Source organism: Nocardia sp. NPDC058518 (assembly GCF_042719655.1).
In the GTDB taxonomy this organism is placed as follows: Bacteria; Actinomycetota; Actinomycetes; order Mycobacteriales; family Mycobacteriaceae; genus Nocardia.
In genome coordinates, this window is the sequence record NZ_JBHXNJ010000012.1 from 115,344 (window position 1) to 173,014 (window position 57,671).

A 57,671-nucleotide genomic window follows, 5' to 3' on the forward strand; every position below is an offset into this window, starting at 1 on the left:
TGATCGACGACGGCGCAGGCCCGGAATCGCTGGTCGCGGTGATCCTGCCGCGCTCGCTCGATCTCGTCGTCGCGCTGCTCGCCGTGGTCAAGACCGGTGCCGGTTACGTGCCGGTCGACCCGACGTACCCGGCCGAGCGCATCGCCTACGTGCTCGAGGATTCGCGCCCCACCAGCGTCGTCCTCGATTCCACCGTCCAGGTGAGCGTGCCCGAGCACCTGCCCTCGGTGGTGCTCGACGGATTCGCCGTGGAAACCGGCAATATCGAAGACGCCGACGACGCGCCGATCACCGACGCCGACCGGATCGCCCCGCTCTCGCCGGACAATGTCGCCTACGTCATCTACACCTCCGGCTCGACCGGCCGCCCCAAGGGTGTCGCCGTCGCGCACCGCAATGTGGTGCGGCTGTTCGCCAACACCGACCGCGACTTCGGCTTCGGCCCGCGCGATGTGTGGACGCTGTTCCACTCCTACGCCTTCGACTTCTCGGTGTGGGAGCTGTGGGGCCCGCTGCTGTTCGGTGGCTCGCTGATCGTCGTCGACTACTACACCTCCCGTTCGCCCGAGCAGTTCCTGGAACTGCTGCGCGTCGAACAGGTGACGGTGCTCAACCAGACGCCGTCGGCCTTCTACCAACTGGCCGAGGCCGACCGCAACGCCGGACCCGGTCTGGAGCCTCTTGCGCTGCGCTACGTCGTGTTCGGTGGCGAGGCACTCGAGCTGCGCCGTCTGTCGGATTGGGTCGCGCGCCACGGTGACAGCTCGCCGACGCTGGTCAACATGTACGGCATCACCGAGACTACGGTGCACGTTTCGTTCCGTGCGCTGGACGCGAAAACCATTGCCGCCGCTGCCGGTTCGGTCGTCGGCCGGGCCATCGCGGGTCTGGGCGTGTACGTCCTCGACAACCGGTTGCGTCCGGTGCCGGTGGGTGTCGCGGGCGAAATGTATGTCGCCGGACCGCAGTTGGCGCGCGGCTACCTCGGCCGCCCCGACCTGACCGCCACCCGTTTCGTCGCCAACCCCCTTGCCGGCCCGAACCAGGGCGGCTCGCGCCTGTACCGCTCCGGCGACCTCGCGCGCTGGAACCGCTTCGGTGAGCTCGAATACCTGGGCCGTGCCGATGATCAGGTGAAGGTTCGCGGCTTCCGTATCGAGCTCGGTGAGATCGAAGCCGCCGTGCTCGCGCAGCCGGGTATCGCCCAGGCCGCGGTCATCGTGCGTGAGGATCAGCCGGGCGACCAGCGGATCGTCGCCTACGTGGTCGCCGAGGGCGACCTCGAACCCGACCTCGAGACCATCCGCAGCGGCGCGGCCGAACAGCTGCCCGCCTACATGGTTCCCGCGGCGCTCGTGCGCCTCGAGTGGATCCCACTGACCGTCAACGGCAAGCTGGACCGCCGTGCGCTGCCCGCCCCCGCGGTGCAGGCGCGGGCCTTCCGCGCACCGGTGACCCCGGTGCAGGAAACCGTGGCCGGGGTCTTCGCCGATGTGCTCGGCCTCGACCGGGTCGGTGTCGACGACGACTTCTTCGACCTCGGCGGCAACTCGCTCATCGCCACCCGCGTCGTGGCCCGCATCGGTGCGGCGCTCGGCGCCACGGTGCCGGTGCGCGCGCTCTTCGAAGCCTCCACCGTGGAAGCCCTCGCGGCACGGGTGGAATCGCACACCGGCGGCACCGCCCGTGCGGCACTGGTCGCCCGTGAGCGCGCCGAAGGTGAACTGGTTCCGCTGTCGTTCGCGCAGCAGCGCATGTGGTTCCTCAACAAGTACGACACCACCTCGGCCGCCTACAACCTGCCCGTCGCGATCCGCCTCACCGGCGAACTCGACACCGAGGCGCTGGCGCTCGCGCTCGCCGATCTGGTCCGCAGGCACGAGTCGCTGCGCACCCGCTACCCCGAGCACGGCGGCACACCGGTGCAGCAGATCGTTGCGGCGGAACGTATTTCACTGGACTTGCGCCCGGTCGCCATCGATCGGGACGAGCTGTTCGAGACCGTCACCGAGTTCGTCTCCACCGGTTTCGATGTGGCCGAACAGGTTCCGATGCGCGCACGTCTGTTCCGGGTGGCCGGATCCGACGGCACCGCATCCGTCGAGCACGTGTTGGTCGTGGTCGTGCACCACATCGCCGCCGACGGTTTCTCCATCGCACCGCTGACCCGCGATGTGATGCGCGCCTACACCGCCCGCGCCCAGGGCACCGCCCCCGGCTGGGCACCGCTGCCGGTGCAGTACGCCGACTTCGCGATCTGGCAGCGCGCCGTGCTCGGCACCGAGGACGACACCGAATCGCTGATGTCGCGCCAGGTCGGTTACTGGCAGTCCCAGCTCGCGGGTGTCCCGGACGAGCTGACCCTGCCGTTCGACCGCGCCCGCCCGGCCATCGCGTCGCACCACGGCGCCACCGTGCACCGCGAGCTCTCGCCCGAGCTGATCGCCAAGCTCGACGAGGTCGCCCGCCGTCAGGGCGCCTCGCTGTTCATGGTCATGCACACCGCCCTCGCGGTGCTGCTGGCCCGGCTGTCCGGCTCCGACGACATCGCCATCGGCACACCCATCGCGGGCCGTGGTGAGCAGGCGCTCGACGACCTGGTCGGCATGTTCGTCAACACCCTGGTCCTGCGCACCGGCGTGCGCCCGGCCGAGTCCTTCACCGACCTGCTGGAACAAGCGCGCACGACCGACCTCGATGCCTTCGGCAACGCCGATGTCCCGTTCGAGCGCCTGGTGGAACTCCTGGCTCCCGAGCGGTCGCAGTCGCGCAACCCGCTGTTCCAGGTGATGCTGGCCTTCCAGAACCTGGACCGCACCACCCTCGAACTGCCAGGCCTGGCAGTGTCGGCGCTCGACCTCGACGAGAGCGTTGCCCGATTCGACCTGCAGTTCACCCTCTCCGAGCTGGGTGAACCCGGCCACGGCGGCATGGCGCTGGCACTGAACTACGCCACCGAACTGTTCGATGAGGACACCGTCGCCGGCATCGCCGTGCGCTGGCAGCGAGTGCTCGAAGCGATCGCCGCCGATGCCTCGATCACGGTCGGCGCGATCGACGTCCTCGATGCGGCCGAGCGGGCTGACCTGGTGTTCCGGGTCGGCGAACCGCCGGTACCCGCCCGCACCCTGCGCGCCCTGCTGTCCGAGGCCGTCGCGCAGAACCCGACCGGCCCCGCCGTGGTGTTCCAGGGGGCGAGTGTCTCCTACGCCGAACTCGACGAACGCTCGAACCGCCTGGCGCGCTTGCTGATCGCCGAGGGGATCGGCGCCGAGGATCTCGTCGCGATCGGCGTCCCCCGCTCGGCCGACTCGGTGCTGGCAGCGTGGGCGGTCGCCAAGACCGGCGCGGCCTTCGTCCCGGTCGACCCGACCTACCCCGCCGACCGCATCGCCCACATGGTCACCGACTCCGGTTCGCCGCTGGGCATCACCGTCGCGTCGGTGCTGGGTGGACTGCCCGACATCGCATCCACGTCGGCCGGGCCGCAGGAGTCCGAGGCGACGTTCGACGGGTCGGCCACGGACACACCCGCGGCCGGTTGGCTCGTGCTCGATGAGCTCGACCTCGCGCGCTTCGACGGCGGCCCGATCACCGACGACGAGCTCGTGCGGGTGACCACGCCCGAGCAGCCCGCCTACGTCATCTACACCTCCGGCTCCACCGGCGTGCCCAAGGGCGTCGTCGTCACCCACGCCGGTCTCGCGAACTTCGGCGAGGAGCAGGCCGAGCGCTACGCCCTCGACACCGAAACGCGCGCACTGCATTTCGCCTCGCCCTCGTTCGACGCCTCGATCCTCGAACTGCTGCTGGCCCTGGCCCGTGGCGGCGCGCTGGTCGTGGTCCCGCCGGGGGTCTACGGCGGCGACGAGCTGTCCGAGCTGATCCGCACCGAGCGGGTCACCCACGCCTTCATCACTCCTGCCGCCCTGGCGACCTTCGATCCCAGCGGCCTCGACTCGCTGCGCGTGCTGGTCGCCGGTGGCGAAGCGGTGCCCGCCGATCTGGTGTCGAAGTGGGCAGTTCCTCTGGCGGACGGCACGACTCGCGCCTTCCACAACGGTTACGGTCCCACCGAGACCACGATCATGACCAACATCAGCGCCGCGCTCGTGCCGGGCGAGCTGGTCACCATCGGTGGTCCCACTCGCGGTATGCGTTCGCTGATCCTGGACGCCCAGCTCCAGCCCGTTCCGGTGGGTGTCGCGGGTGAGCTCTACCTGTCGGGCATCCAGCTGGCCCGCGGCTACCACGCCCGCGCCGGGCTCACCGCCGACCGGTTCGTCGCCGACCCGTTCGTCCCGGGCGAGCGGCTGTACCGCACCGGCGACGTCGTGCGCTGGACCGCCGATCGCACGGTCGAGTACGTCGGCCGCTCCGACTTCCAGGTCAAGATCCGCGGCTTCCGTATCGAACTGGGCGAGATCGACTCCGCCCTCGCCTCGCACGAGACCGTCGACTTCGCGACCACCGTCGGCCACAAGAGCACCGCGGGCGCTGTCTCGCTGGTCGCGTATGTGGTTGCCGTACCGGGCCATCCGATCGATGTCGCCGCGCTGACCGCGCACGTCGAGGAACGTCTGCCCGCGTACATGGTGCCCTCGTCGATCATGGTCATCGACCATGTGCCGCTGACCCCCGTCGGCAAGCTCGACCGAAAAGCGTTGCCGGAGCCGGTCTTCGCCACCGAGGTCACCTTCCGTGCCGCGCGCAATCCGATCGAGCAGACCATCGCCGAGGTCTTCGCCGAGGTCCTCGGGGTGGAGCGCGTGGGCGTGGACGATTCGTTCTTCGCCCTGGGCGGTGACTCGATCGTCTCCATCCAGCTCGTCTCCCGCGCCAAGGCTCGCGGCGTGCTGTTCTCCCCGCGCAACGTCTTCGAACAGCGCACCGTCGCCGGGCTGGCCTCGGTCGCCGAAACCGCCGATGTGGCAGCGGCTTCCGCGATCACCCTGGCCGAGCTGCCCGGCGGTGGCGTCGGCGAGATGCCGCTGACCCCGGTCGTGCGGTTCATGGCCGAGCGGGCCGGGTCGTTCAACCGGTTCAACCAGACCATGGCACTGGAACTGCCGGTCGGCATCGACCGCGCGGGCATCGCCGCCACCGTCGGCGCGGTCATCGACCGCCACGACATGCTGCGCTCGCGCCTGCACCAGGTCGACGGCCGCTGGGTCGTCGACACCGCCCCCACCGGCACGGTCGACGCCGCCGCTCTAATCGACCACACCACCTTCGACCCCGCCGTCACCGACGCCGAGCTGGTCGAAATCGCCACCGCCGCACTCGATGCCGGCCTGGATCGCCTCGACCCGGCCAACGGCGTCGTCGTGCGCTTCGTGTGGCTGGAGCCCGTCGCGGATTCCGACTCGGCCACGGCCACTCGGTCCGCGGCACGTGCGGGTCGATTGATCGTCGTCGCGCACCACCTCGTGGTCGACGGTGTGTCCTGGCGCATCCTCGTACCCGACTTCGTCGCCGCGTGGGGTCAGCTCTCCGCCGGTCAGCAGCCGGAACTGGTCGCCCCCGCGACCTCCATGCGGGCCTGGGCGCACGCGCTGGCCGACGAGGCGCGCACCACCGAACGCGCCGCCGAGCTCGACTTCTGGCGTGAGGTCGTCGCCACCCCCGACCCGCTGCTCACCGCGCGGGCGATGGACCCGGCGGTCGACGTCTCCGGCGTGATCGAGAAGCTGCCGGTCGAGGTGTCCGCCGAGGTCACCAAGGCCCTGCTCACCACGGTCCCCGCCCTGTTCCACGGCGGCGTCAACGACGGCTTGCTCACCGCGCTGGCGCTGGCCGCCGCCAAGTGGCGCTCCACCCGCACCGGACCCGGCGCACTCGGCAACGGCCGCCGCGCCGACTCGGACAACGACGCACTGCTCGTGCGCCTCGAAGGCCACGGCCGCGAGGAAGAGGTCGCGCCCGGCGCCGACCTGTCCCGCACCGTCGGCTGGTTCACCGCCATCTTCCCGGTCCGCCTCGACCTCGCGGGCATCGACATCGACGCCGCGCTCGCCGGTGGCCCGGCGCTGGGACAGGCCGTCAAGGCGGTCAAGGAACAGCTGCTCTCGGTGCCCGACAAGGGCATCGGTTACGGCCTGTTGCGGTACATGAACGCCGAGACCGCCGTCGAACTGCCCACGCAGCTCCCCGGCCAGATCAGCTTCAACTACCTCGGCCGCGTCGCCGACAGCGATGTCCCCGACGCCCTGCGTGGCTTCGGCTGGATCCCCGCACCCGAACTGGCCGCCCTCGGCGGCGCCTACGACGCCGACATGCCCGCGATGGCGCCGCTCGACGTCAACGCGATCGTCGTCGGCGACAAGCTCAGCGCCAATATCGGCTACCCGAGCACCCTGCTCGCCGAGGCCGAGGTCCGCGAATTCGCGGACCTGTGGATCACCGCGCTGGAAGCCGTTGCCCGGCACGCCAATTCGGCCGACGCGGGCGGCCACACGCCGTCCGACTTCGCCCTCGTGCGCTCCACCCAGCGCGATATCGACACCTGGGAGAAGCGCTACCCCGAGCTGACCCAGGTGTGGCCCCTCGCAGCGCTGCAGGCAGGCCTGTTCTTCCACGCCCGCCTCGCCGCCACCTCGGTCGACGTCTACACCGCCCAAGCCGTCCTCACCCTCACCGGCCGCGTCGACGCCACCCGTCTGCGCGCCGCCGCCCAGGCGTTGCTCGACCGCCACGAAACCCTGCGCACCGCGTTCGTCACCGACCACGACGGCAATGCCGTGCAGGTCGTCCTCGACACCACTCGCGTGGCCTGGACCGAACACGACCGCATCGAGACCGGCGAGTACGCCGACCTCGTCGAGGCCGACCGCACCGCCCGCTTCGACCTGGCCGACCCGCCGCTGATCCGCTTCACGCTGATCCGGATCGCCGAACACGAGTGGCGCTTCGTGGTGTCCAACCACCACATTCTGCTCGACGGCTGGTCGACGCCACTGGTCATGCGTGACCTGCTGGCCCTCTACGCCCTGCACGGCGACGCGAGCGCGCTGCCCGCCGTCCGCTCGTACCGCCACTTCCTGGAATGGGTTGCCCGCCAGGATCACTCGGTCTCGGTCGAAGCCTGGTCCCACGCGCTGCGCGGCGTCACCGAGCCGACCATGCTGGCCCGTCCCGACGCGAGCCGCGAGATCGCCGCGTTGTCCGACGAGTACCTGTTCGACCTCGACGAGCCGGCCACGGCGCGACTCGTGGCGCTGGCCGCCGACCTCGGCGTCACCCCGAACACCGTCTTGCAGGTGGCCTGGTCGATCGTGCTCGGCCGGATGACCGGCCGCGACGACGTGCTCTTCGGCACCACCGTCTCCGGCCGTCCCGCGCAGCTGTCCGGCGTGGAATCCATGGTCGGCCTGTTCATCAACACCGTCCCGGTGCGCGTGCGGTTCGGCGCCGCCGAATCGGTGCGCGACGTGCTCACCCGCACCCAGGGCGAGCAGGCCGACCTGCTCGACCACCACTACATCGGCCTCGCCGAGATCCAGTCCGCGGCCGGCATCGGTGGCCTGTTCGACTCCCTGGTGGTCTTCGAGTCCTACCCGGTCGACGCCGAGGGCATCAAGGCCCAGGCCGCCGATATCGACGGCATGGCTGTCACCGGCCTCGACGCCGCCGATGCCACGCACTACCCGCTGTCGCTGATCGCCCAGCTCGACACCCAGCTGCGCATCCGCGCCGGCTACCTGAGCGCCCTGTTCGACGCGGCCACCGTGCACCGCATCGCCGAACGCCTGATCCGGGTGCTCACCGCGATCACCACGGAACCGGCTGTCGCAGTGGGCGATATCGAGCTGCTCGATGCCGCCGAACGCGAACTAGTCGTCCGCGAGTGGAACGCCACCGCGCACGAGGTCGACCAGCGGGCCACCCTCGTCTCGATGTTCGAGGCCCAGCTGGCGCGGACCCCGCAGGCCACGGCGCTGTCCTTCGAGGGCACGAGTCTGGCCCACCCGTCGCCCGACCACCGCCCCTCACGGAGTCTCTCCGAGACGCTGACCTATTCCGAGTTCGCCCAGCGGGTCTACCGCCTGTCGCGCTGGCTGATCGACCGTGGCGTCGGCCCGGAAACCTATGTGGCACTCGGCATGCGCCGCTCGATCGACCTGGTCGTCGGCATGTACGCGGTGAGCGTGGCCGGTGGCGCCTACGTGCCGCTCGACCCCGATCATCCGGCCGAGCGCACGGAATACATTCTGGCGACAGCGGATCCGGTCTGTGTGCTCACCTCGGGCACCGATCTGGAGCTCGACACCGCACAGGTCCGCATCGACCTGCTCGACTTGGACGGCTACGCCGACACCCGCGTCACCGATGCCCAGCGGATCGTCGGGTTGCGTCCGGAGAACACGGCGTATGTGATCTTCACGTCGGGTTCGACGGGTCGCCCGAAGGGTGTGGCGGTCAGCCACGGTGCGATCGTCAACCGTCTCGTGTGGATGCAGGCCGCGTACGGTCTGACCGAGGCCGATGTGGTCTTGCAGAAGACGCCTGCCACGTTCGACGTGTCGGTGTGGGAGTTCTTCTGGCCCTTGCAGATCGGCGCGAAGCTGGTTGTCGCCAAGCCCGATGGTCATCGCGATCCGGCCTACCTCGCGGAGATCATTCGCGTCGAGGGTGTCACCGTCACGCACTTCGTGCCGTCGATGCTCGCGGTGTTCGTCGCCGATGCCGATGCCGCGCGTTGCGAGTCGCTGCGGATGGTGTTCGCCTCCGGTGAAGCGCTGCCGCCCAAGCCCGCTCACCGTTTGCGTGAGCTGACCGGTGCCGCGCTGCACAACCTGTACGGCCCCACCGAGGCCGCGGTCGACGTCACCTTCCACGAGGTCGTCGACACCGATGTGGACACGGTCCCGATCGGCGCCCCGGTCTTCAACACCCAGGTCTACGTCCTCGACGCGCGCCTGCGCCCCGTCCCGGTCGGCGTCGCGGGTGAGCTCTACCTCGCGGGTACCCAGCTGGCGCGCGGCTACGTCGCCCGCCCCGACCTGACCGCCGACCGTTTCGTCGCCGACCCGTTCGGTGACGACGGCGAGCGCATGTACCGCACCGGTGACCTCGTCGCCTGGACCGAACAGGGCGAGCTGGAATACCTGGGCCGCACCGACTTCCAGGTGAAGCTGCGTGGTCTGCGCATCGAGCTCGGCGAGATCGAGTCCGCGCTGACCGGGCTCGACGAGGTGGCCCAGTCCGTGGTCGTCGTTCGTGGCGATCAGCACACCGGCGATCAGCTGGTTGCCTACGTCATCCCGGCGACCGGCCGCACCGTCGACATCGAGGACACCCGCGAGGAACTGGGCAGCAACCTGCCCGCCTACATGGTGCCCGCGGTGATCATCGTCCTCGACGAGTTCCCGCTCAACGCCTCCGGCAAGCTCGACCGCAAGGCGCTGCCCGCACCGGTGTTCGAGGCCGCGGTGTTCCGCGCCCCGACCACGCCGGTCGAGGAGATCATCGCCGCGACCTTCGCCGGTGTGCTCGGCCTCGACCGGGTCGGCCTCGACGACGACTTCTTCGCCCTCGGCGGCAACTCGCTGACCGCGACCCAGGTCGCCGCCCGCCTGTCGGCCGCGCTTGACACCGATATCGGTGTGCGCGAGCTGTTCGAGGCTTCCACCGTCGCCGGGCTGGCCGCCCGCGCCGAGACGCACTCCGGTGCCGAACGCCGCGCGCCGCTGGTGCCGCAGCAGCGCCCCGAGCGGGTGCCGCTGTCGCTGGCCCAGCAGCGCATGTGGTTCCTCAACCGCTTCGACCCCGAGTCCGCGGTGGACAACATCCCCGCCGCCGTCCGGTTGTCGGGTCTGCTCGACCGCCAGGCGTTGCAGGTGGCCGTGGCCGACGTGCTCGCCCGCCACGAGTCGCTGCGCAGTTACTACCCGGAGGTGGCAGGCGCCGGCTACCAGGTGATCGTCCCGACCGGCAAGGTCATCCCCGACCTGGCGCCGATCGAGACCACCGCCACCGACCTGCCGCAACGGCTTTCGGAGCTGGTGCGCACCGCGTTCGACGTCACCGCCGAGGTGCCGTTCCGTGCCGCGCTGTTCGAGGTGAGCCCCACCGAACACGTGCTCGCCCTTGTCGTGCACCACATCTCGGCCGACGGCTTCTCCATGGGCCCGCTCACCCGCGACGTGATGACCGCCTACAGCGCCCGCGTGGAAGGCGCCGAACCGGCCTGGCGTCCGCTGGAAGTCCAGTACGCCGACTTCGCGCTGTGGCAGCGCGCCGTGCTCGGTGACGAGGACGACGCGAAATCGGTGATCGCCCAGCAGATCTCGTTCTGGGGTGCGAACCTGCGCGGCCTGCCCGAGCAGCTCGACCTGCCCGCCGACCGGCCGCGCCCCGCGGTCGCCAGCGGACGCGGCGCCACCCACACCTTCGAGATCGACGCGAAAACCCATGCGGCACTGGCCGATCTGGCCCGCACCCGTGGCGCGACGCTGTTCATGGTCGCCCACGCCTCGCTCGCGCTGCTGCTCTCGCGCCTGTCCGGCGAACACGACATCGCCATCGGCACCCCCATCGCGGGCCGTGGTGAGCGCGCCCTCGACGACTTGATCGGCATGTTCGTCAACACCCTGGTGCTACGCACCGAGGTCGACAGCGACGCGAGCTTCACCGACCTGCTCGGCAAGGTCCGCGCGAGCGACATCGCCGCCTTCGGCCACGCCGACCTGCCGTTCGAGCGACTCGTCGAGATCATCAACCCGGCCCGCTCGCAGGCGCGTCACCCGCTGTTCCAGGTCATGCTGGCCTTCCAGAACACCGGTCAGACCAGCCTGGAACTTCCGGGCCTCACTGTCAGCGGCGTCGACCTGCCGATCGATGTGGCCAAGTTCGACCTGCAGGTCGTGCTCACCGAGAAGCCGGGCGACGCATCGGGGATCGTCGCCGAGCTGATCTACGCCACCGATCTGTTCGACGCGGCCACCATGGACCGCTTCGGCGCCCGCTTCGCCCGCCTGCTCGCCGAGATCGCGGCGGCCCCGAACCGCGCTGTCGGCGACATCGCCCTGCTCGATTCCGCCGAAACCGCACTGGCCGTGCGTGGCTGGAACGACACCGCCCATGAGCTGCCCGGCGCGGGCACCCTGGTGGACGAGTTCGCCCGCCAGGCGCTGGCCACCCCGGATGCGGTCGCGATCGTCGACCCCGCCAGCGGCGAGACCCTGACCTACGCCGAATTCGCCGCTCGCGTGCACCGTTTGGCGCATCACCTGATCGAAGTCGGCGTCCGCCCGGAATCCCTTGTCGCGCTCGGGCTTCGCCGCAGCATCGACCTGGTCGTCGCCGCCTACGCGGTGCAGGAAGCAGGCGGTGGCTACGTGCCGCTCGACCTGGACCAGCCCGCCGACCGCATCGCGTACGTACTGGAGACGGCCGCCCCGGTCGCCGTCCTCACCACTACTCGCGACGGGTTCGGACTCGATGACAGCGCGACCGGTGACCTGATTACGCTGGTCATCGACGCGATCGACCTCTCGGCGTACCCGGAGACTCCGGTCAGCGATGCCGAGCGGATCGTGCCGTTGCTCCCGCAGCACCCGGCGTACGTCATCTTCACCTCCGGCTCGACCGGGCGCCCGAAGGGTGTGGCCGTGCCGCACTCGGCCGTGGTGAACCAGATCCGCTGGATCACCGGCGAATACGGTATCGACGCCGACGACGTGGTGCTGTTCAAGACACCCGCCACCTTCGACGTGTCGGTCTGGGAACTGTTCGGCCCGCTGAGCACCGGCGGCCGGATCGTCGTGGCGAGCCCCGACGGTCATCGGGATCCGCAGTACCTCGCGGATGTCATTGCCGCGCAACGGGTCACGATGACCTCGTTCGTGCCCTCGATGCTCACCGTTTTCGCGGGCAGCATCGATGCCGCCGCCATCGAGGGCGGAGCTCTGTCCTCACTGCGCGCCCTGCTGATCGCCGGTGAGGCGTTCACCGCCGATGCGGTGGTCGCCCTGCGCAAGGTGAGCGACGCGGCCCTGTTCAACCTGTACGGCCCCACCGAGTTCACCGTCCACGCGACGCACGGACCGGTCGCCGAGCAGGTTGACGGTGCCGTCCCGATCGGTTCGCCGGTCTGGAACTCGCAGGCCTACGTGCTGGATTCGCGACTGCACCCGGTCGCCGCCGGTGTCGCCGGTGAGCTGTACCTGGCCGGTGCCCAGCTGGCCCGCGGCTACTTCGCCCGCCCCGACCTCACCGCCGACCGCTTCGTCGCCGACCCGTTCGGGACCGGCGGCGAGCGCATGTACCGCACCGGTGACCTCGTCCGCCGCGACGAGAACGGTGTGATCACCTACCTCGGCCGCACCGACTTCCAGGTCAAGCTGCGTGGTCTGCGCATCGAGCTCGGCGAGATCGAGGCCGCGCTCACCGCGCACAACACCGTCACACAGGCCGTTGTGGTCGTGCGTTCGGATGCGCGCACCGGCGACCAGCTCGTCGGCTATGTCGTCCCCGCCGCGGGCGCGACCGTCGAAATCGACGCGCTGCGTGCGCGGCTGGCCGCCCAGTTGCCGTCCTACATGGTCCCGGCCGCGTTCGTCGTGATCGACGAGATGCCGCTGAGCGCCAACGGCAAGCTCGACCGCAGGGCCCTGCCCGAGCCGGTGTTCGAGGCGCGCGAGTTCCGCGCGCCTCGCACGCCGATCGAGGAGATCGTCGCCGCTACCTTCGCCGAGGTGCTCGGTCTGTCCGGCGACCGCGCGGTCGGCCTCGACGACGACTTCTTCGACCTGGGCGGCAACTCGCTCATCGCCACCCAGGTGGTCGCCCGCCTCGGTGCCGCCCTCGACACCCGCGTCCCCGTGCGCGCGCTGTTCGAGGCGCCGTCGGTGGCCGCGCTGGCCGCCAAGGTCGAGGTCCACGCGGGTAGCGGCAGCCGTCGCGAGCTCGTGGCCGGTGCGCGCCCGGAGCAGATCCCGCTCTCGCTCGCCCAGCAGCGCATGTGGTTCCTCAACCGCTTCGACAGCGCGACCGGCGTCAACAACATCCCACTGGCCGTCCGCCTGACCGGTGACCTCGACATCGACGCACTGCGTCAGGCCGTCGCCGACGTGGTCGACCGGCACGAGGTGCTGCGCACCGTCTACCCCGAGACCGCCGAGGGCCAGGGCGTGCAGGTCGTGCTGCCCGCGGGCCAGACGCCGATCTCGCTGAACCCGATCACCGTCGACTCCGACGAGATCCGCGATCGCATCAGCGAACTCGTGCTCGCCGGGTTCGACGTCACCGCCGAGGTCCCGGTGCGCGCCGAACTGTTGCGCATCGCGGGCTCCATGGACGGCTCGCACCCCGACACCCACGTGCTGGTCTTCGTCGTGCACCACATCTCCGGTGACGGCTGGTCGGTGCGCCCGCTGGCCCGCGACGTGATGATCGCCTACGCCGCTCGCTCGCGCGGCGAAGCACCCGGCTGGGCGCCGCTGCCCGTGCAGTACGCCGACTTCGCCCTGTGGCAGCGCGAAACGCTCGGTGCCGAAGCTGATTCGGCGTCGATGATCGCCCAGCAGGTGGCCTACTGGTCGCAGCACCTGGCCGGGCTGCCCGACCAGCTCGATCTGCCCGCCGACCGGGCCCGTCCCGCCGTGGCGTCCAATCGCGGTGGCGTGCACGAGTTCTCGATCGACCCCGCCCTGTCGGCCGGACTCAACGCGCTGGCCCGCGAACACGGCGCCAGCCTGTTCATGGTCGTGCACGCCGCGTTCGCCGCGCTGCTGGCCCGCCTGTCGGGCAGCGACGACATCGCCATCGGTACCGCCGTCGCCGGTCGTGGTGAAGCGGTGCTCGACGACGCCATCGGCATGTTCGTCAACACCCTGGTCCTGCGCAGCGCCGTCGACCCGGCCCAGCCGTTCACCGAGCTGCTCGACCGGACCAGGGAGAACGACCTCGCCGCCTTCGGTCACGCCGACCTCCCGTTCGAACGCCTCGTCGAGATCCTCAACCCGGCCCGTTCGCAGGCCCGCCACCCGCTGTTCCAGGTGATGCTGTCCTTCCAGAACACCGGTGAGGCCGCCTTCGAACTGCCCGGCCTCGAGGTCGCGGGCGTGCCGCTCGACGTGGTCACCGCCAAGTTCGATCTGCACCTGAACCTGGCCGACCGCCACCGTGCCGACGGTTCCGCCGACGGCATGACGGCCGAATTCGCCTACGCCACCGACATGTTCGACGCAGGCACCGTCGCCGCCCTCGCGCAGCGCCTGGTGCGGATGCTGACCGCGGTCGTGGCCAAGCCCGCCCGCGCGATCGGCGAGGTCGACCTGCTGGCCCCGGCCGAACACCGCCGGGTGGTCACCGACTGGAACGCCACCGAGCACCAGGTCGACCAGGCCGCCACGCTGGTGTCGATGTTCTCCGAACAGGCCGTGACCAGCCCGAACGCGACCGCCGTCACTTTCGAGGGGACGAGTCTGTCCTACCGCGAGTTCACCGCACAGGTGAACCGCCTCGCCCGCCACCTCATCGCCGAGGGCGTCGGCCCGGACACCATGGTCGCGCTCGGCATGCGCCGCTCGCTCGACCTGGTGATCGGCATGTACGCGGTGAGCGTGGCCGGTGGCGCGTACGTGCCGCTCGACCCCGACCACCCGGCCGAGCGCACGCACTATGTGCTCGAGACCGCGGCGCCGGTGTGCGTATTGACCACTGCCCGTGACGACTTCGACGCGGGCTCGACCACCGCGCTGAACATCGAACGCCTGGATCTTTCGGATTACTCGGACGCGCCGGTCACCGATGCCGAGCGGATCGCTCCGTTGCGTCCGGAGAACACGGCGTATGTGATCTTCACGTCGGGTTCGACGGGTCGTCCGAAGGGTGTGGCGGTCAGCCATGGCGCGATCGTCAACCGTTTGGTCTGGATGCAGGAGGCCTACGGTCTGACCGAGGCCGATGTGGTCTTGCAGAAGACGCCCGCCACGTTCGACGTGTCGGTGTGGGAGTTCTTCTGGCCCTTGCAGATCGGCGCGCGGCTGGTCGTCGCCAAGCCCGACGGTCACCGCGATCCGGCCTACCTCGCCGAGATCATCGCCACCGAGGGCGTCACCACCGCGCACTTCGTGCCGTCGATGATGTCGGTGTTCGTCGCCGAACTGGCCGAATCCGCGGCCGTGGCCCTCGCCGACGGCCAGCCGGTGTCGAACAGCCTGCGTCTGGTGTTCGCCTCGGGTGAGGCTCTGCCCGCGCCGACCGCCCAGCGGATGCGCGCCCTCACCGGCGCGGCCCTGCACAACCTGTACGGCCCCACCGAAGCCGCGGTCGACGTCACCTTCCACGAGGTCACCGATGCCGACATCAGCTCGGTGCCGATCGGTGCACCGGTGTTCAACACCCAGGTGTACGTGCTGGATTCGCGTCTGCACCCGGTGCCCGTCGGTGTTCCCGGCGAGCTGTACCTGGCCGGTGTCCAGCTGGCGCGCGGCTATGTCAACCGTGCGGACCTCACCGCTGACCGTTTCGTCGCCGACCCGTTCGGTGACGACGGCGAGCGTATGTACCGCACCGGTGACCTCGTCGCCTGGACCGAACAGGGCGAGCTGGAGTACCTGGGCCGCACCGACTTCCAGGTGAAGCTGCGTGGTCTGCGCATCGAGCTCGGCGAGATCGAATCCGCGCTCACCGCGCTGCCCTCGATCGCCCAGTCCGTGGTCGTGGTCCGCTCCGACGAGCGCCTCGGCGACCAGCTCGTCGGCTATCTGATCCCGGCGGCCCGGGTGCGACCGGCGGGCCCGGAGGCGGTAGCGGAGCGTGACCACGCAGGGCCCTCGGGAGCACCCGCATCAGGCACAGCCGCGAGCATCGACCTCGATGGCGTGCGCACCGAACTCGGTGGTGCGCTGCCGACCTACATGGTGCCCACCGCGTTCGTGATCCTGGATGCCTTCCCGCTCAACGCTTCCGGCAAGCTCGATCGCAAGGCCCTGCCCGCGCCGGTGTTCGAGGCCAAGGTGTTCCGCGCGGCGTCCACCCCGATCGAAGAGATCGTGGCGGGCACCTTCGGCGACGTCCTCGGCGTGACCCGGGTCGGCGCCGACGACGACTTCTTCGAACTCGGCGGCAACTCGCTGCTGGCCACCCAGGTCACCGCCCGCATCGGCGCTGCCCTCGATATCCAGCTCTCGGTCCGCGACCTGTTCGAAGCCTCGACCGTGTCCGCGCTCGCCACCCGCGCCGAGCACAACGCCGGTTCCGGCCGGACCCGTCCGCGCCTGACCGCGGGGGAGCGGCCCGCCGTCATCCCGCTCTCGCCCGCCCAGCAGCGGTACTGGTTCCTCAACCAGTTCGACACGTCCACCTCCGCGGTCGACAACATCCCCCTCGCGGTGCGCCTCACCGGCGAACTCGAGGTGGCCGCGCTCGAACAGGCCATCGGCGATGTGTTCGCCCGCCACGAGATGCTGCGCACCACCTACCCGCGCTCGGCCGACGGCCCGCACCAGGTGATCCTGCCCGTCTCGCAGAGCCGCGCCGTGGTGCACCACATCGAGGTCACCGAGGCCGACCTGCTCGGCACCGTCATCGAATTCGCGATGACCACCTTCGACGTCACCGAAGAGGTGCCGCTCAAGGTCGCGCTGTTCGAGCTGAGCCACACCGACCACGTGCTCGCGTTCACGGTGCACCACGTCTCCGCCGACGGTTCCTCGATGGGCCCGCTGGCCCGCGACATCATGGCCGCCTACGTGGCCCGCGTGCAGGGTGAGGCGCCGCAGTGGGCGCCGCTGCCCGTGCAGTACGCCGACTACGCGCTCTGGCAGCGCGAGGTCCTCGGCGACGAGACCGATCCCGAATCGCTGGCCGCCAAGCAGGTCGCGTACTGGTCCGAAGCGCTGGCCGGGCTGCCCGACCAGCTCGAACTGCCCGCCGATCGGCCGCGCCCGCCCGCGCAGTCGTTCCAGGGTCAGGCCATCCGCTTCGAGATCGACCCGACCCGCCACGCCGCCCTGCACGAGCTGGCCAGGGCGAACAACGCCTCGTTGTTCATGGTCGTGCACGCCGCGCTCGCGGTGCTGCTCGCCCGCCTGTCCGGCACCGACGACATCGCCGTCGGCACCCCGATCGCGGGCCGTGGTGAGCGTGAGCTCGACGACCTGATCGGCATGTTCGTCAACACCCTGGTGTTCCGCACCGCCGTCGATCCAAGCGTCTCCTTCGCCGAACTGCTCGCCGACGTGCGCAACCGCGACCTGGAAGCCTTCGCCAACGCCGACGTACCGTTCGAGCGTCTCGTCGAGGTGCTCAACCCGGTCCGCTCCACCGCGCGCAACCCGCTGTTCCAGGTGGGCCTGTCGTTCCAGAACCTGGCCGACACCACCTTCGAACTGCCCGGCCTGACCGTCAGCGCCGTCGACTACGACTCCCAGCTGGCCAAGACCGACCTGCACGTCACCCTCTACGACCGCTACACCGACGACGGCGCACCGGCCCAGCTGGTCACCGAATTCGGTTACGCCATCGACCTGTTCGACGAGTCGACGGTCCAGAGCTTCGCCGACCGCTTCCTGCTGGTGCTCGACGCGGTCGCCGCCGACGCCACCATCGCGGTCGGCGATATCGACCTGCTCACCACGCCGGAATCCGCGCGGATCGTCACGGCGTGGAACGACACCGCGCACGCTGTCGACACCGACGCCACCCTGGTATCGCTGCTCGACGCCACCGTGGCCGCCACTCCTGCGGCTGTCGCACTGGTTGTCGATGAAGCCGACGGCCGTCGTGAACTCACCTACGCCGAGCTCGATGCCGAGGTCAACCGCCTCGCACGGCACCTGATCTCGCTCGGAATCGGTACCGAGGACAGGGTCGCGCTGGCCATCCGTCGCTCCGCCGAGCTGATCATCGCGATGTACGCGGTGGCTCGCACCGGTGCGGCGTACGTGCCGATCGACCCGGATCAGCCTGCCGAGCGCACCGACTACATCCTGGAAACGGCCGCGCCCGCTGTCGTGCTCACCACGGCGAATGCCGAATTCAGCACGGCGGCAGCCGAAGTGGTCGTCCTCGACCAGCTCGACCTGACCGATGTGAGCGATGCCGCGATCACCGGGCGCACCCTGCTGCCCGCGAACACCGCGTACGTGATCTTCACGTCCGGCTCGACCGGCAAGCCGAAGGGTGTCGCGGTCTCGCACGGCGCGATCGTCAACCAGTTGCTTTGGGAGACGGCCGAATTCGGTATCGGTGCCGACGACGCGGTCTTGCTCAAGACCGCCGCCACCTTCGACCTCTCGGTCTGGGAGTTCTGGACCGCCGCCGTGGCGGGTGCCCGCCTGGTGGTCGCCACCGCCGACGGCCACCGTGACCCGGCCTACCTCAACGACCTGATGCGGGCCACCGCCGTCACCACGCTGCATGTGGTGCCGTCGATGCTCGACGGGCTGCTGACCGAATCCGGTGCGGCACTGCCGCGTACGTTGCGCCGCGTCCTCGCCATCGGTGAGGCGTTGCCCGCCGCGACCGCGCAGCGCTTCCGCACGGCCAACACCGCCGCGCTGTTCAACCTGTACGGCCCGACCGAGGCCGCGGTCTCGATCACCAGCCACGCGGTCACCGACGCCGACAAGGTGTCGGTCTCGATCGGCGCGCCGGAGTGGAACAGCCGTGTCTACGTGCTGGATTCGCGTCTGCGCCCGGTTCCGGTCGGTGTGTCCGGTGAGCTGTATCTGGCCGGCGCCCAGCTGGCCCGCGGCTACTTCGGTCGCGCCGATCTCACCGCCGACCGTTTCGTCGCCGACCCGTTCTCGGCGACCGGCGAGCGCATGTACCGCACCGGTGACCTCGTCGCCTGGAACGCCGACGGCGAACTGGACTACCGGGGCCGCACCGACTTCCAGGTGAAGATCCGCGGCTTCCGGATCGAGCTCGGCGAGATCGAGGCCGCGCTGCTGCGTCAGCCGGACATCACCTCCGCCGCTGTCCTTGCCCACACCGACCCCGTCGTCGGCGACCGCCTGGTCGCCTATGTCGTGGCCGACACGGTGGTGGACAAGCTGGCTCTGCGTGCCGCACTGGCCGCCGAGCTGCCGTCCTACATGGTTCCGACCGTGTTCCTGCAGCTCGACGCGCTGCCGCTCAACGCCAACGGCAAGCTCGACCGCAAGGCTCTCCCGGAGCCCGAGGTCGAGAAGGCCGTGTTCCGCGCGCCGGTGAGCCCGAGCGAACAGCTCGTGGCCGCCACCTTCGCCGAGGTCCTCCGCCTAGATGCCGACAAGCGTTTCGGCCTCGACGACGACTTCTTCGCCTGGGGCGGTAACTCGCTGCTGGCCACGCAGGTCGCCGCCCGTCTGGGCGAGGCGCTCGACACCCGCATCCCCGTGCGCCTGCTGTTCGAGGCATCCACGGTGGCTGCCCTGGCCCATCGGGTCGAGCAGCACGCCGAGACCGGAGATCGCAAGGCGCTCACGGCCGGTCCGCGTCCCGAGCGCATCCCGCTCTCGCTCGCGCAGCAGCGGATGTGGTTCCTCAACCGCTTCGACACCCAGTCGGCGGCCTACAACGTCCCGGTCGCGGTGCGGCTCACCGGTGACCTCGACGTGGCCGCGCTGCGTGCCGCGGTCACCGATCTGGTCTCGCGCCACGAGATCCTGCGCACCGTCTACCCGCAGACCGAAGCGGGCGCGGCACAGGTGATCCTGTCGCCCGCGCAGGCCGCGCCGGAGCTGATCGAACGCACCGTCGCCGCCGACGAGGTGGAATCGGCGGTCGCGGAACTGATGTCGACCAGCTTCGATGTCACCGTCGAGGTGCCGCTGAAGCTCGCGCTGTTCCAGGTCGAGGACACCGACGAGTTCGTGCTGGCCCTGGTCGTGCACCACATCTCCGGTGACGGTTCCTCGGTCGCCCCGCTGACCCGTGACCTGATGACCGCCTATGCGGCCCGCTCCATGGGCTCCGAGCCCGGTTGGGCCCCGCTGGCCGTGCAGTACGCGGACTACAGCATCTGGCAGCGCGACCTCCTCGGCAGCGAGGACGACGCGGAGTCGATGGCGTCCAAGCAGGTCGCGCACTGGAAGCAGGCCCTCGCAGATCTGCCCGATCAGCTCGACCTGCCCGCCGACCGTCCGCGCCCGGCGGTGCAGACCTTCGCCGGTAGCAAGGTCGACGTCCAGATCGACGCCGACACCCACCGCGCGCTGGTCGAACTGGCCCGCGCCGAGGGCGCGACCCTGTTCATGGTCGTGCACACCGCCCTCGCGGTGCTGCTCGCCCGCCTGTCGGGCACCGACGACATCGCCATCGGCACCCCGATGGCCGGTCGTGGCGAAGCCGCGCTCGACGACATGATCGGCATGTTCGTCAACACCCTGGTGTTCCGCACCAAGGTCGACGGCGGCGAAGCCTTCACCGAGCTGCTGGCCCGCCAGCGCGAGGACGACATCGCGGCGTTCGCCAACGCCGACGTGCCGTTCGAGCGCCTGGTCGAGGTGCTCAACCCGGTGCGCTCCACCGCGCGGCACCCGCTGTTCCAGGTCGGTCTGTCGTTCCAGAACCTCAGCCGCGCCACCCTGGAACTGCCGGGTCTGACGGTCTCCGGACTCGATATCGCCACCGAGTTGTCGCAGTTCGACCTGCACCTGATCGCCACCGACCGCTACGGCGATGCCGGTGAGCCCGAAGGCATCTCGGGTCTGTTCACCTACGCGACCGACCTGTTCGACCACGCCACGGTCGAAGGTTTCGTCGAGCGATTCGTCCGCCTGCTCGGCGCGATCGTCGCCACTCCGCGCACCGCGGTCGGCGATATCGAACTGCTGGCACCGGCTGAGCGCACCCAGGTGCTCGAGGCCCGCAACGCCACCGCCTACGCGGTCGACACCGAGGCCACCCTGGTCTCGCTGCTCGACGCGTCGGTGGCCGCCGACCCGAAGTCGACCGCCCTGGTCACCGACGACGGCGCCCAGCTCACCTACGCCGAACTCGACGCGAAGGTGAACCGCCTCGCGCGGCACCTGATCTCGCTGGGTGTCGGCCCGGAATCCCGTGTCGCGCTGGCCATGCGCCGCTCGGTGGACCTGGTTGTCGCGATGTACGCGGTGGCCAAGTCCGGTGGCGCGTATGTGCCGGTCGACCCCGATCAGGCGGCCGAGCGCACCGACTACATCCTCGAGACGGCGGCACCGGTCTGCGTGCTGACCAACGCCGAGTTCGCCACCGATGTCGCGCCCGTGGTCCGCGTCGACGAGCTCGACCTGGAATCGATCGGCGCCGCACCGATTTCCGATGCCGAGCGCACCGAACCGCTGCGTCCGGAGAACACCGCGTACGTGATCTTCACCTCCGGCTCCACCGGTCGGCCGAAGGGTGTCGCCGTCCCGCACGGCGCGATCGCCAACCAGCTGCAGTGGAAGCAGATCGAGTTCGGCATGGACGCGGCCGACGCGGTGCTGCTCAAGACCGCCGCCACCTTCGACCTCTCGGTCTGGGAATTCTGGTCGGCAGCGGTGTGCGGTGGTCGCCTGGTGATCGCCTCGGCCGACGGCCATCGCGAACCGGCCTACCTCAACGAGCTGATGGCCCGCGAATGGGTCACCACCCTGCACGTGGTGCCGTCGATGCTCGACGCGCTGCTCGCCGCGGGGATCCCCGATTCGCTGTGGCGGGTCCTGGCCATCGGTGAGGCGCTGCCGGGCTCGCTGGCCCAGCGTTTCCGCGCCGAGTTCAGCCGCACCGAGCTGTTCAACCTGTACGGCCCGACCGAGGCCGCGGTCTCGATCACCTCGCACCGCGTCAACGCCGCCGACCAGGTGTCGGTCTCCATCGGTTCGCCCGAGTGGAACAGCCAGGTCTACGTGCTCGACGAGCGCCTGCGCCCGGTGCCCGACGGTGTCGCCGGTGAGCTGTACCTGGCCGGCGCGCAGCTGGCTCGCGGCTACTTCGGTCGTGCCGACCTGACCGCCGATCGTTTCGTCGCCAACCCGTTCACCCCCGGTACCCGCATGTACCGCACCGGTGACCTGGTGGCCTGGAACAACCGCGAACTCGACTACCGCGGCCGCACCGACTTCCAGGTGAAGATCCGCGGCTTCCGCATCGAGCTCGGCGAGATCGAGGCGGCGCTGCTCGCGCTGCCCGAGATCGCGCAGGCCGCCGTTATCGCCAAGTCCGATCCGCGCACCGGTGACCGCCTGGTCGCCTACCTGGTCGGTGCCGATATCGAGGTGGCACAGGTCAAGTCGGCGCTGTCGGCCGGACTGCCGTCGTACATGGTGCCCGCCGCGTTCGTCGTGCTGGACGCGCTGCCGCTCAACGTGAACGGCAAGCTCGACCGCAAGGCGCTGCCGGAGCCGGAGTTCGAGGCGCAGGCCTTCCGCGCGCCGTCGACCCCGATCGAGGAGATCGTGGCAGGCGTGTTCGCCGATGTGCTCGGCGCCGAGCGCGTCGGCGCCGACGACGACTTCTTCGCCCTCGGCGGTAACTCGCTGCTGGCCACCCAGGTCGCGGCCCGCCTCGGTGCCGCACTGGACAGCCGGGTGCCCGTGCGCCTGCTGTTCGAGGCGTCGACGGTGGCCGGTCTCGCCGTGCGGGTCGAGCAGGGTGCGGGCGCCGGTGGGCGTCGCGCGCTGGTCGCCGGACCGCGTCCGGATCAGGTGCCGCTCTCGCTCGCGCAGCAGCGCATGTGGTTCCTGAACCAGTTCGACACCGCGTCCTCGGTGAACAACATCCCCGTCGCCGTCCGCCTGTCGGGCGCACTGGATGTCGGGGCATTGCAGCTGGCCGTCGCCGATGTGCTCGCGCGGCACGAGACCCTGCGCACGGTGTACCCGTCGACCGACGGCACACCGCACCAGGTGATCCTGCCGGTCGAGGGCAATGTTCCGGATCTGACACCGGAAACCGTTGCCCCCGAACAGGTTCGAGACAAGATCGCCGAGCTGATCTCCACCGGCTTCGATGTGATCGACGAAGTGCCGTTGCGTGCCCGCCTCATGCGGGTCGCCGACGAGGAGTTCATCCTCGTCTTCGTCGCCCACCACATCAGTGCCGACGGCTGGTCCATGGGCCCGCTGACCCGCGACGTGATGATCGCCTACGCCGCCCGTGCCGCCGGTGAAGCGCCGGGCTGGGCGCCGATGCCGGTGCAGTACGCCGACTTCAGCGTCTGGCAGCGCGAGGTCCTCGGCGCCGAGACCGACGAGACCAGCCTCGTCGCCCAGCAGGCCGACTACTGGAAGCGCGCACTCGCCGGTGTCCCCGACGAGCTGAACCTGCCGCTGGATCGACCGCGTCCGAGCACGCAGTCCTTCGCCGGTGGCCGGGTGCTGTTCCCGATCGGCGGCGACATCCACGCCGGGCTGTCCGCCATCGCTCGCGAGCAGAACGCGACGCTGTTCATGGTCGTGCACACGGCCCTCGCGGTGTTCCTGGCACGCATGTCGGGCACCGAGGACATCGTCATCGGTACGCCGATCGCGGGCCGCGGTGAGGCCGAACTCGACGACGTGATCGGCATGTTCGTCAACACCCTCGCCCTGCGCACGCAGGTGGGCGGGCAGCTGAGCTTCGCGGAGCTGCTGACCCAGGCCAAGGAAGCCGACCTGGCCGCCTTCGCCCACGCCGACATCCCGTTCGAGCGCCTGGTGGAACTGCTCAACCCCGAGCGCTCCACCGCGCGGCACCCGCTGTTCCAGGTGGCGCTGTCGTTCGAGAACCTGCCCGACGCCAGCTTCGAGCTGCCGGGTCTGTCGGTCTCGGCCGTCGACTTCGATGTCGACACCGCCAAGTTCGACCTGCTGCTCACCGTGCGTGAAGCGGCTGCCGGGGACGAAGCCGGCGCCTACGCCGAGTTCTCCTACGCCAGTGCGCTGTTCGACCAGTCGACGGTGGAGAAGTTCGCGCAGCGCTTCCAGCGTCTGCTCGCCGAGGTCGTCGCCGATACCACCACCCCGGTCGGCGATCTCGAACTCCTCGACACCACCGAGCGCACCGAACTGCTCACTCGCACAGGCGGTCCCGCCGCTTCGGTGAGCACATTGCCGGAGCTCCTCGCGCAGGCGGTGGCGTCCAACCCGACCGGTCAGGCCATCGTCGCGCCCGGTGAGTCGGCCTCGCTGACCTATGCCGAGCTCGACGCGGCGTCCTCCCGTCTGGCGCGGGTACTCATCGAGCGCGGTGCCGCACCGGAGACGGTCGTCGCCATCGCCATGCAGCGTTCGCTCGACACCACCCTGGCGATCTGGGCCGTCATCAAGACCGGTGCGGCGTTCCTGCCGGTCGACCCGAAGTACCCGGCCGAGCGCATCGCGCACATGATGTCGGACTCCGGTGCGGCACTGGGCATTACGGTATCGGCCGAGGTCGACCACCTGCCCGCCCCCGCGCTGGGCGACTGGCTGACTCTCGACGACACGGCTACCGAGGCCGCGATCGCCGCACAGTCCGACGCCCCGATCATCGAGGCCGACCGCCGTGGCGCGGTCCGCCCCGGCAACACGGCCTACATGATCTACACCTCGGGTTCGACGGGCCTGCCCAAGGGCGTCGTCGTCACCCACGCCGGTGTGCCCAACTTCGCGGCCGCCCAGGTCGCGCAGTTCGGTCTCGACAAGAACGCGCGGACCCTGGCCTTCGCGTCACCGTCGTTCGACGCCTCGATTCTCGAGTTCCTCCTCGCGGTCGGTTCGGCGGGCACGCTCGTCATCACGCCGGTCGGTGTGGTCGGCGGCGAGGAGCTGGCCGACATCATCGCGAGCCAGCAGCTCACCCACGTGTTCCTCACCCCGCTGGTCGCGGCGTCGATGGAACCCGCGGCACTGGCCGGACTCGAAGCACTGATCGTCGGTGGCGACAAGGCCCCCGTCGACCTGGTCGCGAACTGGCACAGCGCGGGCACCGACCCGGCGCAGCACCGGTTCTACAACGCCTACGGTCCGACCGAGGCGACCATCGCCACCAACCTGTCCGATCCGCTGCTGCCGGGCGACACCATGAACATCGGTGGCCCGATCGCGGGTGCGACCGTGCTGGTGCTCGACAGTCGCCTGCGTCCGGTGCCCGAAGGTGTGGCCGGTGAGCTGTACCTCGGTGGTGTCCCGCTGGCTCGTGGCTATCACGCGCGCCACGGCCTCACCGCCGAGCGTTTCGTGGCCAGCCCGTACGCCGACGGCGAGCGCCTGTACCGCACCGGTGACGTCGTCGCCTGGCGCACGGTGCACGGCAAGCCTGTCGTGGAATACGTGGGCCGCAACGACTTCCAGGTGAAGATCCGCGGTTTCCGGATCGAGCTGGGCGAGATCGACGCGGTCCTCACCGCGCACGACGACGTCGAGTTCGCCGCCACCATCGGCCGCAAGACCGACGCGGGCGCCACCATCCTGGTGTCCTACGTGCGCGCCACCGCCGACCCGGCCGCCCTGGTCGAGTACGCGGCCCAGCACCTGCCCGCGCACATGGTGCCCGCCGCCGTGATGGTCCTCGACGAGATCCCGCTGACCCCCGCGGGCAAGCTGGACCGTCGCGCACTGCCCGAGCCCGTGCTCGCCCCGCGTGAGTTCCGTACGCCGACAAGCGAAGTCGAGGCGATCATCGCCACCGTCTACGCCGAGGTGCTCGGTGTCGACGCCGTCGGCCTGGACGATTCGTTCTTCGCCCTCGGCGGCGACTCGATTCTGTCCATCCAGCTGGTCTCGCGGGCCAAGGATCGCGGCGTGCTCTTCAAGCCGCGCGATGTGTTCGAAAAGCGCAGCGTGGCAGGGCTTGCCGAGATCGCCGTACTCGCGGGCGATGCCGAACAGATCGTCCTCGAGGAACTGCCGGGCGGCGGTGTCGGCGACATCCCGATGCTGCCGATCATGCGCCAGATCCTCGCCGGTGGCTCCACTTACGACCGGTTCTCCCAGTCGATGGTGCTTCGTCTGCCCGAGAACATCACCGCCGAGGTCCTGCACGCCACCATCGGTGCGGTCTTCGACCACCACGACGTGCTGCGCTCACGGGTCGCTCGCGGTGAAAGCGGCTGGGAGTTCGAGGCTTTGGCACCGGGCGAGGTCGACGTGACCACGCTCGTGCGTCGGGTCGAGGTCGCCGGTGACATCGCCGACGATCAGCTGTCCAAGCTGGCCAGCGTCGAATACGACGAAGCCATGGGCCGTCTCGACCCCGCGAACGCCGCCATGGTGCAGTTCGTCTGGTTCGCCTTCGGCGAGCCCGCCGACGGCCCGCGCCGCCGCGACGTGCTGCTCATTGTCGGCCACCACTTCGTGATCGACGGCGTCTCCTGGCGCATCCTGATCCCGGACCTCGGCATGGCCTGGGGCCAGATCGCGGCGGGTCAGCCGGTCACGCTGCCGGTCAACGGCACGTCGATGCGGCGCTGGGCGCACAGCCTGGTGGAGCAGTCGACCGACCGTCGCGCGGAACTGCCGTTCTGGCGCGAGGTTTCGGCCACCGCCGATCCGCGGCTGGGTGCGCGGGCGTTCGACCCGCAGGTCGACACCTTCGCCACCGTCGACCGGGTGCAGGTCACCTTGTCGCCCGAGGTCACCGACGCGGTCCTCACCGCGATCCCCGGCCTCTACCACGGCGGCGTCAACGACGGCCTGCTCAGCGCGCTCGCGCTGGCCGTATCCCGGTGGCGCGGTGACGAATCCGGCACCGCGGCGCTGATCAAGCTGGAAGGCCACGGCCGTCAGGAAGAGATCGTCGCCGGTGCCGACCTGTCGCGCACCGTCGGCTGGTTCACCACCGCCTTCCCGGTTCGCCTCGATCTCGCGGGTGCCGACCTCGACGACGCGTTCGCCGGTGGCGCCGTGCTCGCCGACGTGATCAAGTCGGTCAAGGAGCAGATGCTGGCCGTGCCAGACAAGGGCATCGGTTACGGCATGCTGAAGTACCTCACCACCGAGGGCGCGGATCTGCCGAGCGTCGGCCAGATCAGCTTCAACTACCTCGGCCGCGCCACCGCGGGTGAGATCCCCGCCGAACTCGCCGAACTCGGCTGGGTGCCGGTGGCGGATCTGGGTCAGCTCGACGCCGAGATGGACCTCGACATGCCCGCCAACGCGACGCTGGATATCAACGCCATCGTCAACGACGGTGACGAGGGCCCGCAGCTCGGCGCGAACATCGCGTTCCCGAAGGGGCTGCTCACCGTCGAGCAGGCTCAGGAGTTCGCCGATCTGTTCGTGGCCGCGCTGACCGCGCTCGCCACGCACGCCCAGCGTGCCGACGCGGGTGGTTTCACCCCGTCCGACATGCCGCTCGTGCGGGTGGGCCAGCCCGATATCGAGCTCTGGGAGCGCGATTACCCCGCGCTGTCGGAAGTGTGGCCGCTCTCGCCGCTGCAGGCAGGCCTCATGTTCCACGCCATGCTCAGCTCGGCGACCGTGGACGTCTACACCGTGCAGGCCGTGCTCGACCTGACCGGCACGCTCGACAAGCGGCGCCTGCGCGGCGCGGCCCAGGCCGTGCTCGACCGGTACCCGAACCTGCGGACCGCGTTCGTCACCGATTCGGCCGGTCAGCCGGTGCAGGTGGTGCTGTCCGAGCTCGAGGTGCCGTGGCGCGAGGTCGACCTCACCGACCTGCCCGAGGACGAGCGGATGCCGCGCATGCGGCAACTGCTGCTCGCCGATCAGGCGAACCAGTTCGACATGGCCACCGCGCCGCTGATCCGCTTCGGTCTGTACACGGTCGGCGAGGGTCAGGCGCACCTGGCGATCACCGTCCACCACATCCTGGTCGACGGCTGGTCCATGCCGCTGCTCATGCGCGACCTGCTGGTTCTCTACGCGGTGCACGGTGACCTCACCGCGCTCCCGCGCGTGGCGTCCTACCGCAACTTCCTGTCCTGGCTCTCGGGCTGGGATCGTGAAGTGTCGCTGCAGGTGTGGGCCGAAGCGCTGGCCGGGGTCGAAGGCCCCACCCAGCTCGCGCCCGCGCCGCGTTCCGAGGAACGCTACGAACTCGGCAAGGTCATCGTCGAGATCGACAACGACCGCACCAGGGCGCTCGGCAAGTTCGCCGGCGAACTGGGTGTCACCGTGAACACGCTGCTGCAGACCGCGTGGGGCATCGTCGTCGGGCGCCTCACCGGCCGTGACGACGTGGTGTTCGGCGCGACCGTCTCCGGTCGCCCGGCGGACCTGCCCGGCGTCGAGTCGATGGTCGGCCTGTTCATCAACACCCTGCCCGTGCGCATCCAGATCGACGACCGGATGACCGCGGAGAAGCTGACCCAGCGGGTGCAGTCCGAGCAGGCCGAACTGCTCAGCCACCACTTCGTCGGCCTGTCCGACATCCAGCGGGTGGCCGGTATGGGCTCGCAGTTCGACACGCTGGTGGTGTTCGAGTCCTACCCGATGGACAAGGACGCCGTCACCGCGGCGAGCTCGATCGACGGCATGCAGGTCACCGGTGTCGGTCTCGACGACGCCACCCACTACCCGCTCACGCTGGTGGTGATGGCCGAGTCGACCATCGAGATCACGATGAAGTACCTGACCAGCACCTTCACCGCCGACGAGGTTCGCACGCTGTCGCAGCGCCTGCTGCGCGTGCTCAACGAGCTGCTCGACAACCCGACCGGCCTGGTCGGCGACATCGACATCCTCGACGCGAACGAGCGGGCCCAGCTGCTCGCCGATTCCGGTGTGACAGCCGCTGTTTCGGCCCCGGTCGCGTCGGGTGTCGGCGCGCAGACAGTGGCAAAGGTGCTCGCCGAGGTCGTCGAAGCCGACCCGCAGGCCCCTGCGCTACTGCGTGGCGACAGCGAAATCGCCTACAGCGCACTGGATCGCAAGTCCTCGCAGCTGGCCCGCGTGCTCATCGCTCGCGGTGCGGGTCCCGGCGACGTGGTCGCGATCTCGCTGCCGCGCAGCGTGGATTCGGTCCTCGCCGCCTGGGCGGTCCACAAGGCGGGTGCCGCGGTGCTGTTCGCCGGGGAACTCTCCGGCGTCGAGATCGCCGCTACCGGAGCGACATTCGGCATCAGCGCGGCCCCGGTCGCGGGCGTGGCAGGCCAGTGGTTGCTCCTGCCCGACATCGAAGCCGACATCGCCGAGGCCGCGGCCCACCCCGTCTCCTACGCCGATCGGGTCCGCCCCCTCGCCGAAACCCACCCGGCCTTCGTGCTGGTCTCCGGCGAGAACACCACGGTCCTCGACCAGTCCGAAGCGGTAGCCCTGGCCGAACGCCTCCGCGACGAACACGGCATCGACTACGAATGCACCACCTACACCACCCACGCCTCCGGCCGGGCCGCCATCCAGGAATTCCTGGCCTCGTCCAGCGCGGGAGCCCTGTCGGTCCTGCCCAACGGCTCGGTCGAAGACGACCTGTCCGACGGGGAGGTCACCCACTGGTTCGTCACAGCGGTAGATCCGACCGACGCGGCCGGCGGTGAAGTCGGAGTGATCGTCGCGGAGTAGGCGCGAAGCTGCTCGCCCACCAGGTCATCTCTGCTGGGCGAGCAGCCGCGAGCCTGCCGGATGCCTCTCACAGCCGCTAGACTCGAATCGACCGACGCGGGCGGCGCGCGGTGCATTCGACGAGGTCGGAGGTGGATGAATGGCGATGCCATTGCCGCGCTCCGATCATTGGACTGCCGCGGATCTCGATCAGATGCCCGATGACGGTCTGCGATATGAGGTGCTGAATGGCCAGCTCGTCGTGAACGCAGCGCCGAAACCGATGCATCAGTGGTTGATAAAGCGGCTCACACAGGTCCTCGATGCGGTTGTGCCCGCCGACCGATTCGTGATGGACGGTGTCGGCGTGCTCATCGGCGATGACGAGCCTATTCCCGACCTGATGGTGGTCGCGGGGCCGATCGATTGGCACGGGCGCGGGGTGCCGGTCGGTCAGGTCGAACTAGCCGTCGAAGTCGTGTCGAAGTCGACAACGTTGCAGGACCGGATGGTAAAGCCTGTGCTGTACGCAGAGGCGGGCATCCCGACGTACTGGCGTTTCGAGATCAACTCCTTCAAGGGCCGTCTGGTCGATGAGCAGCTGCCGGTGCTGTTCGCCTATGCGCTCGGACCGGACGGAGAATACGAGCACACGCACCGTGCGTCGGCCGGTGACCCGGTGACGCTGCGAGCACCGTTCGAGGTCACGTTCGACCCGGGTGGGCTGCTTCCGCGCTAGCCCACCTCGAGTACGTCCCCGCCGCGGGGTCGCCGTCGTGCCGCTACTCGGACGCCGGCGGGTGGATGTGATGTGGGGTCTTTGTTCTCGAAATGTGCTCGACGCTGAACCGGGATAGGGTCCGGGTTCGCTTCGGGAACAGGAAGGGAGCGGTCGGTATTACGCTTCGGGTTTGGCTGAGCAGTGCTGGTGCGGCAACCGTTCAGGTCATGCGGTTATTGCGGGAGAATCCCGACGGGGTCGACGTCACTATTTATGCCAGCAATGTGGATCCGAGTGCGGCCGCCCTCTCGGTGTGTGATGTGTCGGCGATCGAACCCAGGTATGTCAGCAACGAGGAGTACGCGCGGTTCGCGCTCGACTTCTGTCGCACGCACCGCATCGACGTTCTCATCCCGCCGCGCCGTCTCGACGCGCTCGCGGGCCGGGTGGCGGACTTCGCGGCGGTCGGCACCAGCCTCATGTGTTCGCCGCTGTCGGCGGTGAAGGCGCTGACCGACAAGGTCCGCACCTATGAGATCGCTGGTGCGGCGGGTGTTCCCGTGCCACCGTGGCGGGAGGCGCGAGACGCGCAGGAGTTCCGCGCGGCGGTCGACGAGTTGTCGATGGGCGGGGAGACGCTGTGTATCAAGCCGAGCGGTGAGTTCTCGGCGTTCGGGTTCCGCATCCTGGACGACCGCCCGCTGACCATGGCGAACCTTCGCGTCGCACCCCGGCCGGTGGCCTCGGTCGAGGCGATCGCGGGGGCGATGTGCCGGGCGGCCGCAGAAGGGGAAGCGGTGCCGCCGCTGCTCGTGATGCCGTTCCTCGAAGGTCCGGAGATCAGCATCGACTGCCTTTCCGCTCCGGGTGGTGAACTGCTGATGGGAATTCCACGGGCCAAGCAGGGACGCTTCCGCATCCTGCTCGATAATCCCGACCTGGTAGACATCGCCCGCCGGCTCGTGCGGCATTTCGAACTGGCCTACCTGACGAATGTTCAATTGCGTTATCGCGGTGGGCAACCGGTGCTGCTCGAAGCGAATCCGCGACCCTCGGCGGGTTTGTTCCACACGTCCTTCGCCGATGTGAATCTGCCATGGGCCGCGGTTCGGCTACTGCTGCAAGGTGATTCGGGATTGCGGAATCCGCCACGGCTCGGTGCCTGCCTGGCTGTAGCGGAAGCGGTCATGGAGGTCGCGCCGCAGCTGGATGGTCAATTCCCGAGTGCGGTGCGCAGGAGCGCGGACCTGGTTCCCGGCTGATCGAAAGTCGCTGCGCTCGCGAATATCTCGATCGCCGCCGGGTGGATCATTCGGCGGTGGTGAACAGGCCTCGGTTCATGGCGACGATGACGGCGTGGGTGCGGTCGTTGACATCGAGTTTGGCGAAGATGCGGAGTAGGTGGGTTTTGACGGTGGCTTCGGCGATGACAAGGCGTCTGCCGATCTCGAGGTTGGACAGGCCGTCGGCGACCGCGCGCAGGACGTCGATTTCGCGGGGGGTCAGCGTGATCGGGTCGGGACGGCGGATGCGGGCGACCAGGCGTTCGGCGACGCGGGGAGCGAGGACAGTCTGGCCGCGAGCGGCGGAGTGGATGGCGTCGACGAGTTGATCGCGGGTGGTGTCCTTGAGCAGGTAGCCGATGGCACCTGCTTCGATGGCACGTTCGATGTCGACATCGGTGTCGTAGGTGGTGAGGATCAGGACGCGGGTTCGGGTGCGGCGCACTATCTCTCGGGTAGCGGCCACGCCGTCCATGACCGGCATTCGCAGATCCAGCAACGCTACGTCCGGGGCCAGGCGTTCGGCGAGTTCGATGGCTTCAGCGCCGTCGGCCGCCTCGCCGACGATCTGGATGGACGGTTCGGCCTGTAGCAGCGCGACGAGGCCCGCACGCATCACGATGTGATCGTCGGCCAGGATCAGGCGAAGGGGCTCGGTCACGTCAGCTCCGCTCGGTCGATGGGAGGAGGGCGAATATCCTGGTGCCCTCGCCGGGTGAGCTGGTGACGGCGAATTCGCCACCGAGTTCGGCGAGCCGGTTGCGCATCCCGTTCAGGCCGAATCCGCTGGCCTCATGCGGTGTGAATCCGATTCCGTCATCGGTGATCTCGAGCTCCAGACCTGCGTCGGTGTGGGAGAGGACGACACCGACGGTGCTCGCCTTCGCGTGCTTGCTCACATTGGCCAGCGATTCCTGAGTGCAGCGCACCAGGCCGATCCGGGCGGGTTGGTCGCACACGATGTCGGCCAGTTCGGCGTGCACGGTCAGCCCGGTGTCTTCGGCGAAACGATCGAGGACCCGGCGCAGCGTCTGGGCTACCCCGCTACTGTCCGCAGGGCTGCCACCGACGAGAACCCTGGCCTCGGTGAGGTTCTCGCGGGCGGTCCGCTCGATCGACAAGAGCTGCTTGGCGGTGGTCGCGGGATCGGTGCCGATGCCGTCGCGGGCCGCCTCGGCCAGCACGATGATGGAGGCGAAACCCTGGGCCAGGGTGTCGTGGATTTCGCGGGCGATCCGTTCGCGTTCCTCGGCCGCGCCTTGGCGCTGATGGGCCTCGGCGAGATCCGATTGGGTGCGTTCCAGCTCGGCGCCGAGTACGCGGGTGCGTTCGGCGCCCTGCCTGATCACCTGGTCCATCCACAGCCCGAGCAGGACGCCGCCCGCGTATCCGAGCAGGGTGAAGGTGGCATTGCCAGGGGAGAAGATCGGCCCGGTGAGGTTCCCGATGAGGGTGGCTACCGCCGCCGCGCTGAGGTAGCCGACCGCGCGGCGCGGCGTCCGCGTGTAGATCCAGAACAGCGGAATCGAGACGATGAAGAAGGCCGCGCCGCCTTCGAGCAAGATCGCTGTCACGCCGAGGACGGCGACCAGCAGGCAGAGGAAGCCGGTGGCCCCGACTACACGGTGGCGCGGAAAGGTCGTCAGCGCCATATAGCTCGCGGCCAGCGCCGCGACCAGCGCCCACGTCACGTACTTCGTCACATCGGTGCGATCGTGCACCGCGATCACCGGCGGGCCGAGGCCGAACATCACCCAACATCCGGCGTACCACCGGCGCAGAATCCGCATCCGGTTCGGCCGCTCTTCCATTCCGCTCAGCCTACTTTCACCGATGCCGCGGTGACGGCGGGCCGGGCGGGCCACCAGGTGCGATCACCCAGCAGTAGCAATACCGCGGGCAGGACCACGATCCGGATCACGAACGCGTCGAGCAGGACCGCCGCCGCGAGGGCGAAGCCCATCTGCTTCATCTCCATGATGTGCAGCGGAACGAAGCTCGCGAACACCGTGACCATGACGAACGCGGCGCTGGTCACCGCGCTCGCCGAACCGCCGACACCGTCGAGCACGGCTTGGCGGGTCGGCATGCCGCCGCGCGCGAGCTCGCTGATGCGGCTGAGCACGAAGATCTGATAGTCCATCGACAGCCCGAACAGGATCACCAACAGCAGCAGCGGAACTCGGGAGCCGATCGAGCCGGTCGAATGGAAATCGAGCAGGCCTTCGGCCCAGGTGTTCTGGAAGACCGCGGTCAAAAGGCCCAGTGATGCGCCCGCCGAGAGCAGATTCAGCACGACACCGAGCACGCCGAGGACCACGGACCGGAATGTCACGACGGTCAGGACGAAGGTCACCAGGAGCAGTGTCCCGATGATCATGGGCAGCTTCTGTTCCTGGTGGCGCGGGTAGTCGGCGTAGCGGGCGACATCACCGGTCACCGCGTAGTCCACGCCGGAGAGGGTGCCGACGGTTGCCGGTAGATAGTCGGTGCGGAGGCGTTCGAGTGACTGCTGGGCGGCGTCGTCGCCGACGTGATGCTCGACCCGTAGTTCCAGCAGGCTGACTCGGCTGTCCGGGGAGGTGCGCAGTTCAGTGCTGCCGGCGAGGGCGGGATCGGACTCGGCTCGTTGGGCCAGTGCGCGCAGCGCGTCGGTCACTTCGCCGACTCGTGCCGGTTCGGCCGCCACCACCACCTGGTGCATCGACTTCAATTCGGGGAAAGCGGTATTGAGTCGATCGAACGATTGCATGGCGGGAATGGAACGCGGGTGGGTTTCGCGGCCCATGTCGGTGAGGTCGAGGCCCAGCAGCGGCGCGGTGAGTGTGAGCATGGCGAGTACCGAGATGGTCAGTGCGGCTACCGGGCGTGCGGCGGTCAGCCGGAGCAGGGAACCGGTGAGGCGACCGGTGCTCTCTCGCGCGGGTTGCGAGGTCTTGCGTGCCGCACGCCGCTCGGCGCGTTCGGACAGAACAGTCAGCAGGGCGGGCAGGGCGGTGAGCGAACTGGCCACCGCGACCAGGGTGACGAGAATCGCGCCGGTCGCGATCGAGGAGAAGACCACGTCGTCGGCGAGATACATCGTCGCGCTGGAGACGGCGACGGCGATACCGGAGACCACCACCGCGCGTCCGGACGTCGCCGCGGCGAGTTCCACCAGTGCCTGCGAACCGATCGAACCGCCCGCGCGGGCCCGCTCCTCGCGCGCACGTTTCAGATAGAACAGGGTGTAGTCGACGCCGACCGCCATCCCGATCAGCAGGATGATGTTGGTGCCGACGCCGTTGTCGGGGAACAGATGTGAGGCAGGCATCGACAGCCCGATCGCCGCGACGATGGACGAGACAGCCAGCAGCAGCGGCACCAGAGCCATTGCCGCCGAGCGGAACACGACGAGCAGGGTGATCAGGGTGATCGGCAGTGCGATCAACTCGGTTCTCGCCAGGTCGCGCCCGCGCAAGGCTTCGACACCGCTGCTGATCGAGGGGCCGCCGGTCTGCTCTACCCGCAAGTCCGGATATGCCCGCTGCACCTGATCGGTCTGCTCGCGCAGCGCGGCCACGTGCTTCTTGGCATCGAGTTCCGCGCCCGCCATGGTCACGTCGACCCGCAGCACCGTTCGGTCCGGTGAATGCACCGGCACAGCAACGGATTTGACCTCGGGTAACGTCGACATTCGGTCGGCGATCTCCTGCGCGGCCCGGTCTGCGGCGGCTCCTCCACCGGTGATCAGCACCCGTTCCATCGGCAGCTGCTGTAGCCCGCCCGAGGTCGCGATCGCCTCGCCGCGGCCCGCCTCGCCGATCCAGAAGTCCTCGGTGGCAGCGGGTTTCCCGCCGATTCCGGCGCCGATTCCAGCGCACAACGCGACGAAGACGAACCAACCGGCAATGGCCCGCCACGGATGGCGCGCACTGGCAACGGCGATCGATACCGAGCGATTTCGCATGTCATCAATGCTGCTCGGGTGGCCGGTGTCGCCGACAGCATCGACCGGTCGAACTTCGTGTCCACCGATCGGTGGACACGGCGCCGTGCTCAGCGGGTGAGCAGCCCGGCCAGCCCTTCCAGCAGCAGATCGAGGCCGAAGGTGAAATCGGCTGCGCCGGAGTGGGTTCCGTTGATGACCAGGAAGGCGAGTGTGTGCATGTGGGGATGGGTCTCGGTGGGAATGAGCGGGAGGAATTGTTGTGCGGCCGAGGAATATTCGGACGGGTCAAGGGGGAAGTTGATCGCCTGGAGGGTGAAGCCGTAGATGTGGCTGTCCAAGGCGTTCCAGGCTCGGTCGGCCTGTTCGTAGGTGAAACCCGCGGTGATCAGGCAGCCGAGGGTGGCGTCGACGTAGCGGAGCATGGCGGGGCCGACATTGACGCGGGAGCCGAGTAGGCCGGTGGCCCAGCGGTGGTTCAGGAGGACCTCGTGGGCCGAGGTGGCACGGTGGCGGAGTTCGGCTCGCCAGTCGTCGCCCGCGCGGGGGACGTAGATCTCCGCGACCACCAGGTCGATGATGCCGTCGTAGAGGTCGTCCTTGTTGGCGACGTGGTTGTACAGCGACATCGCTTCCACGCCGACGGTCTTGGCGAGGTTGCGCATCGACAGGGCTGCCAGGCCCTGCTGGTCGGCGAGCTCGATGGCCGCGCGCAGGACTCGTTCTCTGGTGAGTGGGGTGCGCGGCGACATGGGGCTCCTGACAGTTTCCTTGACCTACTTACGGCGTAAGTGTAGCGTCTCGCAGTAGAAACTTACGCTGTAAGTGCGAGATGAGGGACGATTCTCATGACCGATGTGGATACGGCTTCGATGAACGCCTGGGTTGCGCCCCGGTACGGCGGGGGTGAGGTGCTGCGGACCGAAGTCGTGCCGCGGCCGATACCTGGGGACCGGGATGTGGTGGTCCGGGTGCGCGCGGCGTCGCTGTGCAGTGGGGATTTGCATCTGCTCAATGGGACGCCGTATCTGCTGCGGCTCGGGTTCGGATTGCGCAGGCCCAAGCATCGGATGATCGGGCAGAACCTGGCGGGCGAGGTTGTCGCGGTCGGTGCGCTGGTCACCGAATTCCGAGTCGGCGACCGGGTTTTCGGCGAGGTCTCCAGCGGCGCCTTCGCGGAGTACGTGTGCGCGGATGCGGGTTCGTTCGCCGCTGTTCCGGCTGCGATCAGCATGGAAGATGCTGCGGCGACCCCGGATTCGGGCATGACGGCCTTGCAGGGCCTGCGCGACATCGGCAAGGTCGGGCCGGGGCAGCGGGTGCTGATCAATGGCGCGTCCGGTGGGGTCGGTAGCTTCGCGGTGCAGATCGCGAAGGTGCTCGGCGCGCACGTGACGGCGGTGTGCGGCACCCGGCATCTCGAGATGGTGCGTGAAATCGGCGCGCACGTCGTAATCGACTACACCACTGACGATTTCACTCGCACGGAGGTGCCCTACGACGTGATCTTCGACCTGGCAGGCAATCGCACGCTACGGGAGATCCGCCGAGCGCTGGCGGGGGACGGCGTTTTCATCTCCTCCGCCGCCGCGCCCGGCGACAACTGGTTCGGCCCGATCCGATGGCTGGCTCAGGTGGCGCTCACCGACCTGTTCGCCCGGCAGACCCTGAAAGCTCTGCTCATGCGACCCGCTGCCACCGACCTGGAATACCTGGCCGGATTGGTGGTCGACGGAAAGCTGCGACCGGTGATCGAGCGACGGTTCTCCTTGTCCGACACGGCACTTGCCGTCGCGGTGTTCGAGCAAGGGCACGCGTCGGGAAAGACCGTCCTCACCGCATGAGTCGACGGAGGATGCCGGTCCGGTCAGATTCAACGGGTCAACGAGTAGGCGGAGCAGACGGACGCACGCCTAGGGCGGAAGCTGTCCTAGGTGGCTCGTAATGTAGATCTCATGAGCAACGAGATCCAGTCCTACCGCATCGACATCTCGCAGCAGCAGCTCGATGACCTGCGTAATCGGCTCGACAATGCGCGCTGGCCCGCCGCGCTGCCGGGCGATGACTGGGACACCGGCGTGCCGACCGGCTACCTGCGCGAGCTCGTCGACCACTGGCGCACCGGCTACGACTGGCGGGCAGAGGAGGCGAAACTCAATGCGCACGAGCAGTTCACGACCGTGATCGACGGGCAGAACATCCACTTTCTGCACGTCCGCTCGGCGGAACCCGATGCGGTGCCGCTGCTACTGACGCACGGCTGGCCGGGCTCGATAGCGGAATTCCTCGACCTGATCGGCCCGCTGACCGACCCGCGCGCGCACGGCGGCGACTCGGCCGATGCCTTCCATGTGGTGATCCCGTCGCTGCCCGGTTTCGGGTTCTCCGGACCGGTCACCGAGGGGTGGTCGGTTCGCCGGATCGCCGAGGCCTGGGTCGAGTTGATGACCAGGCTCGGGTACCAGCGGTTCGGGGTGCAGGGTGGTGATATCGGTGCGGCGGTGAGCCCGGAGGTCGGGCGAGTGGCGCCGGATCGGGTGGTCGGCGTGCATGTCAACGGTGGTGCGGGCTCGTTCCCGCAACTGCCGTTGTCCGATGAGGACATGGCGAGCCTGACCGAACTCGAGCGCGACCGCATCGTGCGGATCGAGGCGTTCATGAACGAGGAGTTCGGCTACATCGCCGTGCAGTCCACCCGTCCGCAGACCCTGGCCTATGGGCTGGTCGACTCCCCGATCGGGCAGCTGGCGTGGATCTTGGACAAGTTCCGGGAGTGGACGCACCCACGCGAGACGCTGCCCGACAAGATCATCGATCGTGATCGGCTGCTGACCAACGCAATGATCTACTGGCTCACCGGAACCGCGGGCTCGGCGGCCTACGTCGGCTACGCGCAGCCGGTGGAATGGGGTGCGGTGCCGGCGAATTCGGGTGTTCCGACCGGCGTGCTCGTCCTCGCCCACGATGTGGCGATTCGGCGCTTCGACGAGGCGGAGAACACGATCGTGCGCTGGAACGATGTGGACCGGGGCGGACACTTCGCAGCGCTGGAGGAACCGGAACTGCTCACCACCGATGTGCGCGAGTTCTTCCGTACGTTGCGCTGATCAGTCCGCGAGTTCGCCCGCCGAGCGCCAGGATTGACGCTCGGCGGCAAACGCTTCGGCTTGGACAGCGCGGAATTCCTCGATGGAGCTCGCGTTGTCGGTGAGGAATCCGCGGTAGTCCGCGAGCCGGAACTCGCCGTCGGTGGCAGTGACGTCCACCTTGCCCGCGGCGAAATCCGCACGGAGATCGAGGAGTTCGTCCGGCTCGACCGGGTGCCATCTGATCCGGTCGAAATAGCGCAGTAGCCAAGGGGTTTCCGCATCGGCAGCGAACCGGTCGACACCGGGTCCTGAGGTTCCCGCTGGCCGGGCGCGGTGGTTCCACACCTGGGTGGTGCGGCCGACGAACTGGTAGCCGCCGGGGCCTTCCATGCCGTAGATGCACAGGTAGGCGCCGCCGATGCCGACCGCGTTCTCGGGGGTCCAAGTGCGGGCCGGGTTGTATTTGGTGGTGACGAGGCGGTGGCGGGGATCGGTGGGGGTGGCCACGGGGGCGCCCAGGTAGACGTCACCCAGGCCTAGGACCAGGTATTCGGCGTCGAAGACGGTCTTGTAGACATCATCGACGGAGGGCAGGCCGTTCATGCGGCGGATGAATTCGATGTTCCACGGGCACCAGGGGGCGTCGGCGCGAACCCCGTGCATGTAGCGGGTGATCGCTTCCCTGGTGGCGGGGTCGTCCCAGGAGAGGGGGAGATGGACGGTGCGGCTCGGGACGACCAGCTGGTCGGAATTCGGCAGTTGCGCTTCGGCTTCGGCCAGCAGGTCGAGAAGTTTGCCGATCGGCAGAACGGCCGGATCGACGCGGATCTGCAGGGATCTGATGCCAGGCGTGAGCTCGATGACTCCACGCAGGCCGATCGCGATGAGGTGTTGGTGCAGCGCGTGGACACGGGCGCGAAGTCCCAGATCCAGCGTGAGCGTGCCGTATTCGACGAGGACGCCGTCGTCGCCTTGTCGTCGGTAGGTCACGCCGGTTTCATCGTCGACCGCGGTGCGCCGGAGGATGCCGTCGTCGCCGTCGCGTCCTGCCGAGAGGACGGTGCCCAGTGATGCGCGTCGCCAAGCGCCGAGTGCTGCTGCGGGAGCGGCATGCTCGGAGCGGATGGGGACGAAGCGAACCTTGTCGCCGGGGGTGAGCTGGCCGAGTTTCCAACGGTCGGCGGCGACTACGGTGACCGGGCAGACGAACCCACCGAGACTCGGGCCGTCCGGGCCGAGCAGGATCGGGGTGTCGCCGGTGAAGTCGAGGGCGCCGACCGTGTAGGCGTTGTCGTGGATGTTCGACGGGTGCAGGCCCGCTTCACCGCCGTCGGTGCGAGCCCACTCGGGTTTGGGGCCGATGAGGCGCACACCGGTGCGATCGGAGTTGAAGTGGACCTCGTAGTCGGTGCCGACGATGGTGTCGAAGTCGTTGCGGGTGAAGAACTCCGGTGCGCCGTGTGGGCCCTCGGTGACGGCGAGTTCCCAGCGGTGGGCGAAGGCGGGTTGGTCGGCCATCGGGACGGCGGGGGCGAGGCGGGTCGACGGTGCGCCCAGAGTGAGCGATTCGGCGGCGCGCAATGCGGCACCGGTTCCGCCGCCGAACTTGCCGAGGGTGAATGTGGCCGCACTGCCCAGGAATTCGTCGACGTCGATGCCGCCGGAGATCAGGATGTAGGTTCGCATGCCAGGTCCGCGGATCGCGCCGACATCGAGAACGCCGCCGGCGGGCACCTCGACGGTTCGCCACTGCTCGATCGGGCGGCCGTCCACACGGACATCGGCGACAGCCCCGGTCACACACACCCAGGTCGCGGTGGAGAACCGCAAGGCGGGCCCGCCCAGTGTGCACTCCAGCCCCGCCGCGCCTTCGGGGTTGCCGAGCACCCGGTTGCCGAGGCGGAACGACAGGTCGTCCATCGGCCCCGACGGGGGAACTCCGATGTGCCAGTAGCCGATTCGTCCCGGCCAATCCTGCACAGTGGTCTGCATTCCGGGACGCACGACATCGATCCGCCGCTTCGCCGGGGTCGTCACGACGGGAGCGAGGGTGGCAACCAGCGGCGTGGACTCCACCGTCGCGGGCTGGTCGACGCGGGTGTCGGTGAGGCTCATCGGGTCACCACCATGCGAACCGGGGTGGGGTCGAAACCGTTGCAGGGGTTGTTGATCTGGGGGCAGTTGGAGACGAGGACCAGGGTGTCGATCTCGGCACGGAGAGTGAGCTTCTTGCCGGGGGCGGAGAGGCCGTCGACGATGCCGAGGGTGCCGTCGGATTCGACGGGGACGTTCATGAACCAGTTGATATTGGAGACCAGGTCGCGTTTGCCAAGGCCCCATTCGAGCGCGGCGGTGAGGAAGTTCTCCACGCAGGCGTGCTGGTGGCGGGTGTGCTGGCCGTAGCGCAGGGTGTTGGATTCCTGGGAGCAGGCGCCCGCGATGGTGTCGTGATTGCCGACCTCGTCGGCGACGACCGTCATCAAGGGGGTGCCGCCTTCGGTGCGCAGGACACTGCCGGTGGTGAGGAAGATGTTGCGCTGGGCGGCGATGGTGGCCTGGGCGCTGTAGCGGTCGGTACGGTCGGCGGCGGAGTAGAGCAGGCAGTCGACGGCCTGGTTGCCGTACAGGTCGATGATGTCGAGGTGGTCGCCTGCGCGGATGATGGCCGACCACGGTGCCTTGGCGGGGACGGTTTCGTCGAGGACGACGGTGCGGGTGGTTGTCATGCCGGAACCTCCGTGTTCAGTGCGGCCGTCCAAGCGGATTCGGTGTTGTCCACGGCCCGTCGGTATTCGGGATCGTCGTTGGTGGCGCGATCGGTGGGGGCGGACCAGGCGATGAGATCGAGGTCGCCGGTGGGGCGGTCGTCGAGGGGGTGGGGGGCGTTGGCGACCAGCAGCGTCACCGGCAGGTGAATGATCAGGTCGATGGTGGCGCCCGCGTGGCCGTTGCCGGTCGACTCGATCGCGCCGTTCGGGGCGACGCGGGCGCCGCGGAACAGCGCGATGGAGGGGCCGATGTCGCGGGGTTCGAGGCCCTGTTTTGCGGCGGCGAGGTGGAGCTGATGGCGGCCGTCGGTGGTGGGGCCGCACAGGGTGTCGTGGTGACCGGAGGTGTCGGCGAGCACGGTCGCCAGCACTCTGCCCTGGTCGGAGAGCAACGGGTGGCCCGCGCTCAGATACGCCTGCCACGGCACCTTCACCGTATCGGCGACGTTCAGCCGTTCCCATGGCGATTCGGCGCGCAGCAGGAACAGGTGAGCGCAGGTGGTCCCGGACGGGTCGGCGAACCGGACCCGAGTGCCGCGGCCGAGCACGACATTCGCGTAGCCGCCAGGGGGAATGCGCTGTGCGACAGCGACCGCGGCGGGATCGACACCGGTCGGCGTCTCGGGGCCGGCCGTCGTGGCGGCCGCCGCTTGGGCGCGCGCGTGGGCGCGGGCGCCCTCGGTGGACTGGGTACTCGTCATCGTTATCTCCTCGGCGAGCGATGGGTGACGGGGTGAGTGCTGGCGGGTTCCGTGGCGGACGCAGGTTCGGGCTGCCTCCGCCACGGAGTCGAATCAGGCTGCTACCGGCGCGGTTTCAGCGATGGGCGCGGATTCCTTGCCCGCGACGACGAAGCGGTAGACGATCGCGCCCGCGGTGAGGATTACAGCTACCGACAGCGGGCCTGCCCAGAGCTGCCACCAGCTGCCGCCTGCCGGGGTGTAGACCTCAGGGCGTGGCCACGCCAGGTTGATGACCATCGCGATGCCCCAGACCACGGCGAGGGCGTTGATCGGGATGCCCCACCGGCCGAGGTGGAACAGGGATTTGTCATCGAGGGCGGGCATGCCTTCGATACGGCGGACCAGCAAGGGGATCGTGACCAGCAGGTAGGCGAGATACAAGCTGACGATGCAGACGCTGGCCAGGGTGGCGAAGATCGCGGGGTTGCCCAGGTTCAGGACCAGGAGACCGATGCCGAGGGCGCCGATCGCGACGGCGGGCCAAACCGGGGTGCCGAAGCGGGGGTGCACGGTGGACAGGGCCTTCGCGAAGGGGAGTTTGCCGTCGCGGGCCATCGAGAACATCAGGCGCGAGCCCGCGGTCTGGATCGCGAGGGTGCACACGATCACCGCGACCGCGACGCAGCTGAGCAGCACCGAGCCTGCGGGGCTGTTCAGCTTCGACGTGATCACGTAAGCCAGTCCACCGGCGGACAATTCGCCGTCGGACAGGCTCGGTGCCGCCATCAGCGCGCCGAGCAGCATGAGCCCGCCACCCAGCGCCGATACCGCGAGCGCGAGCAGGATGGTGCGGGGAGCGACCTTGCGCGGATTCTTGGTTTCCTCGGAAAGCTCACCGGCGGAATCGAATCCGACCATCACGTACGCGGCCATCAGACCCGAGACCAGGAACGCCGCCCAGTACGGGCCGGGGGAGGCCTGGTCGGTCTGGAACACCACATCGGGGCCGCGCTCGGTGTTGGCGAAGAACAACGCGATGATCGCCAGCACGCCGACTATCTCGACGGTGACACCGATCGAATTGATCTTCGACATCAGATCGATGCCGATCACATTGATCGTGGTGGTCACGACGAGCAACACGCTGCCCAGCAGCACGGCGTTCATCGCGCCGTCGCGGGAGGTGAGCGCGGTGTCGGTGCCGATGAGCTGGAATCCGCTCCAGATCGACGGCAGCACCACCTGGAGTGCGATGGCGGCCGCGGCGGCGGTGACGACCTGGGCGATCACCATCATCCAGCCGGCGAACCAGCCGATCAGCCCGCCCGCCAGGCGACGTGACCACTGATAGATACAGCCGGAGATCGGGTACCGGGCGGCCAGCTCGGCGAAGTTCAGCGCGACCAGGAACTGGCCGGCGAACACGAGCGGCCACGTCCAGAAGAAGGCGGCGCCGCCGAACGAATAGCCGAAGCCGAAGAACTGGAAGATCGTGGTGAGGATGGAGACGAACGAGAAACCTGCCGCGAAGGACGCGTAACGCCCCAGTTTGCGATGCAGGACCGGTTGATATCCGAAGGCTGCCAGATCGGCGCTGTCGCGGCCGAGTTCGGGTGGGGCGGCGGGGGATTCGAGGGTTGTGGCCATGTCGGAGTCCTTCAGCGGTTCGGCCAATATCTATCAGTCGATAGTTTTGCGCGCGTGATCGCTCGAACGGTGTCGTGCGTGTATCGACTGCGCGGCCCGCGGTAACTTCTGCGTTGCCTGAGTTTCTATCAAGTGACAGAAATTCGACCGTCCGGCATCTTCGCTGGTGAGCTGCCCGCTGCGGTGCAGGTAGTTGCCCGATGACAGAATCAGGGTGTGGCAAATCTGGGTCCCGGGCGTCCCCGGCTGGAACAGCGGCGCAGGCAGGGAACTACGCCGCGCGCGGAGATCCTCGACGCGGCGGCGGAGCTGTTCACCACCAAGGGATATGCCAACACCTCGACGCGGGCGGTGGCCGACGCGGTCGGCATCCGCCAGGCTTCGCTCTATCACCACTTCGCCGCCAAGGACGACATCCTCGACGCGCTGCTGGCCGAAACAGTGGCGGGGCCGGTCGAATTCGCGCAGCGGATGATGATCGAACCGGACGACGCCGTGACCCAGCTGTACGCGCTGGCACTGTTCGATGTGCGCCAATTGCGTACGGCGCGCTGGAATCTGGGGGCGCTGTACCTGCTGCCGGAGTTGCGCACCGAGCGTTTCGTCGCTTTCCGGCGACGTCGTGACGAACTGCGCGGGCACTACGAGCGCCTGGCCGCCGCGTCATCGGCTGCCGCGGGGGAGCCCGATGACTCGCGGATCCTGCCGTTCCGGCTGGTGGAGACGGTGATCGCGATCAGGTACGACGAGGATGCCGCGGGCATCGCCACCGAGCGCGCGATCCCCGACGGTGTCGTACGGATCGTCGGACATCGCGGCGACATCGGTGCGGTGCGGGCCGCGGCCGACGCGCTACTCGTCCGGCTCGGCGAGATCGGCGGCAGCCCGCCCGCGTGATCAGCGGGCGGTCGGCGGGGCGATCTGCCAGTGCTGGTTGAGCGCGCCCGCGATCTCGGGCAGCACGGTGATCGGGATTCGCTTGGCGCGCAAGATCTCCCGGATCTCGCTCACCTGCTCGCGCTTGCGCATGTCGTAGGCGCCGGTGACGGGCCGGATCACCGGCGGGATCGACAGCAGCACGAGCTCGTCGGCCGACTCGCCGTTGAGGTCGAGCGCCAGTGCCCAGCGGGCGTGCTCGTCGAGGGTGAAGCGGCCCGCGACGACGCGGTCCCACGGCACGGTCGACGAGCGGAACGGGGTCCGCGCGTAGATCGCGTGCTCGTGCAGTTCGATCACATCACGGACGAACAGCACCACACCTACCGCGAACCCGCCGACCGCACCGACCAGCAACCCGGTGATCACCCGGTTCACCCCGAACATCGCCAGGAACAACCCGACGACGCCCGTGGTGACCAGGACTCCGATCAAGCAATAGAACAGGCTCCGCCTGGTGGACACCACACCGGCACGCACGACCGACATGCGGACCTCCCTCTTCGTGATTCGAGGCCAACCATAGCGGCCCCGCTCACGAGCCGAGCGACACCGCTGCTTCGGAGGTCTCGACGAGGAAGGTGAAGGTCTCCTGGAAGTACAGCTGCACGGTCTCGGCATCGTGGCTGAGATAGCCGATCGACAGATCCTGACCGAGTGCCAGCTCGAAGTCGCCGCCGCGGGTGGTGAGCGCGAAACCGCCGGAAATCGCCGGTGCCCAGATGATCTCGCCGTCGATCAGCCGCTCGATGTGGGTCCGGATCGGGTGACCGTGGTCGGAGGTCTCGCTGACCTGGGTGTACAGCTCGGCGCTGAGCACCACCGAGTACGGGCCCTGCACGCCGGCCAGGCGCAGACCGGTGAGAGCGTGCGAGATGGCATCGGGGATGTCGACGACATTGCTCGGGAGGGCGACGGGGGAGTTCGAGGCGGCGTCGCGGATACCGGTGATGCCCGCGGCGGCGTAGCTCTCGAAGATCGCGCGGTCTTCGGCGAAGGCGATTTTCTGCGCGGCGTCCTTGAGGTTGTCGAGGTCGGCGTCGCCCGCTCCGCGCTCGATGTCGTCTAGCTCGTCGCGCTGCAGGGTGAACGGCACCCGCAACTCGATCACCGGCTGGATCACGCGCTGACGGGCCTGCACGCCGTCGTCGGGTGAGGCGATCGAGGTGACCCGGCCGAGGTTGCGGGCCGAGAAGTCGAAACCGTGCGGTCCCGACACGTCGACCACCCGGCGGCCCGCGATGTTGCGCTTGAACGTGCGGGTGGCCTCCTCCTCGATCTGAGACCAGGCTTCGCCGGTGATCGGCGCGAGTTCGCGATGCAGGTTGTTCATTCAGTTACTCCTTTTCATCGTGCCGATGGCGAGGGAGCCGTCCGAGCGACCCGCCGCCGCGTTCGCGCGTTCGACAGGGGTGATTTCCGGCAGGGTCGCCGGCTCGATCGCGGCGCCCGCTGTATCGGGTGCTTCGGGCAGGTCGTCGAGGAAATCCACGGTGGGAACGAAGAAGAGCGTGCCGGTGACCGCGAAGGAGAAGTCGAGGATACGGTCGTAGGCCGCCTCCTCGGTGCCGAGGAACATCCGCTCGAGCATGCGCTCGGTGACGCTCGGGGTGGCGGCGTAGGCCACGTAGTAGGTGCCGAACTCGCCGGTGCCGATGGTGCCGAACGGCATGTTGGCGCGCACGATCTGGCGCTCGGTGCCGTCGGGGTCGACGAGGGTGTTCACCGCGACATGTGAGTCGGCGGGTTTCACATCGTCGGGCAGTTCGTAGTCGGCGAGCTTGGTCCGCCCGATCACCCGCTCCTGTTCCTCGATCGACAGCGCGTTCCACTGGTCGAGCGGGTGGGTGTACTTCTGCACGATCACGTAGCTACCGCCGGTGAACCCGGGGTCCTCGGCGCCGATCAGCGCCGCCGAGGCCGCGCCGGGGCCTTCGGGGTTCTCGGTGCCGTCGACGAAGCCGAGCAGGTCGCGCTGTTCGAAATAGCGGAAGCCGACCGTCTCGTCGACGATGGTCGCCGCGCCTGCGAGGCGGGCGCCGATCACCATGGCGAGTTCGAAGCACGGGCCCTGGGTTTCGCCCTTGATGTGGAAGAACAGGTCGCCCGCGGTGGTCGGTGCGCTGTGGATCGGGCCGTTGTAACCGGGAAACTCGTGCAGCTCAGCCGGTTTCGGGCCGGCGAACAGCCGGTCCCAGGCCGTGGAGCCGATCGCGGTGACGCAGGTCAAACCCTCACCGGGAACCCGGAATCCGACCGAACGGCGCAATCCGGAGATGTCTGCCAAGAGGTCGCGGACCGCGGATTCGCCACCGGAGTCGATGGTGGCGACCAGGAAAATCGCGGACGGCGTGAGTGGATCGAGGATCGGCTGTGGCTCACCCATGGCGTCTACAGTACGGCTCCGCACCGACAGGTCCGATCAACACCTCGAGGTGTCAGCGCAATTCAGGCGAACGACCTGCTACTTCGCGACGGTCAGCAAAAATGTGACGTCGTCGACGGCTTTGACGCTGTGGCGGGCGCGCGGCACGACGATCAGGTCGCCCGCCGAGCCCTTCCACTCGTCGGTGCCCGCGATCAGCACCAGCGTTCCCGACAGCACCTGGATGGTGGCATCGCCTGCATTGTCGTGTTCGGCCAGGCTCTGCCCCTCGGCGAGTGCGACGACGGTCTGGCGCAGCGCGTGGGTGTGGCCGCCGATGAGGGTTTGCGAGCTCCGGCCACTCGTCGAAGTAGCCGCCAGCTTCAACTGCTGGCGGGCCACCGCGGTCAGCGATTTCTTGTCCATGGATCGGGCCTTTCGCAGGCTTCTCGCGGGCAGGTCTTGCGAAGGAGTATGCCCGACGGTGCCCACGCGTTCGGGCGTTTTGCCGTGACCGTTAGCCATTTGCCGCGACCGTCGGCCAGGTGTTGCTCAGCCGCGGGTGTAGTGGCGAATGCGGTAGCGCAGACCGGTTTTCGAGGTCAGCCACGGGGTGTCGTCCGCATGCCATTCCGGGCCGATGACCGGGGCGAACGCGTCGCCCGAGACGGTGGTGTCGACCTCGGTGACCAGCAGGGTCGTCGCCATCGGCAGCGCGGCGCGGTAGATCTCGCCGCCACCCGCCACCCAGGTGTCCGACTCGCCGGTCATGGTCAGCGCGTCGGGCACCGACGCGGCGCGTTCGGCACCGCCGCCGGACCAATCAGTCTGGCGAGTGACCACGATGTTGCGGCGCCCGGACAGCGGCCGGAAACTCGCCGGGAGCGAATCCCAGGTCCGTCTGCCCATGATCACCGGGTGACCCATGGTGGTGTCGCGGAAATTGGCCATATCCTCGGGCACGCGCCACGGAATGGTGTTGTCGACGCCGATCACCCGGTCGTTCGCCTGCGCCCAGATCAGGCCGATCTGCTTCACACCGCCACCGGCGCCTTGATGCCCGGGTGGTGCTGATAACCCGACAGCTCGATGTCCTCGTAGGTGTAGTCGAACAGGCTCGTCGCCGGACGCAGGTGCAGCGTCGGGAACGGGTAGGGCTCGCGGGTGAGCTGCTCGCGGACCTGGTCGAGGTGATTGTCGTAGATGTGCACGTCGCCGCCGGTCCAGATGAACTCGCCCGGCTCGAGCTCGGTCTGCTGGGCGACCATCAGGGTGAGCAGGGCGTAGCTGGCGATATTGAACGGCACCCCGAGGAACAGGTCGGCGCTGCGCTGGTACAGCTGGCAGGACAGTTTGCCGTCGGCGACATAGAACTGGAAGAAGGCGTGGCAAGGGGCCAGCGCCATTTTGTCCAGGTCGGCCACATTCCAGGCCGAGACGATCATCCGGCGCGAATCGGGGTCTGTGCGCAGGGTGTGCAGCACCTGGGCGATCTGGTCGATGTGGGTGCCGTCGGGGGTCGGCCACGAGCGCCACTGCACGCCGTAGACGGGGCCGAGTTCACCTTTGGCGTCGGCCCATTCGTCCCAGATCGTCACGCCGTGTTCGCGCAGCCAGGAGACATTGGAGTCGCCGCGCAGGAACCACAGCAGTTCGTAGGCGATGGATTTCATGTGGACCCGCTTGGTGGTGATCAGCGGGAAGGACTCGGCCAGGTCGTAGCGCAGTTGGTGACCGAAGATGCTGCGGGTTCCGGTTCCGGTGCGATCGGCCTTGGGCGTGCCTTGCTCCAGAACGTGCCGGAGCAGATCCTCGTACTGCGTATCAGGGGTGGCCACGCCTTGCGATTCTACGGGGGTCGGCTCGGCGGATCGGCACCTGGCAAGCTCTTCGGCTATGCGCAAGCTCTACGTGATCGGCATCGGTGCGGGAGACCCCGACCAGGTGACGATGCAGGCGGTCAAGGCCATGCGAAAGGCCGAGGCCTTCTTCGTGATCGGCAAGGGCGCCGAGAAGCAGGAACTGGTCGACGTGCGCACCACGATCCTGGCCGAACACGTGGACACGCCGCACCGGATCATCGAGATCACCGATCCGCCGCGCGAGCGCACCCCCGCGGACTACGCCGGTGTCGTGGTGGACTGGCACGAACGGCGCTCCGAACTCCTCGAAGCCGCCTTCGACCAGGTGGACGGCATCGGCGCGATCCTCGTGTGGGGCGATCCGGCGCTCTACGACAGCACCCTGCGAATGGTCGAGCACGTGCTGGCGCGGGGTCACGCCGACTTCGACTACGAGGTGATCCCCGGCGTCACCAGCATCGCCGCGCTGGCCGCCCGGCACCGGATGGTGCTGCACCGGATCGGCGAACCCGTCCACGTCACGACCGGGCGCAGACTGCGCGAAGAAGGGCTCGGTCCGGGGTCGACGGTGGTGATGCTCGACGGTGAATGCTCGTTCACCGAGGTCCGCGGCGACGATATCCATATTTGGTGGGGTGCCTATCTCGGCATGCCCGACGAAACCCTGATCGAAGGAAAATTGCGCGAGGTAGAACGCGACATCGTGACCCGCCGCGCGGAACTACGCGCGGAAAAGGGCTGGATCATGGACGTTTATCTACTCCGCGCGGGCTGATGGATCCCGCGCCGACCGGCGATAGATCGCTAAACTGGCAATCGTGCCCGAACTGCCGGAAATAGAGGCGTTGGCGCAGTTCCTTCGGGATCATGCGGTCGGCGCTGTGGTCGGCCGCGTCGACGTGGCGGCCTTGAGCGCGGTGAAGACCTTCGATCCGCCGGTTACCGCGTTGTCCGGCCGGGATGTCACCGGTGCGGGGCGGTGGGGGAAATTTCTCGGAATGGATTGTGGCGGACTGTGGTTGATCACCCACCTGTCGCGCGGTGGGTGGTTGCGCTGGGTGGATGAGCCGAATCCATTGCCGCCGAAGCAGGGTGGAAAGAGCCCGCTGGCATTGCGCGTGCATTTCTTCACCCCCGAGGGCGCGACACCCTCGATCGACCTGACCGAGGCGGGCACCAAGAAACGGCTGGCGGTCTATGTCGTCGAGGATCCGGAGCTGGTGCCGGGCATCGCGCGGCTCGGACCGGACGCGCTCGGGTTGACCGAGGACGAATTCGCGTCGCTGCTGAAAAGTACCTCGCAGCGGATCAAGACCGCGATCGTGGACCAGACCCTGATCGCCGGAATCGGCAACGCCTACTCCGACGAGATCCTGCACACCGCGAAGATCTCCCCGTTCGCGAACACCAAATCGATGTCGGCGGAGAAGGTTTCGCAGTTGTACATCGCGATGCGGACGGTGCTGCTCGACGCGGTCGATCGTTCGGTCGGCCAGGACGCGGCCAGGTTGAAGGGCGAAAAGCGTTCGGGCATGCGGGTTCACGCCAGAACCGGGCAGCCGTGCCCGGTGTGTGGGGACGCCGTGCGCGAGGTGTCCTACGCGGAGCGGTCGTTCCAGTACTGCGCCACCTGCCAGACCGGCGGCAAGGTACTCGCCGACCGGCGGATGTCGCGGCTGCTCAAATAGTCTTCTCGCGCCAGGCTTCCAGCAGCCGGAGCCAGAATTCGCTGACGGTGGGGAAGGCGGGCACCGCGTTCCACAGCGCGTCCAGCGGCACCTGCCCGACCACCGCGATAGTGGCCGCATGGAGCTGTTCACCTATGTCGGGGCCGACGAAGGTGGCACCGAGAATGCGGTCGGCGGCGGTGTCGATCACCAGCTTCGCACGGCCGTGGAAGTCGTCGCGCGAGAGCGCGGAACCCGCGACGGCGATATCGAGCTCGACCGTGTCCACCGCGTATCCGGCGGTGCGCGCCTCGTGTTCGGTGAGGCCGACGGCCGCGAGTTCCGGTGCGGTGTAGACGACTTGGGGTACCTGCTGGTGGTCGGCGCTCGCGGTGAACCGCATGCCGTCGAGCGGTTTGCCCTCGGCGCGGGCGGCGATCACGTCACCGCACACCCTGGCCTGGTACTTGCCCATATGTGTCAGTGCCACCCGGTGATTCACGTCGCCGACGGCGTAGAGCCAGTCGCCGGGCACCTCGCGCGCGGTCAGCTGGTCGTCGACCTCGATGTAACCCGGGGGCAGTCCCACGGTGTCGAGGCCGAGATTCGAGGTGGCGGGGGCACGGCCGGTGGCGACGACGAGTTCGTCGACCTCGAGTTCGCCGTCGTCGAGCACCAGGGTGACCGGACCGCCGTGGAGGTGGCCGACACCGGTGTCTTCGGGATCGCGGCGGGAGACCAGCAGGGGTTCGGTATGGAACCGCACCGTGACTCTTCCGGTGTCGCGCAAGCCCCGCAGGACCAGCTCCGAAGCGAACGGCTCGCTGCGTGGAAGCACGCGGTCGCCCCGGACCAGCAGGGTCACCTCCTCGGCGCCGAGTTCGGCCAGCCAGGTAGCCGTCTCGCAGGCGACGACACCGCCACCGATGATGGCGACCCGGCGCGGGACGACGGTCAGGTTGGTGGCGTCACGGGAGGTCCACGGCAGAGCCTCGCGCACGCCCGGAATGTCGGGGATGGTGGCGGTGGTGCCGGTCGCCAGTACCACCGCGTGCCGGGCGCGCAGGACCTTGACGCCGTCCTCGGTATCGACCTCGACGAGTCGTTCGCCGATCAGTCGACCCGCGCCGCGCACGGGATCGATGGCCGCCGATTTCGCCCATTCGACCTGGGAACTGTCGTCGTGGTTGTGCACGAAGGTGTCGCGGCGGGCGAGGATGTCGGCCACCTGCGGGCCGCTCGCGCTCACCCCCGGCATCGACTCGCCGAGGCCGAGCACGGCGCCGGGACGCAGCAGTGCCTTGCTGGGGATACACGCCCAGTAGCTGCACTCGCCGCCGAACAGCTCCCGCTCGACGAGGGCGGCGGTGCGGTCGCTGCCCGCGATGGCGTAGGCGGCGGCGTTCTCACCCGCCGGGCCCGCGCCGATGACGATGACGTCGTACTCGACCTCGGTCACTGCAGATAGCCCTCGACCTCACGGGGGGAGCGCACCCCGGTGTCATCGGGAGATTCACCGGAGCCGGTGCGAGCGCGCCGCTGCCGCAACAGATCCCATGCCTGATCGAGCATCACTTCCAGCTCGGCCAGCTGCTTGCGTTCGGCTACCGGGTCGATCTCGCCCGCGGTGGCCTTGGCTCGCAGGGCGTGCTCGTCGTCGACCAGCTCTTTGATCCGCGCCAGAATGTCCTGATCGGTCATTTGCTCACCTCGTCGATAGTCGCCAGGGGTAATGCCGGGTCCTGGTCCATGCTACGACCGCGATGGGTCGGCTACTCGCGAGCTGCGTCAGCCAGGCAGTCGGCGGCGATGGGCATGGCTCGGGCGAGGTCGGCGCTGTTCAGGGCGGTGTAGCCGATGGCGACGCCGAAGTGGTGTGGTTCGGCGAGGTGGTGGCGGGCCAGGCCGTCGAGGAGGACACCGCGTGCGCGGGCGGTGTCGACGGCGTGGCGTTCGGCGGTGGGGCCGGGCAGTTCGACGACTACGTGCGAGCCCGCGTCGTCACCGATGACGGGCAGGCCGCGGCGGGCGAGTTCGTCGACGACCAGAGCGCGTCGGGGCGGCACGACCCGGCGCAGCCGGCGCAGGTGCCGGGACAGGTCGCCGTGGCGGGCGAATTCGCTGAGGATCCGTTGCCCGGCGGGGCTCGGGGAACTGCCGATCTCGGCGCGATGGGCGAGCACGGCGTCGGTGATATCGGGGCGGGCGACGAGCCAGCCGACGCCGAGGGTGGTGGCGATGATCTTGCTGGTGGTGCCGAGATGAACGACGACGTCGGGTGCCATCGCGGCCAGCAGCGGCAGCGGGGCTGTGTCGTATCGCAATTCGCCGTCGTAGTCGTCTTCGATGATGAAAGTCGCTGTTCTTCTGGCGAATTCGATGAGCTCGACCCGGCGGGACGCGGGCATCATCGCGCCGAGCGGAAACTGGTGTGCCGGTGTGCAATACACCGCGCGGACACCCGGCGGAATCCGGTCGACACACAAACCGCCGCCGTCGACGGGCACCGGGAGAACCTCGATGCCTGCGGCTCGGAACGCACCGACGGCTCGCAGGTAGCCGGGATCCTCGATGGCGACGGTATCGCCGGGACGGAGCAGCGCGGTGGCGAGCTCACCCACCGCCGCGCTGGTACCGGCGGTGGCCATGACCACCGATCCGGCCCCGGCGGCCAGTCCGCGATGGCGCAGCAGGTGATCGGCGACCGCCGCCCGGAAGTCCGGTTCGCCCGCACGGTTCTTGCGGGCCTCGGGCGCCTGGTCGCCCGCCGCGCGCCAGGCACGGCGCCACGCGGCGGAGTCGACCGCTTCGGCGCACGGCGCGCCGGGGCCGAGATCGAGCAGGCCCGCGTCGGGATCGGTGCCGTGGCCCGCGCCGGTGCTCGGCGGTGCGGTGGCCGGGGCGGTGCTCAGATAGGTGCCGGAGCCGTGGCGGCCGGTCAGCCAGCCTTCCGCGTGCAGCTGGTCGTAGGCGCCTGCCACCACGGCCCGGCTCACCCCGAGCCGCTGTGCCAGGGCGCGCGAGGACGGCAACCGGTCGCCGACGCGCAGCACCCGGTCGGTCGCCGCGGCGCGCAGGGCATCGGCCACCTGCACCGCCAGCGGTTCGGGGGCGGTCCGGTCGAGTGGAATCGGAAGGTCGTCGAGCATCGTCCACCTCGAATTGGCCTGTTGAACTTCGGTCGAATTGGACCTACACACGGTCCACTTCTTCGGCGAAGCTCATCTTATGAGCACGCACGACGTCAACCACAACCCCCTGTCGCCGACCCCACGCACCACGCTGACCCGCGCCAAGGAACGCGGCGCCACCGACCGCGCCGCACTCGACGCGGTGCTCGACGCGGGTCTGGTCTGCCACCTCGGCGTGCTGCTCGGCGGGTCGCCGGTCGTGCTGCCCACCATCTACGGGCGCGTCGGCGACACCCTCTACCTGCACGGATCCACCGGAGCAGGCAATCTGCGCGCCGCGATCGACACCGATATCTCCCTCACCGTGACCCACGTGGACGGGCTGGTGTACGCCCGCTCGGCCATGCACTTCTCGATGAACTACCGCTGCGCGGTGATTCGGGGCAGGGCGGTGCTGGTCACCGACGAAGCCGAGCGCGACAACGCCCTTCGGGTGATCGTCGAGCACGCCGCGCCCGGTGCCTGGGATCGGGTGCGACCGCCCAACCGCAAGGAGATGGCGGCGACGATGGTGCTCGCGCTCGACCTCACCGAGGCATCGGTGAAGGTGCGTTCGGGCGGACCGAACGATGACGAGGGCGACATCGCGACCGGCGGGGTATGGGCCGGTGTGCTGCCGCTGCGACAGGTCTGGGGCGAGCCGATCCCGGCAGGCAATCTGGAGCCGGGCATCGAAGTGCCCACCGATGTCGCGGGACGGGTGACACCGATCGAAGTACCCGTTCCCTAATGCCCGGCCGCGCTGAGCGCCATCAGGTCCTTGGCCGAGACCTCGGGTAGGTAGGCCTTCGTCAGGGCGACGCCGATGCGGGGCAGGTCAGTCTCGTCGCGATAGCACAGGTACACCGGCTCGTGGCGCGGCTGGAACTTGGCCTTGAACGAATGCAGTGACCGGAAGCCGTAATACGGTTCGATCGCGGCGCCGAGCCCTTCGAGCAGACGATCGATCGGTTCGGCGCCGTCGGTGCTCGCACTGCGCGCCAGCGGTGCCCCCGAGAGCGAAACGATCTCGGCGCCTTCCTCTTTGAACTCGCGGCAGGCCGAGGCGATGAGAAATTCCACGACGGGACGGAAGCCGTCGGGGCGCCTGCGCATCACGTCCAGCGTCCAGCCGCGGATCTCGTCGCCGGGGCCGTAGACGGGCAGCCAGGAGGTGACGCCGTGCACACTGCCCTCGGCATCGATCGCCAGCCCGACCCGCACGGCCGGGTCGAGGGCTTCCTCCACCCCGCCGAGCGTGAATCCCATTTCCGGCAGCCCCTTCTCGCCCACCCACTCCTCGGAGATCGCGCGCACCTGCTCGATCACCGTGAACGGCTGGTCGGCCAGCTCGGCGAGGTGGAACTCGATGCCCTCCTTGTTCGCCCGGTTGATCGCCGACCGGATGTCCTGCCAGGCTTTGCCTTTGAACTCGAGCTTCGGCAGGTCGACGATGGTGTCCTCGGCGATCTGCACGCTGCGCCACCCGAGTTCGCCCGCGCTGTCCGCGACGGCCCGGGTGGTGGAGAACAGGCACGGGACCAGGCCGTCGGTCTCGCAGCGGTCGGTGAAGGTGGCGATGGTGTCGGGCAGAAGTTCCTCGGGACCGATCGGGTCGGTGAGCGCGATGACGATACCCGCGTGGCGCTGGTAGGCGATACACCGTTCACCGTCGGCGGCGAACCAGTATTTGTTCTCCGGCCAGGTGATCATCCACGACATGGTGCTGCCGCCGTAGCGGGCGAGCAAGGCGCGCACCGCGTCGCCGGGTTCGGTGCCGGTGAGCGCACCACCGGAGATCTTGCGCCGGACCGGCACCCGGAACGCGCCGCGGCCGCCGTAGAGCAGTGCCACCTCGCCCGCCCACAGCAAGGCGGTGCCGACGGTCAGCGCGCCGGTGGTCTCGTAGTCGGTGCCCATGGCCACACCGAGCAGCACCAGCGTGAGCACCACGTGCAGCAGGCCGTAGACGAGGGTCCCCCACCACGCCCAGCGCCTGCCCTTGCGCAGCTGATCGGCGACCACCGCGATCACCACCACCGTGAGGATCGTGCTCCAGAGCGAGCCGCGTTCGTTCTCGGTGGGGCCGAGCAGGCTGTCGGCGGGGAAGAAATACACCGCCACCGAGGCCGTGGCGATCACCATCAGTCCGGCGAAGGACAGCATGCGCACCTCGCGTCGAGTGCGTGGCCAGAAGCCGTGTTCGGTTCGGCTGAACAGCTTTTCGCCCGCGGGCAGCCACACGGCGACCGCGATGAGATGCATGAGATCGGCGAAGGTCGATTCGAACAGGAAGGTGATCGACACGTGTGCCATCACCACGGCGCGCACCCGCAGGCGCCATGGCGAACGCAGGGACGCCGAGACCGCGGCCAACGCCGAGATGGCCGCGGTGGTGAACCCGACATCGCGCACCTCGGAAAGCCGGTCGGCCCAACCGAGATGGGTGTGCGCGAGCAGCCCGACCGTCACCGACGCGCCGAGGACACCGATCAGCTGACCCGACAGACAGACCAAGGCAGTACGCACGGTGCCGAGACGCCACTCCGTCCAGCCGACCGCGCCCGCGAAAACGACCACCATGCAGAAGTATTGGAAGGGAGTGAGCCCGAAGAACCAGCCGGACAGCGGCGTCCAAAACTTGCCCTCGGTCAGCGGGGGCCAGCCGTAGGCGATATCGGGAAACCAGGAACGCTCGTCGAGCCTGCGCCAGAGGCCACCGGTGGCGAGGCCGAGAATCGCGACCACGACGAGGAAGCCGAGGGTGAACGGCACCCGGCGGATCACGGTGTGCGCCAAGGCGACGCCGCGCGAACGAGCCGGTTCGGTGGCAGCCGCGTTGTCGTTCATAGAACCACCCTTTGCTGCGAGTGCGCCGCACCGGCGCGGTGAGGTCTTCTGTGTACCGTATGTCATCGCGGCCGTACCGGGACCGCGATGCGCGCGCCAGGGCGGTCGAGGTGGCATCTGTGGAGGTCAGCGATGACGCGAATCACCGATCTTTCGTTGCTTTCCGGGTGGCTGCCGGTGGCGTTGACGGCGGTGGGTGCGGTGGGTGCGGTGTGGTTGCTGTTACCTCGAGTACGGCGATATGTGACCACGATCATGCCGATCGTGGTGCTGGCCGCCGTGGTGGCGACCGTGGCGCTGTACCTGTTCGTCGAGGAGTTGTGGCGGCCGTTTCCCGATCCGATCGCGGTGTCGGTGTACGTGCTGATCGGGATCGCGGTGGCCGCGGTGTTTTTGGTGGTGCCGCGGATTCTGGTGCGCCCGAGCGTGTGGACCGGGATGGTCACCGTGCTCGCGGCCGGTGTCGTGCTGGTCGCGGTGGGTGTGCGGATCAATCTGGAGTACGCGTCGTACCCGACGGTGGGCGCGGCGCTCGGGGTCGAAGAGGTCGAGCGGGTCGAGGCCGGTGAGCTGACCGGGAGCGAGCAGGTGATCAGCGCGCGTCCACTCGAGCCCGCATGGCACGCGCCCGGCGGATTGCCCGACGACGGGCGCGTGCTGACCGCGACGGTGCCACCGACCGCGTCCGGATTCGCCGCTCGCGATGCCCAGATCTATTTGCCGCCTGCTTATTTCGCGAATTCACGGCCGCTGCTGCCGGTGCTGGTGCTGCTCGCCGGTGAGCCGGGCGCACCGCAGGACTGGTTCGTCGGCGGGCAGTTGGCCGAGACCATGGATTCCTTCGCCCGCGCGCACAACGGGCTCGCGCCGGTGGTTGTCGTGGCCGACGGGACCGGCTCCCAGCTGGCGAACCCGCTGTGCCTTGACTCCGAGCTCGGCAAGGTCGCCACCTACTTGGCCGTCGACGTGCCTGCCTGGACACGGGCGAATCTGCAGATCGATCCGGATCCGCGCTCCTGGGCGGTGGGTGGGCTCTCGTACGGCGGCACCTGCGCACTGCAACTGGCCACCAACTATCCCGGGGTCTATCCCACCTTCCTCGACATGTCCGGTCAGGACGAGCCCACCCTGGGCGACCGGCAACGCACCGTGGACGCCGCGTTCGGCGGGGATCTCCAGGCGCTGCTGCGGGTCAATCCGCTGGATCTGCTGCGGTCGCGGACGTATCCGGATTCCGCGGGCGCGTTCGTCGTCGGCGCCGACGACCAGATGTACCGCCCGCAGGTGGAGCGGATGTATCAGGCGGCGAAAGACGCGGGAATGGACGTGCGGTTGCGGATTC

At 68.8% G+C, this 57,671-nt stretch carries 28 protein-coding genes (2 of these 28 cut by a window edge); 10 read left to right on the top strand and 18 right to left on the bottom strand.

The window, feature by feature from the left end:
- From ACFWPX_RS21130 to ACFWPX_RS21140, 3 genes are all read left to right on the top strand, one after another.
- Positions 1–29,381 carry the 3' portion of a non-ribosomal peptide synthase/polyketide synthase gene (locus ACFWPX_RS21130; RefSeq protein ID WP_378928794.1) on the top strand. The gene continues 14,449 nt to the left of window position 1, outside the view, so the window shows 29,381 of its 43,830 coding nt (coding positions 14,450–43,830); its start codon lies beyond the left edge, outside the window; the stop codon is at positions 29,379–29,381.
- 139 nt (positions 29,382–29,520) lie between these two features.
- Positions 29,521–30,099 carry a Uma2 family endonuclease gene (locus ACFWPX_RS21135; protein ID WP_378928795.1) on the top strand — a complete coding sequence of 193 codons (579 nt, stop codon included), beginning with the start codon at positions 29,521–29,523 and terminating at the stop codon, positions 30,097–30,099.
- 92 nt (positions 30,100–30,191) lie between these two features.
- Positions 30,192–31,343 (top strand): ATP-grasp domain-containing protein, encoded by a 1,152-nt coding sequence (locus tag ACFWPX_RS21140; protein WP_378928796.1) that lies wholly within the window; start codon positions 30,192–30,194, stop codon positions 31,341–31,343.
- 46 nt (positions 31,344–31,389) lie between these two features.
- Here ACFWPX_RS21140 and ACFWPX_RS21145 read toward each other — a convergent pair whose 3' ends face one another.
- The 4 genes from ACFWPX_RS21145 to ACFWPX_RS21160 all read right to left on the bottom strand — a co-directional run bounded on the left by ACFWPX_RS21145 (position 31,390) and on the right by ACFWPX_RS21160 (position 36,044).
- A complete protein-coding gene (locus ACFWPX_RS21145) occupies positions 31,390–32,025 on the bottom strand; it encodes a response regulator (protein WP_378928797.1) in 636 nt (211 codons plus the stop codon).
- A gap of 1 nt (position 32,026) precedes the next feature.
- Complete coding sequence (locus ACFWPX_RS21150) at positions 32,027–33,175, bottom strand: sensor histidine kinase (protein WP_378928798.1); 1,149 nt, start codon at positions 33,173–33,175, stop codon at positions 32,027–32,029.
- Between the two features lie 5 nt (positions 33,176–33,180).
- Entirely contained in the window at positions 33,181–35,313 is a 2,133-nt protein-coding gene (locus ACFWPX_RS21155) for an MMPL family transporter (protein WP_378928799.1), read from the bottom strand.
- Positions 35,314–35,402: 89 nt separating this feature from the next.
- Entirely contained in the window at positions 35,403–36,044 is a 642-nt protein-coding gene (locus tag ACFWPX_RS21160; RefSeq protein WP_378928800.1) for a TetR/AcrR family transcriptional regulator C-terminal domain-containing protein, read from the bottom strand.
- 96 nt (positions 36,045–36,140) lie between these two features.
- Between ACFWPX_RS21160 and ACFWPX_RS21165 the strand changes: the two genes are divergently transcribed.
- Both ACFWPX_RS21165 and ACFWPX_RS21170 read left to right on the top strand, forming a co-directional pair.
- A complete protein-coding gene (locus tag ACFWPX_RS21165; RefSeq protein WP_378928801.1) occupies positions 36,141–37,136 on the top strand; it encodes an NAD(P)-dependent alcohol dehydrogenase in 996 nt (331 codons plus the stop codon).
- A gap of 111 nt (positions 37,137–37,247) precedes the next feature.
- Positions 37,248–38,399, top strand: a complete 1,152-nt coding sequence (locus ACFWPX_RS21170) for an epoxide hydrolase family protein (protein ID WP_378928802.1) — start codon at positions 37,248–37,250, stop codon at positions 38,397–38,399.
- Here the strand turns inward: ACFWPX_RS21170 and ACFWPX_RS21175 are convergent, their stop codons facing one another.
- From ACFWPX_RS21175 to ACFWPX_RS21190, 4 genes are all read right to left on the bottom strand, one after another.
- On the bottom strand, positions 38,400–40,373 hold the full coding sequence (locus ACFWPX_RS21175; RefSeq protein ID WP_378928851.1) for a 5-oxoprolinase/urea amidolyase family protein: 1,974 nt from the start codon (positions 40,371–40,373) through the stop codon (positions 38,400–38,402).
- A gap of 119 nt (positions 40,374–40,492) precedes the next feature.
- On the bottom strand, positions 40,493–41,107 hold the full coding sequence (locus ACFWPX_RS21180) for an urea amidolyase associated protein UAAP2 (protein WP_378928803.1): 615 nt from the start codon (positions 41,105–41,107) through the stop codon (positions 40,493–40,495).
- A complete protein-coding gene (locus ACFWPX_RS21185; protein ID WP_378928804.1) occupies positions 41,104–41,850 on the bottom strand; it encodes a DUF1989 domain-containing protein in 747 nt (248 codons plus the stop codon). The genes ACFWPX_RS21180 and ACFWPX_RS21185 overlap by 4 nt, the downstream gene beginning before the upstream one ends.
- Before the next feature lie 93 nt (positions 41,851–41,943).
- On the bottom strand, positions 41,944–43,479 hold the full coding sequence (locus tag ACFWPX_RS21190) for an amino acid permease (protein ID WP_378928805.1): 1,536 nt from the start codon (positions 43,477–43,479) through the stop codon (positions 41,944–41,946).
- 216 nt (positions 43,480–43,695) lie between these two features.
- On the opposite strand from ACFWPX_RS21190, the gene ACFWPX_RS21195 reads away from it, so the two are divergent.
- Complete coding sequence (locus ACFWPX_RS21195) at positions 43,696–44,376, top strand: TetR/AcrR family transcriptional regulator (protein WP_378928806.1); 681 nt, start codon at positions 43,696–43,698, stop codon at positions 44,374–44,376.
- Here ACFWPX_RS21195 and ACFWPX_RS21200 read toward each other — a convergent pair whose 3' ends face one another.
- The 6 genes from ACFWPX_RS21200 to ACFWPX_RS21225 form a co-directional block, all read right to left on the bottom strand.
- The gene (locus ACFWPX_RS21200) at positions 44,377–44,904 is read right to left on the bottom strand and encodes a hypothetical protein (RefSeq protein ID WP_378928807.1); all 528 of its coding nucleotides are present in this window, start codon (positions 44,902–44,904) and stop codon (positions 44,377–44,379) included.
- A 46-nt stretch (positions 44,905–44,950) separates the two neighbouring features.
- The gene (locus ACFWPX_RS21205; RefSeq protein ID WP_378928808.1) at positions 44,951–45,748 is read right to left on the bottom strand and encodes a family 1 encapsulin nanocompartment shell protein; all 798 of its coding nucleotides are present in this window, start codon (positions 45,746–45,748) and stop codon (positions 44,951–44,953) included.
- Entirely contained in the window at positions 45,749–46,801 is a 1,053-nt protein-coding gene (locus tag ACFWPX_RS21210; RefSeq protein WP_378928809.1) for a Dyp-type peroxidase, read from the bottom strand. It lies immediately after the preceding gene.
- A gap of 78 nt (positions 46,802–46,879) precedes the next feature.
- A complete protein-coding gene (locus tag ACFWPX_RS21215; RefSeq protein WP_101465662.1) occupies positions 46,880–47,206 on the bottom strand; it encodes a cupin domain-containing protein in 327 nt (108 codons plus the stop codon).
- 126 nt (positions 47,207–47,332) lie between these two features.
- Positions 47,333–47,818 carry a dihydrofolate reductase gene (locus tag ACFWPX_RS21220; protein ID WP_378928810.1) on the bottom strand — a complete coding sequence of 162 codons (486 nt, stop codon included), beginning with the start codon at positions 47,816–47,818 and terminating at the stop codon, positions 47,333–47,335.
- The gene (locus ACFWPX_RS21225) at positions 47,815–48,618 is read right to left on the bottom strand and encodes a thymidylate synthase (protein WP_378928811.1); all 804 of its coding nucleotides are present in this window, start codon (positions 48,616–48,618) and stop codon (positions 47,815–47,817) included. The genes ACFWPX_RS21220 and ACFWPX_RS21225 overlap by 4 nt, the downstream gene beginning before the upstream one ends.
- Positions 48,619–48,676: 58 nt before the next feature.
- Between ACFWPX_RS21225 and cobF the strand changes: the two genes are divergently transcribed.
- Both cobF and ACFWPX_RS21235 read left to right on the top strand, forming a co-directional pair.
- Positions 48,677–49,417 (top strand): precorrin-6A synthase (deacetylating), encoded by a 741-nt coding sequence (gene cobF / locus ACFWPX_RS21230; RefSeq protein WP_378928812.1) that lies wholly within the window; start codon positions 48,677–48,679, stop codon positions 49,415–49,417.
- Between the two features lie 43 nt (positions 49,418–49,460).
- Positions 49,461–50,330, top strand: coding sequence for an Fpg/Nei family DNA glycosylase (locus ACFWPX_RS21235; RefSeq protein WP_378928813.1), 870 nt, complete (start codon positions 49,461–49,463; stop codon positions 50,328–50,330).
- Here ACFWPX_RS21235 and ACFWPX_RS21240 read toward each other — a convergent pair.
- The 3 genes from ACFWPX_RS21240 to ACFWPX_RS21250 all read right to left on the bottom strand — a co-directional run bounded on the left by ACFWPX_RS21240 (position 50,323) and on the right by ACFWPX_RS21250 (position 53,458).
- A complete protein-coding gene (locus tag ACFWPX_RS21240; protein WP_378928814.1) occupies positions 50,323–51,768 on the bottom strand; it encodes a dihydrolipoyl dehydrogenase family protein in 1,446 nt (481 codons plus the stop codon). The genes ACFWPX_RS21235 and ACFWPX_RS21240 overlap by 8 nt on opposite strands.
- A complete protein-coding gene (locus tag ACFWPX_RS21245; protein ID WP_378913358.1) occupies positions 51,765–52,010 on the bottom strand; it encodes a DUF2630 family protein in 246 nt (81 codons plus the stop codon). Before ACFWPX_RS21245 ends, ACFWPX_RS21240 begins: the two co-directional genes overlap by 4 nt.
- A 71-nt stretch (positions 52,011–52,081) precedes the next feature.
- Complete coding sequence (locus tag ACFWPX_RS21250) at positions 52,082–53,458, bottom strand: PLP-dependent aminotransferase family protein (protein ID WP_378928815.1); 1,377 nt, start codon at positions 53,456–53,458, stop codon at positions 52,082–52,084.
- 79 nt (positions 53,459–53,537) lie between these two features.
- On the opposite strand from ACFWPX_RS21250, the gene ACFWPX_RS21255 reads away from it, so the two are divergent.
- Positions 53,538–54,230: a pyridoxamine 5'-phosphate oxidase family protein gene (locus tag ACFWPX_RS21255; RefSeq protein ID WP_378928816.1), complete on the top strand. Its 693-nt coding sequence runs from the start codon at positions 53,538–53,540 to the stop codon at positions 54,228–54,230.
- On the opposite strand, the gene ACFWPX_RS21260 is transcribed toward ACFWPX_RS21255, so the two are convergent.
- Positions 54,227–56,329 (bottom strand): bifunctional lysylphosphatidylglycerol flippase/synthetase MprF, encoded by a 2,103-nt coding sequence (locus ACFWPX_RS21260; protein WP_378928817.1) that lies wholly within the window; start codon positions 56,327–56,329, stop codon positions 54,227–54,229. The two genes, ACFWPX_RS21255 and ACFWPX_RS21260, sit on opposite strands and share 4 nt — an antisense overlap.
- A 132-nt stretch (positions 56,330–56,461) precedes the next feature.
- Here ACFWPX_RS21260 and ACFWPX_RS21265 point away from each other — a divergent pair, with 132 nt between their 5' ends.
- Positions 56,462–57,671, top strand: partial view of an alpha/beta hydrolase gene (locus tag ACFWPX_RS21265; protein WP_378928818.1) — the 5' portion only. 89 nt of this gene lie beyond the right edge of the window; the window shows 1,210 of its 1,299 coding nt (coding positions 1–1,210); its start codon is at positions 56,462–56,464; its stop codon lies beyond the right edge, outside the window.

What these genes read in the sequence shown, in the direction of transcription:
- ACFWPX_RS21135 (WP_378928795.1), top strand. Translation starts at nt 29,521, where the DNA reads ATGGCGATGCCATTGCCGCGCTCCGATCATTGGACTGCCGCGGATCTC.
- ACFWPX_RS21140 (WP_378928796.1), top strand. Translation starts at nt 30,192, where the DNA reads ATGTGCTCGACGCTGAACCGGGATAGGGTCCGGGTTCGCTTCGGGAAC.
- ACFWPX_RS21150 (WP_378928798.1), bottom strand. Translation starts at nt 33,175, where the DNA reads ATGGAAGAGCGGCCGAACCGGATGCGGATTCTGCGCCGGTGGTACGCC.
- ACFWPX_RS21155 (WP_378928799.1), bottom strand. Translation starts at nt 35,313, where the DNA reads ATGCGAAATCGCTCGGTATCGATCGCCGTTGCCAGTGCGCGCCATCCG.
- ACFWPX_RS21160 (WP_378928800.1), bottom strand. Translation starts at nt 36,044, where the DNA reads ATGTCGCCGCGCACCCCACTCACCAGAGAACGAGTCCTGCGCGCGGCC.
- ACFWPX_RS21165 (WP_378928801.1), top strand. Translation starts at nt 36,141, where the DNA reads ATGACCGATGTGGATACGGCTTCGATGAACGCCTGGGTTGCGCCCCGG.
- ACFWPX_RS21170 (WP_378928802.1), top strand. Translation starts at nt 37,248, where the DNA reads ATGAGCAACGAGATCCAGTCCTACCGCATCGACATCTCGCAGCAGCAG.
- ACFWPX_RS21175 (WP_378928851.1), bottom strand. Translation starts at nt 40,373, where the DNA reads ATGCAGACCACTGTGCAGGATTGGCCGGGACGAATCGGCTACTGGCAC.
- ACFWPX_RS21180 (WP_378928803.1), bottom strand. Translation starts at nt 41,107, where the DNA reads ATGACAACCACCCGCACCGTCGTCCTCGACGAAACCGTCCCCGCCAAG.
- ACFWPX_RS21185 (WP_378928804.1), bottom strand. Translation starts at nt 41,850, where the DNA reads ATGACGAGTACCCAGTCCACCGAGGGCGCCCGCGCCCACGCGCGCGCC.
- ACFWPX_RS21190 (WP_378928805.1), bottom strand. Translation starts at nt 43,479, where the DNA reads ATGGCCACAACCCTCGAATCCCCCGCCGCCCCACCCGAACTCGGCCGC.
- ACFWPX_RS21200 (WP_378928807.1), bottom strand. Translation starts at nt 44,904, where the DNA reads ATGTCGGTCGTGCGTGCCGGTGTGGTGTCCACCAGGCGGAGCCTGTTC.
- ACFWPX_RS21205 (WP_378928808.1), bottom strand. Translation starts at nt 45,748, where the DNA reads ATGAACAACCTGCATCGCGAACTCGCGCCGATCACCGGCGAAGCCTGG.
- ACFWPX_RS21210 (WP_378928809.1), bottom strand. Translation starts at nt 46,801, where the DNA reads ATGGGTGAGCCACAGCCGATCCTCGATCCACTCACGCCGTCCGCGATT.
- ACFWPX_RS21215 (WP_101465662.1), bottom strand. Translation starts at nt 47,206, where the DNA reads ATGGACAAGAAATCGCTGACCGCGGTGGCCCGCCAGCAGTTGAAGCTG.
- cobF (WP_378928812.1), top strand. Translation starts at nt 48,677, where the DNA reads ATGCGCAAGCTCTACGTGATCGGCATCGGTGCGGGAGACCCCGACCAG.
- ACFWPX_RS21245 (WP_378913358.1), bottom strand. Translation starts at nt 52,010, where the DNA reads ATGACCGATCAGGACATTCTGGCGCGGATCAAAGAGCTGGTCGACGAC.
- ACFWPX_RS21250 (WP_378928815.1), bottom strand. Translation starts at nt 53,458, where the DNA reads ATGCTCGACGACCTTCCGATTCCACTCGACCGGACCGCCCCCGAACCG.
- ACFWPX_RS21255 (WP_378928816.1), top strand. Translation starts at nt 53,538, where the DNA reads ATGAGCACGCACGACGTCAACCACAACCCCCTGTCGCCGACCCCACGC.
- ACFWPX_RS21260 (WP_378928817.1), bottom strand. Translation starts at nt 56,329, where the DNA reads ATGAACGACAACGCGGCTGCCACCGAACCGGCTCGTTCGCGCGGCGTC.